The organism is Flavobacterium sp. AK-345, from assembly GCF_058310175.1.
This window is the reverse complement of sequence record NZ_JBZEER010000016.1, coordinates 57,672-107,758: the sequence shown is the minus strand read 5'-3', so window position 1 is coordinate 107,758 and position 50,087 is coordinate 57,672. Positions and strand designations below refer to the sequence as shown.

Annotated in this window: 35 protein-coding genes; 17 read left to right on the top strand and 18 right to left on the bottom strand. The window is 33.3% G+C overall.

Features of this window, described 5'->3' with window-relative positions:
* Positions 1-260: 260 nt before the first annotated feature.
* From AC4FQ3_RS21070 to AC4FQ3_RS21045, 6 genes are all read left to right on the top strand, one after another.
* Positions 261-1,049 carry an arylamine N-acetyltransferase family protein gene (locus AC4FQ3_RS21070; RefSeq protein WP_491183176.1) on the top strand — a complete coding sequence of 263 codons (789 nt, stop codon included), beginning with the start codon at positions 261-263 and terminating at the stop codon, positions 1,047-1,049.
* 273 nt (positions 1,050-1,322) lie between these two features.
* Positions 1,323-2,141, top strand: a complete 819-nt coding sequence (gene kdsA / locus AC4FQ3_RS21065) for a 3-deoxy-8-phosphooctulonate synthase (RefSeq protein ID WP_042564312.1) — start codon at positions 1,323-1,325, stop codon at positions 2,139-2,141.
* Between the two features lie 22 nt (positions 2,142-2,163).
* Entirely contained in the window at positions 2,164-3,066 is a 903-nt protein-coding gene (locus AC4FQ3_RS21060) for a hypothetical protein (RefSeq protein WP_491183175.1), read from the top strand.
* A gap of 175 nt (positions 3,067-3,241) precedes the next feature.
* On the top strand, positions 3,242-3,919 hold the full coding sequence (locus AC4FQ3_RS21055) for a YiiX family permuted papain-like enzyme (protein ID WP_491183174.1): 678 nt from the start codon (positions 3,242-3,244) through the stop codon (positions 3,917-3,919).
* A gap of 88 nt (positions 3,920-4,007) precedes the next feature.
* Positions 4,008-4,460, top strand: coding sequence for a hypothetical protein (locus tag AC4FQ3_RS21050; RefSeq protein WP_042564309.1), 453 nt, complete (start codon positions 4,008-4,010; stop codon positions 4,458-4,460).
* A gap of 4 nt (positions 4,461-4,464) precedes the next feature.
* Positions 4,465-4,767 carry a hypothetical protein gene (locus AC4FQ3_RS21045; RefSeq protein ID WP_491183173.1) on the top strand — a complete coding sequence of 101 codons (303 nt, stop codon included), beginning with the start codon at positions 4,465-4,467 and terminating at the stop codon, positions 4,765-4,767.
* 65 nt (positions 4,768-4,832) lie between these two features.
* Here AC4FQ3_RS21045 and AC4FQ3_RS21040 read toward each other — a convergent pair whose 3' ends face one another.
* From AC4FQ3_RS21040 to dnaK, 17 genes are all read right to left on the bottom strand, one after another.
* Positions 4,833-5,474: a porin family protein gene (locus tag AC4FQ3_RS21040; RefSeq protein WP_491183172.1), complete on the bottom strand. Its 642-nt coding sequence runs from the start codon at positions 5,472-5,474 to the stop codon at positions 4,833-4,835.
* A 66-nt stretch (positions 5,475-5,540) separates the two neighbouring features.
* On the bottom strand, positions 5,541-11,675 hold the full coding sequence (locus tag AC4FQ3_RS21035; protein WP_491183171.1) for a M4 family metallopeptidase: 6,135 nt from the start codon (positions 11,673-11,675) through the stop codon (positions 5,541-5,543).
* An 89-nt stretch (positions 11,676-11,764) separates the two neighbouring features.
* A complete protein-coding gene (locus tag AC4FQ3_RS21030) occupies positions 11,765-11,902 on the bottom strand; it encodes a hypothetical protein (RefSeq protein ID WP_491183170.1) in 138 nt (45 codons plus the stop codon).
* Between the two features lie 176 nt (positions 11,903-12,078).
* Positions 12,079-13,689, bottom strand: a complete 1,611-nt coding sequence (locus tag AC4FQ3_RS21025; protein ID WP_491183169.1) for a tetratricopeptide repeat protein — start codon at positions 13,687-13,689, stop codon at positions 12,079-12,081.
* 218 nt (positions 13,690-13,907) lie between these two features.
* Positions 13,908-15,296 carry a M20/M25/M40 family metallo-hydrolase gene (locus AC4FQ3_RS21020; RefSeq protein ID WP_491183168.1) on the bottom strand — a complete coding sequence of 463 codons (1,389 nt, stop codon included), beginning with the start codon at positions 15,294-15,296 and terminating at the stop codon, positions 13,908-13,910.
* A 119-nt stretch (positions 15,297-15,415) separates the two neighbouring features.
* Positions 15,416-17,329: a discoidin domain-containing protein gene (locus tag AC4FQ3_RS21015; RefSeq protein WP_491183167.1), complete on the bottom strand. Its 1,914-nt coding sequence runs from the start codon at positions 17,327-17,329 to the stop codon at positions 15,416-15,418.
* 72 nt (positions 17,330-17,401) lie between these two features.
* A complete protein-coding gene (locus tag AC4FQ3_RS21010; protein ID WP_491183166.1) occupies positions 17,402-18,181 on the bottom strand; it encodes a glycerophosphodiester phosphodiesterase family protein in 780 nt (259 codons plus the stop codon).
* Between the two features lie 146 nt (positions 18,182-18,327).
* Entirely contained in the window at positions 18,328-20,628 is a 2,301-nt protein-coding gene (gene bglX / locus AC4FQ3_RS21005; RefSeq protein WP_491183165.1) for a beta-glucosidase BglX, read from the bottom strand.
* A 10-nt stretch (positions 20,629-20,638) separates the two neighbouring features.
* On the bottom strand, positions 20,639-21,364 hold the full coding sequence (locus AC4FQ3_RS21000; RefSeq protein ID WP_491183164.1) for a carboxylesterase family protein: 726 nt from the start codon (positions 21,362-21,364) through the stop codon (positions 20,639-20,641).
* Positions 21,364-22,734 carry a glucoamylase family protein gene (locus tag AC4FQ3_RS20995; protein WP_491183163.1) on the bottom strand — a complete coding sequence of 457 codons (1,371 nt, stop codon included), beginning with the start codon at positions 22,732-22,734 and terminating at the stop codon, positions 21,364-21,366. Before AC4FQ3_RS20995 ends, AC4FQ3_RS21000 begins: the two co-directional genes overlap by 1 nt.
* Before the next feature lie 72 nt (positions 22,735-22,806).
* Positions 22,807-24,270 carry a RagB/SusD family nutrient uptake outer membrane protein gene (locus AC4FQ3_RS20990; protein ID WP_491183162.1) on the bottom strand — a complete coding sequence of 488 codons (1,464 nt, stop codon included), beginning with the start codon at positions 24,268-24,270 and terminating at the stop codon, positions 22,807-22,809.
* Positions 24,271-24,274: 4 nt separating this feature from the next.
* A complete protein-coding gene (locus AC4FQ3_RS20985) occupies positions 24,275-27,277 on the bottom strand; it encodes a SusC/RagA family TonB-linked outer membrane protein (RefSeq protein WP_491183161.1) in 3,003 nt (1,000 codons plus the stop codon).
* Between the two features lie 244 nt (positions 27,278-27,521).
* Positions 27,522-30,266 (bottom strand): helix-turn-helix and ligand-binding sensor domain-containing protein, encoded by a 2,745-nt coding sequence (locus tag AC4FQ3_RS20980; RefSeq protein ID WP_491183160.1) that lies wholly within the window; start codon positions 30,264-30,266, stop codon positions 27,522-27,524.
* Positions 30,267-30,370: 104 nt separating this feature from the next.
* Positions 30,371-31,555: an acetate/propionate family kinase gene (locus AC4FQ3_RS20975; protein ID WP_491183159.1), complete on the bottom strand. Its 1,185-nt coding sequence runs from the start codon at positions 31,553-31,555 to the stop codon at positions 30,371-30,373.
* Between the two features lie 216 nt (positions 31,556-31,771).
* Entirely contained in the window at positions 31,772-33,865 is a 2,094-nt protein-coding gene (gene pta, locus AC4FQ3_RS20970; protein ID WP_491183158.1) for a phosphate acetyltransferase, read from the bottom strand.
* Positions 33,866-33,928: 63 nt separating this feature from the next.
* The gene (gene corA / locus AC4FQ3_RS20965; protein ID WP_491183157.1) at positions 33,929-34,999 is read right to left on the bottom strand and encodes a magnesium/cobalt transporter CorA; all 1,071 of its coding nucleotides are present in this window, start codon (positions 34,997-34,999) and stop codon (positions 33,929-33,931) included.
* Positions 35,000-35,193: 194 nt separating this feature from the next.
* Positions 35,194-37,080, bottom strand: a complete 1,887-nt coding sequence (gene dnaK / locus AC4FQ3_RS20960) for a molecular chaperone DnaK (protein WP_073393672.1) — start codon at positions 37,078-37,080, stop codon at positions 35,194-35,196.
* 381 nt (positions 37,081-37,461) lie between these two features.
* On the opposite strand from dnaK, the gene AC4FQ3_RS20955 reads away from it, so the two are divergent.
* From AC4FQ3_RS20955 to AC4FQ3_RS20930, 6 genes are all read left to right on the top strand, one after another.
* On the top strand, positions 37,462-38,733 hold the full coding sequence (locus AC4FQ3_RS20955; RefSeq protein ID WP_491183156.1) for a Na+/H+ antiporter: 1,272 nt from the start codon (positions 37,462-37,464) through the stop codon (positions 38,731-38,733).
* 68 nt (positions 38,734-38,801) lie between these two features.
* Complete coding sequence (locus AC4FQ3_RS20950; protein ID WP_491183155.1) at positions 38,802-39,512, top strand: hypothetical protein; 711 nt, start codon at positions 38,802-38,804, stop codon at positions 39,510-39,512.
* A gap of 220 nt (positions 39,513-39,732) precedes the next feature.
* The gene (locus AC4FQ3_RS20945) at positions 39,733-40,119 is read left to right on the top strand and encodes an RDD family protein (protein WP_159438455.1); all 387 of its coding nucleotides are present in this window, start codon (positions 39,733-39,735) and stop codon (positions 40,117-40,119) included.
* Between the two features lie 48 nt (positions 40,120-40,167).
* Positions 40,168-41,193 (top strand): saccharopine dehydrogenase family protein, encoded by a 1,026-nt coding sequence (locus AC4FQ3_RS20940; protein ID WP_491183154.1) that lies wholly within the window; start codon positions 40,168-40,170, stop codon positions 41,191-41,193.
* 6 nt (positions 41,194-41,199) lie between these two features.
* Entirely contained in the window at positions 41,200-41,787 is a 588-nt protein-coding gene (locus AC4FQ3_RS20935; RefSeq protein WP_491183153.1) for a hypothetical protein, read from the top strand.
* 74 nt (positions 41,788-41,861) lie between these two features.
* The gene (locus tag AC4FQ3_RS20930; RefSeq protein WP_463461546.1) at positions 41,862-42,299 is read left to right on the top strand and encodes an acyl-CoA thioesterase; all 438 of its coding nucleotides are present in this window, start codon (positions 41,862-41,864) and stop codon (positions 42,297-42,299) included.
* A gap of 143 nt (positions 42,300-42,442) precedes the next feature.
* On the opposite strand, the gene AC4FQ3_RS20925 is transcribed toward AC4FQ3_RS20930, so the two are convergent.
* Complete coding sequence (locus AC4FQ3_RS20925) at positions 42,443-45,436, bottom strand: LamG-like jellyroll fold domain-containing protein (RefSeq protein ID WP_491183152.1); 2,994 nt, start codon at positions 45,434-45,436, stop codon at positions 42,443-42,445.
* Positions 45,437-45,672: 236 nt separating this feature from the next.
* Here AC4FQ3_RS20925 and AC4FQ3_RS20920 point away from each other — a divergent pair, with 236 nt between their 5' ends.
* The 5 genes from AC4FQ3_RS20920 (at position 45,673) to AC4FQ3_RS20900 (ending at position 50,083) form a co-directional block, all read left to right on the top strand.
* Positions 45,673-46,536 carry a mechanosensitive ion channel family protein gene (locus AC4FQ3_RS20920; protein ID WP_491183151.1) on the top strand — a complete coding sequence of 288 codons (864 nt, stop codon included), beginning with the start codon at positions 45,673-45,675 and terminating at the stop codon, positions 46,534-46,536.
* 3 nt (positions 46,537-46,539) lie between these two features.
* A complete protein-coding gene (locus AC4FQ3_RS20915) occupies positions 46,540-47,382 on the top strand; it encodes a maleylpyruvate isomerase N-terminal domain-containing protein (protein ID WP_491183150.1) in 843 nt (280 codons plus the stop codon).
* Between the two features lie 274 nt (positions 47,383-47,656).
* Positions 47,657-48,649, top strand: a complete 993-nt coding sequence (locus AC4FQ3_RS20910) for an alpha/beta fold hydrolase (RefSeq protein ID WP_491183149.1) — start codon at positions 47,657-47,659, stop codon at positions 48,647-48,649.
* A 138-nt stretch (positions 48,650-48,787) separates the two neighbouring features.
* Complete coding sequence (locus tag AC4FQ3_RS20905) at positions 48,788-49,177, top strand: DUF1398 domain-containing protein (protein WP_042564287.1); 390 nt, start codon at positions 48,788-48,790, stop codon at positions 49,175-49,177.
* 54 nt (positions 49,178-49,231) lie between these two features.
* Complete coding sequence (locus tag AC4FQ3_RS20900; RefSeq protein WP_491183148.1) at positions 49,232-50,083, top strand: sulfurtransferase; 852 nt, start codon at positions 49,232-49,234, stop codon at positions 50,081-50,083.
* Positions 50,084-50,087 lie beyond the last annotated feature (4 nt).

The following is a 50,087-nucleotide window of genomic DNA, read 5'->3' as shown; positions in this document are numbered from 1 at the left end:
GCCATTTTGAAGATGATGTTTTTGAATATCTTTCCATATTTTTACACTTTTGTGTAAACCTATTTTAGGACAAGACATGATTGCGGGCACGAGCGGGACGCTCGCGCTAGCCATGGGAAATTGAAAATGATTAAGTTTTTTTTTTATAAACTTATAGAAATCAATCACTTTGAAAATCCTTGAAAAATAAGTTAAATTATCTCTTTACTTACATAAATGCCTTAATTTTGATTGTATTCATAAAATGCAAAAAAAATAAAATGGAACAATCAAAAAATCATAAAATTGAAGCTTCAAGTTTCGATTTACAGCAATATTTAAAGAGAATTAATTTTGAGGGAGAAATTAAACTAAATTTAGAAGGCATAAAGAAATTGATGCAAAGCCAAATATTTAGTGTGCCTTTTGAAAATATTGATGTACAGGCCGGAAAAGTTATTTCCTTAATTGGTGATGATATTGTATACCAAATTGTGACTAAAAAACGTGGCGGATATTGTTATCAAATTAACGGTATCTTTTCGTTATTGCTTCAGGAAATTGGTCTTCCGCATTATTATATTGCAGTGCGTCCGCTTGTTAATCCAGATCCGAATGCTAAAACACATTTGGCCATAGTTGCTACCATCGAAAATGAAGATTATCTTATTGATCTGGGGTTTGGCGGCAACAGTATTAGAGAACCTTTAAAACTGAGTGAAATTGGAACTGAGATTCAGCATGATTTTGACACTTTTACTTTGATCAAAACAGAAGAAAATGAATTTTTACTGCAAATTCTAATCGGAAAAGAATGGTCTAATCTCTATTCGTTTGATCTTAATCCTCAACGATGGATCGATTTTAAACCTGCCAATCATTATAATTACTCACATCCTGATTCTGTTTTTACCCAAAAATTGATTGTGGTTTTACAAAATCCGTTGGGCAAAAAAATATTAACCAAAAATTCGTTAAAATCTGTGGCAAACGGTATTACCGAACTTATTTCTTTTGAAGATGATCAGTTGGATGCTATTTTGGAAACAGAATTTAATTTGAAGGTATAATTGAGAAACTGTTTTGAAGAGATATTCCTAATCAAGTCCCATAATTCCACTACACTTTTAGCCCTGATAGCAGCGGAAATCCTTTTTTGAGAAAGCCTATTTTTTCTGGTTTTTGCAGAGCGACCAGAGGAAGCTCCTGCAAAGACCTAGAAAAAAAAGGGTTTGGAGAAAAAGATTGCAGCGGATAGCAGGATTAGCTTCTTAAAATAATCTTAAATCTTCATCTTGTATTCATAAATCATAACTACCTTTGCACTGTCAAAAAATCATATTATGAACATACAACATATTCCACAAATTAAGCATACTGATAGTGGGAATTTCTTTTTATTGGCGGGACCTTGCGCTATTGAAGGAGAAGAAATGGCTCTCAGGATTGCTGAAAAATTAGTTGGTATTACCGACAAACTTCAGATTCCTTATGTATTTAAAGGATCATTTAAAAAAGCGAACCGTTCGAGAATTGATAGTTTTTCTGGAATTGGTGACGAAAAAGCATTAAAAATTTTAAGAAAAGTTTCTGAAACTTTTCATATTCCAACCGTAACGGATATTCATACTAATGAAGATGCTGATATGGCTGCGCAATATGTAGATGTTTTACAAATTCCGGCTTTTCTTGTACGCCAGACTGATCTTGTTGTTGCTGCAGCAAATACAGGAAAAGTGGTGAACTTGAAAAAAGGACAATTTATGAGTCCGGAAAGCATGAAACATGCTGTACAAAAAGTATTAGACTGTCAGAATGAGAATGTTATGGTTACAGACCGTGGTACAATGTTTGGTTACCAGGACATGATTGTTGATTTTAGAGGAATTCCTACTATGCAACAATATGCTTCTACTGTTTTGGATGTTACACATTCATTACAACAACCTAATCAAACTGCGGGTGTTACCGGAGGAAGACCTGATATGATTGAAACTGTTGCCAAAGCGGGTATTGCTGTGGGTGTTGACGGTATTTTTATCGAAACACACTTTGACCCTGCTAATGCAAAAAGTGATGGTGCTAACATGTTGCATTTAGACTATTTTGAAGATCTAATGACTAAGTTAGTTGCCATAAGAAAAACTGTAAACGCCTTTTAATTTTTATTATACAATCAATTCATTGAAAAATAAATTTTTATTCTTGCCTTTCTTTTTAATGTGTTTTGCTGTAAATACATTTGCTCAGGAAGAAATTGCAATACAAAATAAGTATACAGCACACAATAAAGGAAAGTTCTTTGTAATGTGGGGTGGAAACAGAGAAAGCTACTCAAAGTCTGACGTAACTTTTAGAGGAAAAGATTATAATTTTACTGTTGATAATATGCAGGCACATGACAAACCGAAAGGCTGGCATGTAGATTATATTAATCCTGCTAACATGACTATTCCGCAAACTAATTTGAGATTAGGTTATTTTTTTAGTGATCATTATAGTGTTACAATTGGTGTTGACCACATGAAATATGTAATGTCACAAAATCAAATTGCAAATGTTACCGGAGACATCAATTTGCCAGCAGATCAGGCTGGTTCAATTTACAATGGAAATTACAACAATACACCTGTAGACATGTCTCAAGGTGGTGCTATGGAAGGTGGCGGTACTCTTAACGGTGGTACTCCATTTTTAATTTATGAGCATACTGATGGTTTAAACTACATTAATACTGAGGTTTCAAGATTTGATGATATTTCGAAATTGTTTACTCTTCCGAATATTGATAAAGTTCAAATTAACTTAACTGAAGGTTTGGGTGCAGGAGTTTTATATCCTAAAACAAACACAACACTTTTAGGAAAAGAGCGTCATGATGATTTTCACGTTTCTGGTTACGGTGTTTCTGCAAAAGCTGGTATTAACATTACTTTTTTCAAACACTTCTACATTCAGGGAGAGTTAAAAGGTGGTTACATTAACATGCAGGATATTAGAACTACAACAAGTAGTGAAGATAAAGCTTCTCAAGATTTTTTCTTCTTTCAGCGTATTATTGCCGTTGGAGGTATATTTAGAATCTAATATTTCTTAAAATATATTTATAAAATAGCTGTCATTTTATTTGGCAGCTATTTTTTTTATTATTTACTTTGTAATTCAAAGCACTTTATGAAATATTTGTTTTTTCAGTTAATATTAAAAAACTGAATTAAGAAATGGTGGAATTTAAAGTATATTTAGAATTTAAAAATTCAACATGAAAAAAATGAAATACATCTTTTTAGGAACAACATTTTTAATTAGTTTTTGCTGTGCTTTGTATGTAGCAACGTTAGTATTTCCTAACAATCCGTTTTCTGGAACAAAACCGCAAACCACGCTATCTGAGAAAGTTCAGGATGGAGATATTATTTTTCAAACTTCAGAATCTAAACAATGTGAAGCGGTGAGAATTGCGACAAACTCGAAATTTTCGCATTGCGGAATTATCTTCTTTATTAATGACAGGAAATTTGTTTTTGAAGCTGTTCAGCCCGTAAAGATAACGTTGCTGGATGAATGGATCAAACACGGTAAAGAAAATAAATATGTCGTGAAAAGATTGAAAAATGCAGAAAAAATTTTGACTGCAAGTACTTTACAAAAGATGAAAGATTATGGACAGCAATTTAACGGCAAAGAATATGATGCTTATTTTGAATGGACGGATAATAGAATCTACTGCTCTGAATTGGTCTGGAAAATATATAAAACCGGAGCCGGTATAGAATTGTGTCCATTACAGGAATTAAAAGATTTTAATTTGAAAGATGAAAGAGTTCAAAAAATACTAAAGGAAAGATACGGAAATGATATTCCGCTTACTGAAAAAGTAGTCTCACCTTCTAACCTCGCCGATTCTAATTTATTAAAAACTGTAATCGATACTTATTAAAAAATAATACAAAGCTAATTTAAAACTCAAATTAGCTTTTTTATTTATTATTTTACTTTGAATCTCAAAGAACTTTTAAAATTATTATATGAAAGATTATATTATTGAAAAAATGTATGAATGGTCAAGAAAACCATATCAAAAGTATTTTAAAAAGAGTATTCCGTGGGAAATTGATAAAGATGAATTATTACAATATCCAGTAGATTCTCTTGGGTTTGGTTTAGGGAATTTCCTTGACAAAAATCATTTTGATATTCAGCCAAAACTGGAAGATCACGATATTATTCATGTTTTAACAAACACTGGAATTTCGGTTGCTGATGAAATAGGAATGCAATATTATCTTTTAGGAAATGGTAAAAGAAGCTTGTATCTATTTATGGTTATTCTTTCGGGCACCCCTTTTTATCTGCGCCATATCAATTATTTTTTTCAACAATATAAAAGAGGCAAACAAGCTCTTCCCTTCCATTATCTCGATTTTTCAAAAATGCTTTCCATATCTATTCAATCAATTCAAAAAACATTTAAAATTTAATTTTATGAAAACAACTGAAAAACCTTTTGAAGAAAAACAATCGACAGAATTGGCTATCGGCAGTTTTATTGTCAGCACCATTTTATTTGTACTTTATATTGTTACAAATGCCAATCCGAATATTTTAATTGTTGCTTTTCCATTTGTGGCATCAGCAATAGTACTTAACGCTATAATGTTATTCCATCTTATTGATAAGTTTATTGAACTCACAGAACAGAGAAAAGACATAGCGGTTAAAATTTTAATTCTTTTGTCTAATATTCCTGTTACAATATTGTATTATTTGATCGTAATGAAATTGTAATTATAAAAAAAAAGAAGCTATCTCAAAACGAGACGGCTTCCTTTTCAACAAAAATGAAAAATGAATTATTGTAAAAAATAACCAAGCGTTAATTGAAAAACTTTGTTTTTCATATTATTATCGATGAAATGATTTGCATCTCCATCTTTAAATACATTAGAATAAGAAATATTATATCTTACATCTGTATAAAATTTATTTTTTAATTGATACCCCAAACCGAAGTTTACAGAAGTATCTATACCGCTCGAATACTCTTTTAGATTAAAACTCTCTTGATTTTCGTAGCCTAAAAAATTATCCTGATATTTATTATTAGCTTTCAGTAATATTCCTATTTGAGGCCCGGCTTGTACACTTAATCCTTTTATTACGTAATATTTTAACATTACAGGAATGTTTAAATAGTTCAATTCAATAGTACTTTTATAGTGGGAATTTGCTACTTCTTCATCAGAAAAAGTAATTTTTGTTCCTTGTTGGCTGTATAACAATTCAGGTTGAAGAGAAAAATTTTTCGCCATAGGAATTTCGACCATAATTCCCGCCGTAAACCCTGTTTTACCTGATGAATTCAATTCGCTTTCATCAATAGTAAGATTTGAGATATTTAAACCTGCTTTTACGCCTAGTTTTACTTTTTCAGTTTGCCCCATAACAGTCACGCCAAAAAAAAGTGCGCCTAAAATTAGTATGTATTTTTTCATAGTATTTCTTTGTTTAAGAATGGTAACTCTCAAAAATGAGAGCTACCTTATCTATCTTTAATGCTGTTACTTCTTAATGATTTTGGCTGTATATTTCTTGCCATTTATAATACAGTCTAAAACATAAACTCCAGGATTTAATTCGCTTACATTTATATTTGCCGGAATACTTGCATAAGTTTTATTCCACAATACTTTACCATCCATTGCATAAATATTGATTTGTGTTTCTCCTTCATTTTTATCGGCCAAAAAGATATTTACCGTATCAACTGCCGGATTAGGAAATACCCTAAAGGGATTTGTTATTTTTCCAACAAGCATACCTTTTGAATCAAATGGAATTGATTTACTGTTACATCCATTATTATTGGTTATCTGAAGGCTGTAATTTCCTTCCCAAATTGTGATTATAGATTTTTCGGTTGCATTTGGTATAGGTCTTTCATTTAGAAACCATTGATACGAAACAGCCTCAACCGAAGCAGTTAATTTTTTATTTCCTACAACCTGAATCTCAGGTACGATATTGTTTTCAAGAATTGAAATGGTAGTACTAAAAGTTTTACCGATGCCATTTTCATTGTAAACCGTTACATAATAATCCCCACTTTCTGTTATGGTAATAGTTGGTTGCGTTGAGCCATCAAACCATTCGTAAGATTTGTATGTTCCGGGTGACAAAACAACCTCAGGACCACATAAGTCTCCGCTTTCTAATTCAGATTCGAAAGTGTCAAATGTTGCAGTTATGGTTTCTGTCAGCGTACATCCGTTTTTCATTACTAATGTTACGGTATAATCTCCTGCTTTATTGATTTCTATACCATTAGAAACATCACCGGTATTCCATTTATAGGAAACAACTTCTAATTTATTAGCCCTAAAATTCGTTGCTGCATCGATGTACAAACTTTTACCTTCATATCCATGAATTACTGCATTATCAAATATTTTGAAATCTCCGGATACCTCTTGATAGATATAGTTTTTTATTTCATTGTTTTGCGGGATAAGATCATTATCTAATTTTGCAATAACATTAAATACATGAGAATCACCACTTGTATCAAGTTTAGGCTGTTTTTTTAAAATATATTCTATGCTTTCACCTGCCGGAATTGCTGTTTCAATCACTTCTGAAATAGTTTCATTTGTATTGATATATTCCAGATTCAATTGAATTGCCTTTTCCTGAATTGCAATTTGCCCTTCATTGGTCAGCTTAACTTTTACTTCAGATCCGCCACATACATCTTTTGGCGACAATATCTGTACAGATAAATCTAAAATAGGATCGCTGATTATTTTTAAATCATCCAATACCATATAAGAATAACCACCTGCTTTGGCATGTCTAAATCGCAGCATTACAGATTTACCAGCATATTTACTTAAATTTACTATTCCTTTTTGCCATTCAGTGTCTCTATAATTTCCTTGTTTAGAGGCTCTCCATATCTCATTCCATTCGCCTCCTGCGGTTTTAACATCTATAATAAAGGCATTATTATAATTACTTTCAAGTCCGTAATAAAATTCTAAAGCAGTTGTGTTTTCAGATAAATTATACAACGGAGAGATTAATTCTCCATAAGCTGCATAACCTTCTAGTTGATTGTAAAGCATTTGCGCTGCAATATCGCCAGTATGATCTTTTTTAGGAAGACCCAGATTTGCATTATCCGGTTTAACAACTGCTCGCCATGGATAATTTTCATCACTTTGATTGGAAACAAATCCTTTTGATCCAAATATTGATCCCGCAGATATAGTAGAAAAAGTTTCAACATCTAAAGCTGGTGCTTTTTCCAAAACCTGAAAAGTCCTTGTAAGATTCTCTGCCAACGCTTTTGGTTCTCCTTCTGCAATTACTTTTACATTAATCTCATAATTTGCTGCTGATAACTGCGGTATACCATCTACTGTATAAACAATAGTTTGATATCTGAATATCTGATCATTTCTTTCTCGTACAATTGGCTCCCCTATAGGTTTACCATTTTGGGTAATTTGATATTCGATAGTTGCCTTATTAACTGTACTATAAGATAAATTTTTTGCACTTATAAAAAATTGGTGTGATGGCGCATCTTCATATACATTTTCTGGTACACTTAAATTTGAGAGCTGTAAATAATCTGCTGTGTCTTTGATTTTAATATTATCTACTGCAAAACCATTGGCAAACAATCCGTTATCATCATGTACAAATGCTACAAGAACACAAGATTTTCCGGCATATGGAGTTAAATCTACGTGATATTCTATCCAGTTTGTAATATAAGACATTTTAAAAACCTCTTCCCAGGTTTTACCTCCATCCGTACTCACTTTTACATATCCGTCTGAAAGTCTTTGTCCGTCTCCAAAACCATCAAATGACAAATGTGCTTCTTTATAATTGCTTAAATCTAATACTGGAGAAATCAACATATCATTTGATGCATCACAATTACATTTATCATCATTACTTGCCATAAAATGCTCATGGCCTTCTAAAAACCAACCCGGAGATCCTAACTCTTTACTTGTTCCATATTTCCATCCTCCGCTATTATTATTTTCAGAAGTTCTCCATCCTTTGTATTGAGTGCTATCTTCAAAATCCATTGTATAAGGCAATGAATCTATCTTCATATCTTTATTATCCCAGTTATCGAAACCAAATGTTACCGAATTATTTTCTGGTTTAACATCCTGAGCTACATCTTCAGGAAAAACTGAAACTGTGATTGTATTTTTACCAATGCTTTTTAAATTAATATTTGAAATAGAATATGTTAGCGTATCTCCATATTTTGTAAATGTTAAAGCTATTTTTTCGATATTTGAAAAAACTTCATTTTTTTCCTTATCAAGAATTTTAACTGTTACATTAACCTGCTCTTTAGTAGTTGCGAAATTATTAATGATCTTTGCACTAATTGTTATGTTCTCATTGTTAACAGCACAGATACCGGCGTCTAATTTTGCACCCGTAACTTCTAAATCATAAGGCGCATTACCTACACGAATGTTATCTATAAAAGCACCTAAAAAGTTACTGGCATAACTATCTGTAACAACTCGAAAACGAATAGCCGCCTTTTTACCTGCAAGTTCATTTAAACGTATTCCGATTGGTTTTTTATCCGTACGGTTATTAATTCCGCTAAACCATGGGCCAACTATTAAATCATTGTATTGCAAAGTTTCTGGATAATCTATGCCTGTAGTTTTTTTCCAGTTTTGACCTTTGTCTTCAGAATATTCAACAATTAATCCGTCATATCCTTTATAAAACAAATGAATCATATCAAACTCAACATAGGGAGAAGTAATATTGGTAAAGTCAAATATTGGAGATTCTAATGTAAAATCAGAATTGGGTGGTACTCTTTCAGAAGTGCCATAATTTACAGTACCCCATAAATATTTCGAATTAGTATCTCTAAATGAAATCGCGGAAGTTTGCTGCCATACAAATTTTTGATTTGTAAGTATTGATTTTGAATACCAGCCACCAGGTGTTTTTTCGAAATCCTGAAAATATGGAAATTGAGTTACAACCCCATTATAAACCGAATTTGTAATACTGTTATTCGTAGTTACAGGATCCTGGCTATAGGTTACAAAAGCTTCATAATTATACAAGCCAGCTGCTGACAAATCGATATTATCTAAAGGAATTATCATTTCTGAATTGCCTTTAAAAACAGCTTGCAGTGTAATATCTTTCCAGATAGTTTCGCCTCCCGAAAGTGTATTCAAATATCCAACTTTCAATTGAGATCCTGCTGGTATATCCTCACAGCCCAAATTATAGATTGTTACAGCTAATGGATGATTGGCAAATAAAGTTTCTCCTGAATAGACGGGAAGATTTAGTCCCATAAGTTTAAGGTCAAAATCTTTTTGTGCAGGAGGAACTATTAAATTTGAAACAAAAGAAACTCCATCTTTTGCGCCAAATTCTGTAATAGGATTAAAATCAAATTTAACTTCAACATAATTTACTGTAGTTAAACTTATTACATAAGGAATATTGTCCTGAATTTTTATAATCGTTTCTTCTCCTACGCCAAGATCTTTGGTAAAGCTGATAGTACTATCGTTGGTGTAAAGAACATTAAATCTGCCGCCAAAACCTTGTGTCATCAATCTTAATTTGTAATTTAAGGTCTCATTTGTTTTAATTACAGTAGATCCTGTATTTTTAATTTTAATATAAAAAGGCTCATCCCCTTTTAAAGAACCACAAACAGCCGAAGGTTTTTCAACAGAAACAAGAGATATTTGTTTGTCTGCATAAGCTGCCCCAATACCAATAGCGTACCAGGCATTGGTAACTTGTTTGTATTCTTCAGAACCTAATCCGTATAAATCTTCGGCAACCATTAAAGTTGCCCGACGCATATCACTAAAGTTTGAAGAAGGAGATAAATATTCTGTAAGCGTTATGTAGGCAATTTTCTCTGCTTTGGCAAGACCAATAGCTTTAACATTATAACTGTTATTAAGATCATTTACACCTTGACCGCCTTCACTTAAAAGGTAAAACCAGTAATTTGTGATTCCGCTGTTAATGTGCACACCACCATTATCGTAATTTATGTTTGATGTATTTGCCCAATTTATTCCTCCATAAGTGTCAGGCTGTCCTTGGGCTTTCGGATTAGACATACTCCTCATACTTCCGTGGGTATACAATTCATTTCCCAACATCCAAATGTCATCTTTTTTGTCTTTTCCAACATAAAACTCAACAGAAACACCAAAAATATCACTGAAGGATTCATTCATAGCACCTGATTCTCCCTGATAAATTAAACCCGCCGTAAAACGTGTTACACCATGCGTCAATTCATGAGCTGTAATTCCCAATCCAACATAAGGCGTGTCGTAACCATCTCCAAATTGTGCCCATCCTCCAGTCCATGAAGCATTTTCGACATTATTGCCTAAATGTGCAAGACCAATAATTGTCATTCCTTTATTGTCGATACTATTTCGATCAAATTTTTCACCATAATATTCTATGGTTTTCTGCATACCCCAATGAATATCAATGGCAACTTCATCGTTATTTTTATTGTGCAGTTCATTCCAAATATTATCTTCATCAATAAAATCAGTAATTACTTCATCTGAAGCCTGATCATTGTGATTCAGATTCATAGTATACATTGGCACATTATATTTTCCCTGCAGACCTTCTAATCTATAACCATCAGCATATTGTTTGGTATTAAAAGTTACATCTCCGGCGTATCGTGATTTACCTCTACCCAGCCTTTGGCCTTCGAAACTGGCATCTCGATTTAAGTCGATAATAAGAACTATTTTTCCAGAGTTTGCATCTACGTAAATAGTCTGACTAGATTGCGGATTGATTGCATAAATATCAAATTTCCATGTAAGGTAATATTCCTTTAATTCAGAAGAAAAATTAGGCCCCACATAAACCAATTCGCCTTGCGGTTTTGTACTTATATTTTTATCAAGTAAAGCACCTAATTTTTTACTTTCCCAAATATATTGTTTAGCATTTACTTTTTTAAGTGCATTTTCTAATGCAGCTGTAGCACTTACTTTATAACTACTGCTTACAGACAATTTTTTAGCAGTATAACCAAATGCGTCTATCTTGGTTTTATTTTCTCTAACCTTATAAATTGCTCCTTCTACCGGAACAGAATTATGTAATTGCTGATAAGTAGCCAAGGTTCTTCCATGATTATCAGAGATGGATTTTAATTGCATTTTATCTGATGCAGACAAATCAAAAGCTTCTTTTTTAACTTCGAATATATTTTTTGCATTTAAACCTGAAGATTTAGCAAAGGATTTAACCTTCGTGCTTACAGTATCCTGTGCGTTTGTTTTCTGTGTATCACTTAATTTTTGTCCAAATAATTGCTGGCTTTGCTGTAGCTGTTTTGTTACCGATTCACTTTCTGCTTTAGAAAGCTCTTTGCCGCTTATCTTTTCTTCTTCCTGGGTTAGAAGATTACCGGCATTATTACTCTGAATAGAATTTGGGTCATTACTTGTTTTACTAACTTGATCTTTTGTCACATTTGAAACCGGCTCGTCTACAGCCATTTTCACACCATCTTTTTTTACGCTTTGAAAAGGAGACTGAGCCATTCCTACGGAACAGGCAAAGAAACTTAACAAAACAAACAAATACTTGATTTTGAAGTAAATCTGGTTCATTTCTTTAAATTTAAAATTAATATTATGGTTAGTTTGGTTATAATCGCACTTTAAATGGTATAGCAGCCATTCAAATGCCTTTCTAAAAATCAATTTGGAGTTTGATCTTCAGGATTTTCTTTTGTTATTTTTTCAAGAATTTTTAAGAGGATTTCCTTTTGGGTTTTTGTTTCTTCCAAAAGCTGTTCTAAACTTTTAGCAGGTTCTTTTTTTTTCTTCTCGTTCATTCTAAATTTATTTGCATCGATTTGGTAAATGTAGAATGGACATTATATGTTTTTGAAAAAAGGACTATTACAAAAACACTCACAGGTAAAAAATTATCACTCAAAAAACACTCAAAAAAAAATAACCCAAACTAAATCAGACGATTAGTTTGGGTTATTTTTTACATTTATTAGGTTTAAAATGTATTGAGATAAGTGGAGAGATTTACCTTTTCGTTAGTCAAATCAAACTTTTTCCGAAGTCTTGTTCTGGAATTTTCGATTGCTTTGAAAGATTGCCCCGTAATCTGAGATATTTCTTTTGTTGTTAAATCCAGGTATAAAAGAGCACATAATCTTCGGTCTTTTGGACTAAGGGAAGGATAATCGTTCTTTAGTTTATCAAAAAAAGACTGGTGAACCTGTTCAAAACTTATTTCGAATTCTTTCCAGATATCGGTATTTAAATTCTTTTCCAAACGCTTTAAAACTATATCAATAGCCTGCTGCATTTCTTTATTAATAGCTTTGAGTTTAATTTGTTTAAGATCAGTAAGGATTTCATTAATGCTGTCTGTACGATGTATTTCTGACATAGCTTTTCCTACCAGAACCATATTTTTAGCTTTCAGGTTTTCCTTTAACCCTTGCATTTTGGTGTTTAATTTTTCTTTTTCCAGTTGATTTTTAATATTTCTGTTTCGATATTTTATTAGTAAAATAATTAAAATCAAAATGCCAACTACCAATATCAATCCCACCACAGAATACTTAAAGAGTTTCTTTTGTTCTATAAGTGTTTTTATTTGTGTGCGAACTTTGTAATCCTGTTCTAATTTTATTCTTTCCAGATTTACTGCTTTTTCTTCAACATTAATACTGTCGTTGATTGCATTGTATTTCTGAAAATAATGTACTGCATTTTTATAATCAGCCGTACTTATATAAACCTCATAAAGCATTTTATTCAGGTTTAAACCTGAAAAGCTATACACATTATCTTTACCTAATTCTAATGCCTTTTTTGCATTTACAATTACGGCATCATAGTTTTTCTCTTTTAATTTATATTGCGAAAAAGATTCATATACAAAGGCTTTTACAGCATTATCAACCGGTTTATCTACTAAAGAAAAAGCCTGGTCAAAATAATATTCGGTGTTTTTTTTATCTTTTTTTAATCCATACGCTCGTGCCAAATTAGTATAGACATAAATTTTTAAAGTGTCGTCTTTTATCGTTCCGTTTATAGCTTGAGCCTTTTGGTAATAATGCAAAGAAGAATCTACATTTTTATCTAAATATAAAGTACCGATATTGTTTAAAATTTTTACGAGCTTAACGGGATCATTCTTAGACTTTTGATAGTGATATACGTTTAAGAAATATTTTAATGCTTTTTCTTTATTTTTCCCGAGCGAATAAATAATGGCAAGATTGTTTTCTACTTTTGATAATTCTTCAATATTATTGCTTTGCTTGTAAATATCATGCGCTTTAAAATAATATTTCAAACTAACATCAAATACTTCTTTGGAGGCATACATTTTTCCTGCCGTAACATAAACATACGCCAGCATGAGTTCTGTATTTTCTGTTTTTTTGGCTTCAGATTCGGCTAATTCAATATATTTTATAGCTCTGTCCCAATCCAATTTTTGTAACCTTAAAGCAATTTTTCGACAGAGTTCTACTTTTTTCTGATGATCATTAATAGTATTTAGACCATCAATCAGTTCCTTTGTCGATTGTGAATGAATACTCAAAGAAAGAATAAGAAAAAAGTAAGAAAATAATCGTGTAGCCATATTAATAACTCTAAAGAAGGATTCAAATTTAAACAAAAAAAATAGGATTAATAAGACATAAATAATAAAAAGAAGAATTGTCGGTTTAGTCCTGAATTTGAAATTATAACTGCTTTAAGCGATTAATATTATACTCTAAGGAATCAATTATGAATTAAATTTAAAAGCCGTCTCAAACGTATTTGAGACGGCTTCATTTTGTAAATATCTATTTAAAATTAATTAGCCTTTGGCATTTCAATTCCGGTTTGGTCTAATAAATAAACTAAGCTTGCCATTGTTGCTGCTCCAAGTTCTAATTCTCTTTTATTAACAGCATCAAATTTGTCGTTTGCTGCGTGGTGATAATCAAAATAACGTTGAGAATCAGGTTTTAAACCAGCTTTAACAATCGCTTTAGATGTTAAATGGCTAATATCAGATCCTGCATGTCCAATTGTAAAACTATGAACTAAATAAGGCTCAAAAAGATCTCTGAATCCTTGTATTTTTTTTAGGTTTGCATCGTCTGCTTCAATTGAAAAACCTCTTGGTGAAAATCCGCCTGAATCACTTTCTAAAGCAAAAATATGGTTCTCATTTTTTTGTTTTGAAACTTCTTCATATTTCGCTCCACCTTTTCCACCATTCTCTTCATTCATAAATAAAACTACACGAATTGTATTTTTAGGTTTGTAGTTTAAATTTTTAAGAATACGAACTACTTCCATACTTTGTACTACTCCTGCTCCATCATCCTGAGAACCATCAGCCAGATCCCAAGAATCTAAGTGACCACCAACAACCATAATATTCTCCGGAGTTACTGTTCCTGTTAATTCTCCAATAACATTATATGATAATACATCAGGCAATGTTTCGCAAGATTGTTTGAAATAAAATTTTAAAGACGGATTGCTTTTTAAGGTTGCACTTAATAATTCAGCTCCGTTTGTACTAATCGCAGCTGTAGGGATATATTGTTCTTTCGGCAAATCACCATAACTTTGGGCGCCTGTATGAGGAAAATCGTCTAAACGTAAATTCATCGAACGTACAATTGTTCCCACTGCTCCAAGTTTAGCGGCTTCTTTTGCACCAGCAAATCTTTGATCAACACAAGCTCCGTATGAAATGAAAGTTTCAACATTTTCAGGATTCATTGGTCTGTTAAAAAACACAATTTTTCCTTTTACTTTATCTCCTAATTCGGCAAGTTCTTTAATTCCCTGAACTTCTATAACTTCTGCCGTAAGTCCTGTTTTTGCAGTTGCAACAGATCCTCCCAAAGCGCAAATTGGCACAGCAGTTTTTACTTTTCCGTTTAAAATAAAGGCACTTTCTTTTTCTCCACGAACCCAATGCGGAACCATAACTTCTTGTAAATACACTTTGTCAAGTCCTAAACTTTCAAGCTGAGATTTAGTATAATTAACAGCCAGCTGTGCGTTTTGAGATCCCGATAAACGAGCTCCAATATCGTTAGACAAATACTCTAACCAAGTGTATGCTTTAGACTCGGTTAAGGCCTTTTTATAAAATAATTTAATGTTTTTTTCATCATTTGACTGGGCAAAAGATGTCAATCCGCTTAAAACTAATGCAGTTAAAAGAATTGTTTTTTTCATAGGTTTAATGGCTTTTTTCGGGTTACTTAATCTGCTACATGATAGCTATGCAAAGGAACAAATTCTTTTATAAATCGTTGTCATTTTAGTCAACCTTTTATGAAAAAATAGTTACAAAATTATTTTACTTCAATAAGCTTCGTTTTTGAACTAATACCATTTTCGTTAAAAGCTTCAACCGTAAAATAATATTTTGTGTCTTTATCCAAACCTCTAAAATCATAAGCACTTTCATCATAAACCATAATGGTATTATATAATTTATCCGGAGCAATTCCGTAATAAATATTATATCCAATTGCGTCAGTTTGTTTCTTCCAGGAAATCATTGCATTACGAGAATCTTTGGTATTTCTATTTACTTTAAAACCAGAAACAGCTTTTGGTTTTGCCATCAATCCGTTTCCAAAAACCCTGAAATCTGAAACCGCAAATAATCCCGAAGCATTATGAATGTTTTCCATTTTGATGTAACGCGCTTCGATTGATTTTGTTAATTCAACATAATCATGCGGAGCATCTTTATCATTTTGAGATTTATCTACCACCAATGTCCAGTTTACAGCATCATCAGACATGAATATTTTATACTGATAATAAATATCCATTGCTTTATTGTATTGCGTTGCTTTATGATCGGCATAATTAATTTGCAACGCATTTACCTGCATTTTTCTCCCTAAATCAAGCTGTAACCATTCACCCGGATTATTTGTTTTTGCTGACCAATAGGTTTGAATATTTTCATCTGTTAAATTATTCGCGCCATAGCAAAATTTCTCATATACTTTTTTGCCTCCATTATCCATTCTGTGTGTTTCCACTTCCATACAATCTTCTGAAGAAGAAGCTGTAGCTGTTTTTTTATAAGATAATAACATCCATCCGGAAGAAGCTCCATTTTCATGATTGCGTTGTTCTGTAGGAAGTTTTATTGGAAAATCTCCGTACGATGTGTTCGAATACATGACATCATCTTTATCAAATCCGGCAGGAAACATATCAATACGACGCTCAAAACGGTCTTTTATTGAAATTTTACACGTTCCTGTGTTCCAATAATTTCCATAAATATCTGCAAAAGTGTTTCCGTGTCCGGCACCAATTACAAATCCTCCGGGCTTATACGACATCGGATTGTGCTTTTGATACACAAATGGCCCTAACGGATTATCACCAACGTGAACTCCGTTTGCATATCCTTTAAATTCAGTAGCAGGAGCGCCGTATTGCATATAATATTTACCGTTGTGTTTGGTCATCCATGCGCCCTCAATAAAATTACCCCAGGGCGCAGGTTCCATATCATTGTTAGGTCCAAAACGTTCCCAACCGTGTGAAGCAGGATCTAAACCAACAACCGCTTTTGCCTGACCGTAAGGTTTTTGAATATCCTCAACTTCTGTCGCTGCATACAATTGTGCATAATCTGCCTGATTTCCTTTTGGTAACCATGTTTTATAATCTACCTCTACACCTACAAGTGGTAATTTTCCGCTTGAACCGTAATACATATATACTTTTTTATCATCATCCTGAAAAATAGCTGGATCCCAGGTTGGTAACATTGCTTTATCAACATGTCGCAACCATTTTCCTGATTTTGGATCGGCTGTTTTCCAAATCGGATGATCTTTTTTCCATGTTGATCCAACATAAAACAAAGTATCGTTTACCACCCATGCAGCAGGTGCACACTGGTCATCATCTCCCGGTTGTCTTTGAAAACTTCCGTAAACAAATTTCCAGTCAGACATGTCTTTACTCCAAAAGAAACCTGCCTGATTGGTAGCAAATAAGTAATATTCGCCTTTATAGGTAATAATAACAGGATCTGCACTTGAACGACGCGATTCAGGAATTCCGTTGTGCTTAAAGGTCGTGTAATTGTAACCAATATTTATTGGATTACAATATGTTGAAGCTGGTTTATTAGGATCAAACCATTCTGTTTTTCCAGGAATGGAATTTTGCGCCGAGATATTAAATCCTATCAAAAGCAACAAAAGCGATATAGACGATAGTTTATACATTTTTTTATTTTTATATTTTAAAATCAAGCTATTAAAGTTTAAAAGCTATTATTCATTTTTAATTTTTAATTACTAATTTTTAATTCTATCACTGAGTAATTCCGGTTCATTGGTTGTAATATAATCGAATTTATTTTCGATAATCCAATCCATTACTTTGGCATCGTTAACCGTCCAGGCATTTAGTGTAATATGATTTTCTTTTGCTTCTTTGATCCATTCCGGATGTTTTTCAAAAACTGAATAATGGAAATCAACTCCCGTTATTTTGTCTAATTTGACTTCTTTTGGGGATTTATTTCCTTCCAGATATTGCAAAGAGGTTTTAGTGTCGACTTCTCTAATTTGTTTCAGAATATCATAATCAAAACTGATGTAGCCTGTGATTTTATCAGCTTTAAGTTTTTTAATTACTTCAACCGTTTTCAACGCCGTTTTCTTTCCCCTTTCTTTACTTATTTCCGAAGGCTTTATCTCACAGACTAAAAGTGTATGTTTATTATTTTTTTTGCCTTCTGTGATATATTCATGTAAAGTAGGCAGCTTCTCTCCGTTTGAAAGTTTAAATTTTATTAAGTCGGCATAATTAGTTTCCTCAATAAGAAGTTTGTTATAGTGCGCATCATGATTGATTACCAATGAATCATCGGCTGTTCTCCATACGTCAAACTCTGATCCTGCAAGTTTCATATCAATAGCATGTCTAAGTGAAGCTATTGAATTTTCCGGAAAATTATTTGTTTTCCAGGCTCCGCGATGTGCAACAATCGCATTTTTATTTGCCGTACAAGAAGACAAAACAACTATTGCAAACAGAAACGGGAATATTTTAGATGTTTTAATGGTTTTCATTGTATAGAAAATTAAATTATTTGAAAAATTTGAGTTTTTATTGATCTAAAAATCCGTACTAATTTTAATACATTTTAAGACTAAAAAACTATAAAAAAGCCCTCCGTATAACCAGTACGAAGGGCAATTTCTAATTAACAAACCAATTATTTAGTTAACTCAAAACTAACTTTCTTATCGGCATTTGAATTTCCACCAACGAAAACATCAAACTGTCCAGGTTCTGCTACGAATTGTAAATCAGAATTATAAAATTTTAAATCTTCAACAGTAATTTCAAAAGTCACTGTTTGTTTCTCCCCTTTTTTAAGGGTTATTTTTTGAAAGTTTTTCAATTCTCTAACGGGTCTTGTTACCGAACCAACTAAATCTCTGATATATAACTGAACGGTTTCTTTACCGTCATAATTTCCTGTATTTGCAACATCAACAGTAACTTTTAGTTTTCCGCTGAAATTCATTTTATCCGATGAAATTTTCAGATTTGAATATTCGAAAGAAGTATAACTTAAACCAAAACCAAATGGGAATAATGGCTCGTTTCTTTCATCGATATAATTTGATCTGAATTTTTCGAATTTTCCTTCTGTATTAGAAAGTGGTCTTCCTGTATTTTTGTGTGCATAATAAATTGGCACTTGTCCTACGCTTCTAGGGAAAGTTGTTGTCAATTTTCCAGAAGGATTTACATCTCCAAATAAAACATCAGCAATAGCGTAACCTGCTTCTGTACCAGCGAACCAAGCATTTAAAATTGCCGGAACTGTTTTTTCTTCATCTGTAATAACTAAAGGACGACCGTCAAATAATACTAAGACAACCGGTTTTCCTGTTTTTAATAGTGCATTTAATAAATCTTTTTGCGCTTGTGGAATTTCTAAATTTGTACGGCTGCTTGATTCTCCGCTCATTTCTGCAGATTCTCCCAAAGCCGCCACAATTACATCCGATTGATTGGCAACTTTTAAAGCTTCAGCTAATAAATCTTCTTTTGAACGAGAATCGCGATGCAATGTTTTACCAAACATTGTTGCATTTGTTTCAAAAGTCTCATCGTAATCTAAATTGCTTCCTTTTGCATATAAAACTTTAGTTGATGCTCCGGCAACTTCTTTAATTCCTGCTAATAATGAAATAGCATTCTCCATTTTTGTAGCTACACTCCAGGTTCCCGGCATATTTTCTTTTGCATCCGCCAATGGCCCGATAAGCGCAATAGTTCCAGATTTTTTAAGAGGTAAAACCTGATTTTGATTTTTTAATAAAACCAATGACTGAGCAGAAATTGATCTTGCTTCTTTTCTGCTACTTGCTGTAAAAATCTCCGTTTTAGCTCTTTTTTCGTCGCAGTATTTATAAGGATCTTCAAATAATCCTAAGTCATATTTAGCTTCTAAAATAAGTTTTACCGCATTGTCAATTTGTGAAATAGTAACTCTGTTTTCATCTAAAGATTTTTTCAAAGTCGTTAAAAAACCTTCTCCAACCATATCCATTTCAACACCAGCGTTTAATGATAAAGCCGAAACATCTTGCAGATTACCCATTCCGTGTTCGATCATTTCAGGAATTCCTGTAAAATCTGTTACTACGAAACCTTTAAAACCCCATTGTTTTCTCAAAACATCGGTCATTAACCATTTGTTTCCTGTAGCCGGAATTCCGTCAACTTCATTGAAAGAGGCCATAACCGATCCTACACCAGCATCAACAGCCGCTTTGTAAGGAGGAAAATAATCGTTAAACATTCTGATATGACTCATATCAACTGTATTATAATCACGTCCGCCTTCTGGAGCTCCGTATAAAGCAAAGTGTTTTACACAAGCTAAAATTGAATTGTTTTTAGATAAATCGTGTTGTTGATATCCGTTTACCATTGCTTTTGCAATCTGGCTTCCTAAATACGGATCTTCTCCTGAACCTTCAGAAACTCTTCCCCAACGCGGATCACGAGAGATATCAACCATTGGTGAAAATGTCCAGTTAATTCCGTCAGCACTTGCTTCCTGAGCAGCAATCTGAGCACTTCTTTCGATCAAATTCATATCCCATGTACAAGACAATCCTAACGGAATTGGGAATGTAGTTTCATAACCGTGAATAACATCCATACCAAAAAGCAATGGAATTTTTAAGCGGCTTTGTTCAACAGCAATTTTTTGAACTTCTTTAATTTTTTGTACCGATTTGATGTTGAACAAACCTCCAACTTTTCCCTCAGCAATATTTTTTGCAACATTAGAACTATTAGCTTGTCCTGTAGTAATATCTCCAGAAGTTGGTAAATTTAACTGTCCTAGTTTTTCGTCTAAAGTCATTTTTGAAATTAACTCGGCTACAAACTCAGATTTCGGTTTAATTTTTACTGCATTTTTAGTGTTCTTTTTTTGGGCGTAACCCAAAACAGCACATCCTAAAAATAGTAAGACTAATTTCTTTTTCATTCTATTGTTTTTATTTATTTGTATTTGTTTTAATCTGTTTAAGCATCCAGCCATAAATCTCGGGATTGTCATAAACTCTTGTCCAGCTATCGTGACCGGCATCATCAAAAATGGTCAGCTGAACATCTTTTGCATTACATTTTTTTAATTCTTTATAAATCGCAATTGCATAATCTACTTTTACCACATCATCCAATAATCCATGATAAATTCTGGTTGGAATATTGGCTATTTTACAGGCACTTTCTAATTCTATTAAATCAACAAAACCGGAAATTGGGACTATTGCTGCAAACATATCCGGATACGAAAGTGCTAAATTCCAGGCTGCCCAGCCTCCGGAACTTAAACCTGTAACATAAATTCTGTCAGGATCTATTTTGTTTTCTTTCTGAATTTTTAAAATCAATTCATAAATAGATTCAATACTCCATTTTTCGCCTTCTTTACATTGCGGCGCCAAAACATAAGTATCTAATTGATGTGTTTTTAAGTACTTTAAAGGCCCATTAATTTTCACTTTTTCAATGTCAGTTCCTTTTTCTCCATCACCGGAAATAAAAACTATTAAAGATTTTTTCTCCTTTGTATTGGCGGGTTTATGTAAAGCGTAACCTAATTCATAATTGGCCACCACAACTGTTTTCAATTTTCCGTTTGTCTCACTTTGCGCAAAACCCATCGCAGAAAAAAGAAACAATAATAACTTGATACTATTTTTAATTTTAAATGCCATTAAAAACCGTATTTACCTGATTTAAATCCAAGTTTTACTAAACCTTGTTTTACTTCGGGAGCATTCATGAATAATTTCCATAATAATCCAGTTCTGTAATTTTCGATCATCACAACTTCTGGTCCCTGATCGATTGCTAAATAGCGTTTTGCAACCCAGTTATTATGCTGTAAACTCAAAGCATCATAAAAACCGGCATTCCCCCAAGTTTCTTTTTTATGATTATCGTATAAATTACGAATTACAGCCATAGATTCTTTTGGCGTATATACAATCGAGCTTATAGCTGCAGTTGGCGACATCACGCCTTGATCGTTGCTCGGCATGTGTGCATTATAACCAATTGATCCGTCAGGATTCCTTGAATACGAAGCACTTAATCCCCAATAATCAGCACTGTAGCCTTTCTTAGGATTCTCTACACAATATTCATAATTGATTTTAGTCTGATTTACGTTCAAATCCCAATAGTTGGCATATTTATCACTCAATTGAGTTGGATCAAGTCCTACATAAGAATAATGCGCCCAGAATAACGGACCTCCAAATTCTTCTGCTCCATTGTGTTTTAAAATTAACGGAAGATTGTATTTTGTTTTTGATGAAACGATTCCTCCGCTTCTTGCCCAGCCTTCATGGTATGCTTTTGCATCAATTCCATGAGTTGGTGAAGAAGCTGCCATTACGTACGTAATTAAACATTCATTGTATCCTTCTAATGCAAAATTCATTTGCCACGCATAGTTTGGCGACCAATGCCAGTATAGAACATTTTTGTTGTTTGTGTACCAGTTCCACTCCACTCCTTTCCAAAGTGCGTCATATTTTTGAGCTACTGCTTTTTCTTTTTCAGAACCGTCTTTTAGATATTCGCGAACTGTAATCATTCCCGCAACCAAAAATGAAGTCTCGACTAAGTCTCCGCCATTATCCTTGGTTCCAAAAGGCTTTACTTTTCCTGTATTTCCGTCTATCCAGTGTGACCAGGCTCCGTGAAAACGATCGGCTTTGCCTAAAAAATCTGCAATTTTGTTTAATCTTTCAACACCTTGATCTTTGGTAACATAACCTTGAGACATTCCAGAAACAAGCGCCATCAATCCAAAACCAGAACCTCCTGTAGTTACAATATTCGAATCATTTTCAGGATAAATTCCATCTGGATGATAACGTTCTCTGGCTAATCCAGAGTTTGGTTCAGCATAATCCCAGAAATACTTAAAGGTTTCTTTTTGAACCACGTTTAAAAGTTGCTCATCAGATAATTTCTCCGTTGCAGTATTTTCTTCTGCATTTTCTTTTGGTTTGTCAGTATTTGAACCACAACCAAAAAAAGTAAAAACCATTAGTAAAACTGAAATTCTAATCATTATAAAAAAATTATGGGAATTTGAAAATAATCACTCCTTTCAATTAAGAAAGGAGTGATTTTGAGATTTTAATTAGTAACCACCAGGGTTTTGTTGAGAAAGTCCATTCGCTTCTCTTATAAATGAAGTTGGTAGAGGCCATAACTCATGTTTTCCAACAATAAAGTTTTTTCCGTCTGCTGCCATTGCTGCTGCTGCCTGACCTGTTCTTACAAGATCAAACCATCTGTCATGTTCGAAAGCAAATTCTAATCTTCTTTCTTTGTAGATTGCTTTTCTAATATCATCTTGAGAAGTAAAAGGAGTATCTCCTAAACCTGCTCTTTTACGAATTTGATTTACTAAAGGGATAGCCTCCGAAGTTTGTCCTAATTCATTTAAAGCCTCAGCTTTCATTAATATAACTTCAGCATATCTTAAATATCTAAGATTTGTATCTGTAAATTCCTGATTATAAAAAGATGATGAGTATGCTTTATAATTGTATCTTGGATTTGCTACAGTTGATGGTATTTCTCTACCATCATATAAAACTGAACCTCTAAAAATGATAGTTGCTTCTCTTCTAACGTCTCCTGGCTCATAAGCATCTGCTAAACCTTGAGTTGGTGTGTTGAATCCCCATCCCCAACCTCCGGCACCACGTGGTGCTTGAGAAACAGAGTAATTTCCAATTCCAAATCCAGGTGTAGAAGTAGAACCAACTCCATTAATTTCGAAAATAGATTCCGGGCCGAATTCTCCTTCTTTTTTAAATTGTAATGAATAATCAGAAACTAAAGAATAACCCGTTACTTTATCGCAATTGTCAATTACTTTTTGCCAATTTTTTTGATATAGATTTACTTTTGCTAATAAAGCGTATGCAGATCCTTTAGAAACTCTGACAACATCTGCCCCTGAGTAAGCTGATTTTAAAGGCAAAGCTTCGATAGCGTCATTTAAGTCTTGCTCTATAAAAGCATAAACTTCTGCTACTGTTTTACGAGTTAATTGCATTTTTCTATCATCCTCAGAAATTGGAACAAGAGCTAAATGATCTATAATTGGCACTCCGCCGTATCCTTTTACTAAAGTAAAATACATAAAAGCTCTCAGGAACTTCGTTTCACCTACTAATCTTGCTTTTAAAACAGGGTTTGCTTTATCTAATTTAGGAAACATTTCTAATGCCTGATTACATCTGTTAATTCCAGCATAATTAGCCTCCCAGGTAGATTGAAATGATGGCGTTGAAGCATTATAAGTTAATGCATCAATAATATCTTTATCTCCACCGGCATCTCCCGGGTCAGAGCCTTTATCTGCATCATCTGAGATAATACTTGAAACTGCATTCCATCCAAAAGAAGACATTTCCCATCCTAAAAATTGATTGTAAATTGCCGTTACAAAACCTGTTGCTCCTGCATCGCTATTCACCAAAGCAGGATCTGCGGGAATAGCTTCTGTCGGCTCTACATCTAAAAAATCATCTGAACATCCTGAAAAAAATAATCCAGAAAGTACAAACATTGATATATATAATCTTTTCATAATATTAAAATTTTAAATTAGCACCTATAACAAATGATCTCAATGATGGGTAAGCATCTAACTCAACCCCTTGAGTGCCTTCAACAAGTTTACCATCACTTGTAACATCTGGTGAAAATCCAGAGAATTTTTGTGAGATAAATGGATTAATTGCATTCACATATATTCGGCAAAAGCTAATAAACTGATCTTCTTTAAGTGGAAGTTTGTATCCTAAAGTAATGTTGTTGATTCTGAAAAAATCTGCAGATTCCAAATAATAAGTTGAAGCTATAGGATTCGCATTAGAAGGTGCTGGATTTGAAGATGTTGGATTTGTAGGTGACCAGAAATCGCGAGCTACTGAAGCTTCGATATTTTCTCCTCCAAATCTTTGTGCTTTTTTACCATTATATACCTTTGCTCCTCCTGTTCCATAACCATCAACAGAAAAATCAATGTTTTTGTAATTCAATCCTAAAGTAACACCATAATTAGATGTTGGTAAAAGTGAACCTACATATTTTTTATCTTTTAGTTCGTCTAACCCTGCTCTTGCAACTTTAGATCCATCTGCTTTATAATAAAGCATTTGTCCGTTTGCTTGGTCAACACCAGCATACTCATACATGAAAAAGCTGCCTAAAGGCTGTCCTACTGAAGTATTATCAAGAATTTTGGTATTTTCTCCGTTTCCTAAACTTCCTCCAATAATTGGATTTAACTGAACATTTTTAAGACTGGTAAGTTCATTTTTATTATGAGAAAAATTTCCTCCTACCCAATAGCTTAAATTATCATTTATTTTGTCATCCCAACGAAGTGCAATTTCATAACCTTTATTAGATACTTCTCCAATATGTGCAGGTGTAGCTACCGTAATTCCTGAAGTAGAATATGGTTTAACATTCAAAATTGTATTTGTTGTGTTTTTATCATACAAATCAAAAGATCCTTTTAATCTGCTGTTCAATACTTCAAAATCAAAACCTCCTGAAAGTTCTTCAACAATCTCCCAAGATAAATTAGGATCTACCTGAGAATTTATTGTAGTACCTGAACCTAAACCTGAATAATCTAATCCAGAAGTTAACAACTGTGTATTAAGTGGTACATTTTGATTTCCTAATCTACCCCAAGATCCTCTAATTTTTAATAAATTAATTGGTTCTACATTACTTAAGAAGCTTTCTTTAGATACAATCCAGCCTAAACCAACTGATGGAAATGTTCCCCAACGCTTGTCTTCAGCAAATTGTGATGATCCATCACGTCTTACAGTACCTGTAACCAAGTATTTGTCTAACAATTTATATTGAAAACGTGCAAAATAAGATGCCAGTCTTCTTTGGTTCAAAGCTTCATCTTTTAAACCTGTAACATTACCTGCAACATTAACATCTTTTAAAGACCAGTAATTTGAGTTTGCATTTACATTCTTTCTGTCAATAGTTAACTTTTCTCTGGTTCCTTGTACATTTGCTTCAATACCAGCTGTAACTTCAACATCATGGATTTCAGCAAAAACTTTGTTGTAAGTTAGATAGTTTGACAAATTCCAGTTAAAATATTGGTCTCTATTCCTTGTTAAAGTATTTATATTCAAATCTAATGGATACCCTGCTACTGCACGAGTTGGATCTGCCGATAACCAAAGTGCTTGATTATCAACATAATTATACTGTTTGTAGGTATAAAATTCTCCATTGAATTGTGAAGTAAATTTTAAAGATTTGATAATATCATAATCTAATTTTAATCCACCTTGCAGCATAACAGTTTGTTGCTGCTCATTTGTATAATCCAATTGAGCTACCGGATTTCCAACATTGTTAAAAGATGCTCCGGTTTCAGCTACAACTCCATTAGAAACAAATGGCACTCCATATTTTCCGTCAGCGTAACGCACAGGAACTAGTGGAGATTGTCTGTAAGCATTCGTAAATGCGCTCAAAGGCATTGGTGTATTCTTAATAGTACTTACACTTAAATTCTGGGTTATTTTAACTTTTTCAGAAAGTTTAAACTCATTATTGTTTCTGATAGTAGTACGTCCGTAATCAGATCCGTTTAAAATTCCTTTTTCTTCATAATTTCCAACACTAAAAAAGTATTTTACATTTTCTGAAGATCCTGAGATTGCAATATTGTTTTGAGTATAGGTTCCTGTTCTTGTAATCGCATCTAACCAATCTGTATTATAAGGCTGATTTGCAGAGAATCTGCCTTGCGGAAAATCGTTGCTGTAAGCAGCATTACTATAGCGAACATACTCGTCACTATTTGCCATTTTTACTTTTTTCAAAGGGCTTCTAATACCAGCAAAACTTTCAACATCTACAGTAAGTTTCCCTTTCCCGGCTTTTGTTGTAATCATTATTACTCCATTTGCCCCTCTGGTTCCATAAATAGCTAGTGAAGAAGCATCTTTCAAAATCTCGTAAGATGTAATATCATTACTATTAATGTTATTGATGTTATCAGTTGGCATACCGTCTACAACATATAAAGGATTTCTTCCTCCTAATGCAGTACCAGCTCCCCTGATTACAACTGAAGGTGTACTTCCAGGCGCATCTGAAGTAGATACCTGAACACCAGCCGCCTTACCTTGTATGGCTTGCGATGCATTTGCAACCTTCATTTTGGTAATTTCCTCCGATTTAATTGAGCTTACAGCCGAAGTATTATCAATTTTCTTTCTTGTACCATATCCAATTACTACAACTTCTTTCAAGGCAGTATCACCTGATTCTTTTAATGTAATTGACATTGGTTCTGCTGTTGCGGGTACAGATACAGCGTCGAAACCAAGCATTGAGATTTTTATAATCTCACCCACTTTAGCATTTATTGTAAAATTTCCGTCGAAATCAGCATCAGCAGAAGTTCGTGAATTGGGAGCGCTAATAACTGCTCCGGGAATTCCCATTCCACTACTGTCTACTACTTTTCCTTTAATTGCTTGTCCAGACATATAAGCCGGAAGAAGCAAGAGTGCTAAAAAGCTAAAAATAAAATTTTTCATACAGTTCGTAATCGTTTAAGTTAGTAGAGCCAAATTAAACAATTACAACGTTGTAGTACATCAAATACCACTACTACATAGCTACATCATTATGTTAAAACATTAATATATTGTGCTAAAAATCAAAGTTTTAAATGTTAATTTAATTTCCTTAACATAACCTTATGATGTAGTAATGATGTATTGTAATTCTATAAAAAATGATGTAGAAAAATATAAAATATGTAAAAAACAAATGCAAATCTTACAGACTTAATAAAAACTTTGACAGATTTTCTTCCTGTGAGAGATTTAATTTCTTTCTAAGGCGATATCTGTGTAATTCTACACCTCTAAAAGAGATATTCATCATAGGTGCAATTTCCTTTGATGAAAGATTCATTTTAAGATAAACACACAATTTTATATCTTTTGGAGTTAAATTTGGAAACTTCTTTGAAAGATTTATAATGAATTCATTATGGATTTGGTTCAGATTGGTTTCAAAAATTTCCCACTCGTGTTTATTGACTTCATTTATCTTAATTGCCTTTTTAATTTCACTTTTAAGTTTGTTGAAATCTTTTTCAGAATCCAAAATGCTTTGGATATTTTCAATCATCTCACTTTGTTTGGCTATAGACAATGACTTTCCGGCAACTTCGGATGATTTAGTTTGTAGTTCCAATTCTAAAATATGTTTTTCATACTCCTGAATATTTAATTCGTTTTCAGCCTTCAACTCCATTTCAAGAATTTCCCTTTGATGTTTTAATTCTTCGGCCTGCAATTTTAATTTTTGCATATAACGCAGTTTATTCCATTTGTAATAGAAAAATAAAACTGCTCCAATTATTAAAAGATATAATAAAATCATCCAAAAAGAAAAGTACCAGGGCTGAGCTACTTTAAATTCAAAACTTGATACTTTGTCATAATTAGCGCCATCGTGTTTATAGATTATCATTGAATGATAACCGCTGCTCAAATTATTCAGCAAAATCAATCCATCTGAAATTGAACTAAAATCTTTGCTATTATTTAATTTGTAAAACAAATTTGGTTTGCTGGCTCCATAAATTCCAGATATAACATTAATTTTCAGCTCGGTATTATATTTAATTTTAGAATCATCAGGAATTAAATTTCCATCATTAAAAGCTTCAACTTTTATCTGTGTATTTTGCTTATTTTCATACTTCAATTGAAGAGAAATAAAACCATCATCAAGATTTAATAAATAATGATTCTTGTTTTTAAAAATTCTCAGGTTGTCATTGATTAATTTTCCTTTATAATATTTCTCCTGAATAATATTCCAAACAAATTTATTTCCCTTAACATATATATGGTATAAAATTCCATCCTGAAGTACCATAAAATGATCTTCATCTATGCCAATTACATCAGAAACGTTCTTGAAATTTTCATTAAACAATTCGTTTTCTTCAAGTTTGTTGGTTATCGAATTATACGTATACCATGAATTGTTGATTAGGAAGAGTATTTCATTTCTAAATTCAAAAATCTTAACTCCAAAGTCATTTTTGATTTTACTTTGCTGGGTTACATTCTCAATTTTCTTAGTTTTATAGTTATCGTCGTATAAAACACGATACAAACCACGATAATTATCTGCGGCCCAAATTTCATTCTTTTTATTTTGGGCAACGTATTTAATTGGTTTAGTAAAATCGTTGATTACTTTATATTTAGTAAGGTCTAAAGGATTATCATAAACCAAAACGCCACTATAAGTAGATTGAAAATAAGTATCATTGATGCTGCTTTTCGATAAATTCCACCCTCCGCTTACTTTATTTATCTTGCTTAAAAATCCATTATCATATGAAAATGTTCCATCATTATGACCAATAATATATTTTTCATTTATTTTAGTAATATTCCAGCCCTGACCCTGTGTGTTAGGTATCATTTTAAATTTTCCGGAATCGAATTCAAAAACACCGTGATTTGAAGCAATTAAATATCCCTTATTAGTTGTAGCAACAGAATAAATAGAACCTAACGTTCCTGAATTATCGTAAAAAAAGGAGATTGGCGAATTTACTTCAACATGCGCAATTCCGTTATCTAATCCCAGCCACAAATCATTTTCTTTATCAAAGCCAATACTTAAAATAGAATTATTCATTAAAACATTACTTCTATCAATGTTTTTATAGTTGTCTGTATTAAAATCATAAATAAAAACACCCCTGTTTCCGGTTCCCACAACCAGTTTGTTTGTTTTTATAAATTTAGCAATATTAATTGTGGCTGCTTTTAATGTTTCATTCAATGGATTGTTCCAGGGTTTTAATCCATTATTTTCAATGATAAAAATTCCTTTTTTCTGAGTAAAAATATAGAACTTGCCATTATATTTCTCAATTGCATGTACAACTGTGTTTTTTAAAACATTCCAGCCTTTTGGATTCGAAATTTTGGAGCCATCCATTTTAAAAAGACCTTTTTCAACAGAAGCAACGTAAACATTCTTATTGATTACAAAACAATAAGAAATTAGAAATGGAAATTTAATTTTTTGAATATGTTTTCCGTTATAAATAAAAACATCATTAAACGACTGAAAATAAATAGAACCATTAAATCTGAAAATTTTCCAGATTTCTTCGTTATCTTTTTCATCAAACAAACGCAGGTTTTTGGTAATCGAAACATATCGCATTTTACCGTCTTTCCTGTACCAATAACCAAATTCTTTATAAGAACCGGAATAAATTTTATCGCCTTCGATCATAATTGAACGAATAATGGTTTTATTCGGCAATGTATATTTTTCCCACATTACACCATCATATCGCAATAAGTAGTGATTATTAGCAAAATACATCGCATTATCCTTTCCCTGAGCAACATTCCAAATTTGATTATCACCCTGATAATCTGATTTATTATAGTTTTCAACGAAAGGAAGTAATTCTTGTGCTTGAATTTGAGAAGCGATGAAAAAGAAGAAAAATAATTTTAGAAGTATCGATTTCAAAATATTCGGATTTATATTCAAAGATAATGACAAATATTCAATTTTTATAAGTAAAAAAGCTCCTCGGTTGAGAAGCTTTTTTACTTATAAAGTGGATTTTAAATTTAGTTTTGAAGCAATTGATAAACCTGATTGGCAATTTCATATTCTTCATCTGTTGGTATAACCAAAACTTTTGTTTTTGAATTTGGCTTACTAATTTCTCTGATTGATTTCGAACGAACCTGATTTTTTTCCTCATCTAATTCAATTCCGAAATAGTCCATATCAGTACAAACCAATTTTCGCATATAAGATGAATTTTCACCAATTCCGGCAGTAAAAATAATAGCGTCCAGACCATTTAATGCTGCAGTGTAAGAGCCTATATATTTTCTAATTCTGTAAGCATTCATTAATAGAGCCAATTGACAATCTTTATTTCCTTTCTCAGCTTCCCCTTCTATATCACGCAAATCGCTGTAACCGGTAAGTCCGAGCATTCCGCTTTGTTTTAGTAAAATTGCATTTACTTCATCTGCAGTGTAGCTTAAATTTTTAGTCAGATAAAAAATTACCGATTGATCGATATCTCCGGCGCGGGTTCCCATAATTAAGCCATTTGCAGGCGAAAATCCCATGGTATGATCGATGCTTTTTCCGTCTTTAATCGCTGTCATACTACACCCGTTCCCTAAGTGAATTGTGATTATTTTAGAATTATTTTCTAAATAACCTATCGCTTTTTCAGATACATATTTGTGACTTGTTCCGTGAAAACCGTAAACACGAACTTTATTTTCTGTTAAAAGGTAATTTGGAATCGCATATTTATAGGCTTCAACCGGAATTGTCTGATGGAAAGCGGTATCAAAAACGGCGACTTGTTTTGCATCCGAAAAAATTTCTTCGGCAACAGTAATTCCAACCAAATGTGCCGGATTATGCAAAGGTGCTAATTCTGAAAGTTCTTTTATTTTTTCTTTAACCTCTTCTGTTATAATTGTTGTATCAGAGAAATAACTTCCTCCATGTACCACACGATGCCCAACTGCGCCAATTTCTGAAGTCGATTTTATAACTCCTTTTTCAGTATCTAAAAGCATATCGGCAACTTTTTGCAAACCTACTTTATGGTTTGCAATCGGAAGCAATTCTTCTAATGAATCTGAAGCTGTTTTGAACGTAACATTTGAAGTTTCCAGACCAATTCTATCAATCATACCGCTACAAATTACTTCGTTTGTTGGCATAATCATTAATTGGTATTTTATTGACGAACTTCCTGAGTTTATAATTAATATTTTCATTTTTTATGTTTTTGCCACGAAGGCACTAAGTCACTAAGTTTTTTTACTAAAAGGCTTAAGCCTATATTTTTTTAAGAACGAATTTGAACGCTGATGACGCGGATTGCTAAAGCAAAACGCGGATAAAAAACGGATTTTTTAAGATAATAACACAATATAATTCATAATTCATAATTCATAATTCATAATTCATAATTCATAATTCATAATTAATAATTAAAGTCCCTGCGCCTGAATTGCTGTAATTACAACTGTATTTATAATATCATCTACAGTACAGCCACGGCTTAAATCGTTAACAGGCTTGTTTAAACCTTGCAACATTGGTCCGATGGCTAATGCTCCGGTTTCTCTTTGTACGGCTTTATAGGTATTATTTCCTGTATTTAAATCAGGGAAAATAAGTACGCTCGCCTGCCCTGCCACTTCAGAATCCGGCATTTTGCTTTTTCCTACGGCGCGATCTACTGCGGCATCATATTGAATTGGCCCTTCGATTTTTAAATCAGGTCGTTTTTGCTTTACAATCTCAGTTGCAGCTCTTACCTTCTCTACTTCATCCCCTTTTCCTGATGAACCGGAAGAATAAGAAAGCATGGCAATTTTAGGTTCAATTCCGAAAGCTGAACTTGATTCTGCCGAAGAAATTGCAATTTCTGCCAATTGTTCTGCGGTTGGATTTGGGTTAATAGCACAATCTCCAAAAACAGAAACACGATCTTCCAGACACATAAAAAATACGGATGAAACTACAGATGAATTTGGTTTTGTTTTAATGAATTGCAATGCCGGCAAAATAGTATGTTGTGTTGTATGCGCGGCTCCGGAAACCATTCCGTCAGCGTGACCTTTATAGACCATCATGGTTCCGAAATACGAAACGTCTTCCATTAAATCTCTTGCCATTGTAATACTTACATTTTTGGCTTTTCGAAGCTCATAATAAGTATTGGCGTAATCTTCATAATTTTTTGATTCGCTCGGATTTATAATATTTACTTTCGAAAAATCAAATGTTATTCCGAGTTCTGTAACCTTACTTTCAATTTGTTTTTTATCACCAATAATGGAAATATCAACCACATCCATATCTAATAATCTTGAAGCGGCAATGATAATTCGATCATCATTTCCTTCTGGCAAAACAATATGTTTACGATGCTGTTTGGCTCTTTTCACCATATTGTACTGAAACATTTTTGGTGTCATTCCTTCCGGCACAAAAGTGATTAATCTTTCAGATAAGGCTTCGTTATCTACATATTTTTCGAATGTTGTAATGGAAGTTTCTATTTTGTGGGTGTTGTTGGCATAAATTTCAGATTTTATCGCACCAATTCGGTTTGTAATATGATACGTTCCGCCATCAACAGCAATAATTGGTACAATTGCAGAAAGTCCTTCAATAAGTTTTAAAATGCTTTCTTCCGGAACAATATTTCCCGTTAAAATAATTCCTGAAATAGTGGGATAATTTGCTGATTCATTGGCTTGTAAAGCACCTAAAATAATATCAGAACGATCTCCCGGAGTAATTACAAGTGCATTATTATGCAAATGCACTAAATAATTATGCAATTGCATTGCTCCCACACTAAAGTGCCCAATTTCATTGTTCAGATAATTTTCTCCAAATAAAACTTTGGCATCCAGTTCATTTACAATTTCCTGCATTGTTGGATTATTCAAACTTGAAATAAGCGGAATTGTATTGATTAAAACATTCGCAGGTAAACTTTTCTGAAGGCTTTTTGTAACCAGCTCGATATTTTCCGGCTGAACTTTATTAGCAAAAACCGATAGAACCTCAACTTCTTTTATTTTGAAAGAATCATAAACCAAATAAAGGCTGTCTACCAATTCTTCTAATGTTTTACCAACTCCTGAACCAATAATTATGGTAGGAATTCCGAGATTTTTTGCAATTAAAACATTCAAATCCAATTCGATTGAAGTTCCTTCTCCCGTAAAGCTTGTTCCTTCCACAAGAACAAAATCAAAACGTTCTTCCAGCTTTTTATATTTCTCAATAATAAGATCCAGAACCTCACCTATTTTCCCTTTATTTTTCTTCTTGATAAGTTTGCTTTTTGTAATGGCATATGCATCTTCAAACTTAATATCAAGGTTAAAATAAGAGAGAACAGTTTCGATATGATTGTCTTGTTCTCCATCGACGAAATCTTCAACTATAGGCCTAAAATAACCTACTTTAGCCGTTTTACCAATCAAAATGCTCATCAAACCGAGTGTAATAATCGATTTACCGCTATTTTGATCGCTTGTGGCTATATATATTGCTTTACTCATAGTTATTTATATTGATTCTAAACAAAGATAATCTAAATGAAAAATTTTCAACTGAAACAAACGTTAAAACCAACGTCTTTTTTTGAAATAAATGATAAGGGCAATTACCAATAAAAACATGGCTCCCATGACCATAAAATAGCCATTTCTGGCACGTAATTCCGGCATATAATCAAAGTTCATTCCATATACTCCCACAATAAAAGTAAGTGGAATAAAGATTGCAGAAATGATTGTTAGCGTTTTCATGATCTCATTCATTTTTCGGCTTTGTTCTGAAAAATAAAAATTTGAAGCGCTTTCTAATGAACTCATATCCGATTCAATTTGTTCTAAAAGCTCTAAACTTTTTTGATGCAATCTGATAAAAAAATTAAACGTATCTTTTTGAATGAGTTTATTTGTATCATCATCTTTAATCGTTTTCAAATAATACAATGAATCCCGAAGCGGTACAATGGCTCGCTTTAAAAAATTAAAATTATCACGATGATTTTCAATCTTTTCCAGAATAATCGGATCTGCTCCTTTTTTGGTCAAATTGATTAATTCTTCGATTTTATCCTCTTCGTCTTCAATTGTAATGTAAAAATTTTCCATTACAGCATCCAAGAGTAAATACAATAGATAATCGACTTTTTTTGTGCGAACAATTCCCGCATGTGTGCGAAGACGCTCTCTAATATGGGTGAAGAAGTCACTACGCTTTTCCTGAAATGAAATTAAAACTCCATCTTTTAGAATAAAACTCAATTGCTCAACTTTAAGTCCATCTGAATATTCAGAAGGCAGAAGCGATTTTATATTAAAGAATAAAACATCTTTTTGTTCTTCTAATTTCGTCCTTTTTGTTGTGTTTAAAATATCAGCTAATAAAAAGTCATCTAATTTAAAATGTGTACCAATTGTTTTGATTAATTCAATATCGTTTAATCCATGAATATTTAACCAATTATTTTTATTGTAATCAATGCAGGTATTTAAGGCGAAAACGGTAAATTTTTCATATTCGATAACATCGGCATCGTTATATACAAAAAGCTGCATTTCTGATGCGTGATCTTTATGAGACCCAGTATACTCTAAACTAGTATGTTGCAGTTTACGTCCTTTTTTGTATTTTATCTTTCTCATTCAAAATGATTTATATAGTAATATTACAAAAAAGAATCCGAACGGGAAATGACAATTGTCATTTTGTGAATTACCTAACAATCTATACTCATAAGACGAACTTCTGTGCGTGTTTACAATACACTACGTTCATTTATAACCACAAAAAAACCGGACTATCACTAGTCCGGTTTTTCATTATTGTTAAAGAAGAATTATTTTACTTCTTCGAATTCAACGTCTTCAACATTGTCACCTTGCGATTGCTCTTGTTGAGGAGCTGCTTGTTGACCTTGATCACCACCTTGAGCATACATAGCTTCTGTAGCTGTTTTCCAAGCTGCATTGATGTTGTCAAGAGCAGTTTGAATAGCTGGAATGTCTTGAGATTGGTGAGCCATTCTCAATTCAGTTAAAGCGTACTCTACAGCAACTTTGTGGTCGTCAGCTAATTTGCTTCCTAACTCTTTCAATTGAGACTCAGTTTGGAAGATCATTCCATCAGCTTCGTTCAATTTTTCAGCTCTTTCTCTTGCGATTTTGTCAGATTCAGCATTAGCTTCAGCATCTTGCTTCATTTTTTCAATTTCTTCAGAAGTTAATCCAGAAGAAGCTTCGATACGAATATCGTGAGATTTACCTGTTCCTTTGTCAGTAGCAGTTACTTTGATGATACCATTAGCATCGATGTCAAAAGCAACTTCGATTTGAGGAACTCCTCTTGGTGCTGGTGGAATACCATCTAAGTGGAAACGACCGATAGTTTTATTATCAACAGCCATTGCTCTAGCTCCTTGTAAAACGTGAAGCTCAACAGATGGTTGAGAATCAGAAGCAGTAGAGAATACTTGAGATTTTTTAGTTGGGATAGTTGTGTTAGCCTCAATTAAGATAGTCATTACACCACCCATAGTTTCGATACCTAAAGATAAAGGAGTAACGTCAAGTAACAATACATCTTTTACATCTCCAGATAAAACTCCACCTTGAATAGCTGCTCCAATAGCAACAACCTCATCAGGATTAACTCCTTTAGATGCTTTTTTACCAAAGAATTTTTCAACTTCGTCAGCGATTCTTGGCATACGAGTAGAACCTCCAACAAGGATTACTTCGTCGATATCAGATGTAGATAAACCTGCATCTTTTAATGCTTTAGCAACTGGCTCCATAGAACGTTTTACTAAAGTATCAGATAATTGCTCAAATTTAGCTCTGGTTAATTTTTTCACTAAGTGTTTTGGTCCAGAAGCAGTAGCAGTTACGTAAGGTAAGTTGATTTCTGTTTCAGCAGAAGATGATAATTCAATCTTAGCTTTCTCAGCAGCTTCTTTCAAACGTTGCAATGACATTGGATCTAAACGTAAATCAATACCTTCTTCAGATTTGAATTCGTCAGCTAACCAGTCAATAATAACCTGGTCAAAATCATCTCCACCTAAGTGAGTATCACCATTTGTAGACAATACTTCGAATACACCGTCTCCTAATTCAAGAACAGAGATATCAAAAGTACCTCCACCTAAATCGTAAACAGCAATTTTTTGATCAGTTCCTTTTTTATCTAATCCGTAAGCTAAAGCTGCTGCTGTAGGCTCGTTGATGATACGCATAACTTTAAGACCTGCAATTTCACCAGCTTCTTTAGTAGCTTGACGTTGTGCATCGTTAAAGTAAGCAGGAACAGTAATAACCGCTTCAGTTACAGTTTGACCTAAATAGTCTTCAGCAGTTTTTTTCATTTTTTGAAGTGTCATTGCTGACAATTCCTGAGCAGTGTATAAACGACCATCAATATCCACACGTGGCGTATTGTTGTCACCTTTTACAACACTGTAAGGAACTCTTTTTGCCTCTTCTTGAGTTTCAGCAAAAGTGTGTCCCATAAAACGTTTAATAGAAGCAATCGTTTTTGTAGGATTCGTTACCGCTTGTCTTTTTGCAGGATCACCTACTTTAATTTCTCCACCTTCAACAAAAGCGATGATAGATGGCGTTGTTCTTTTTCCTTCTGCGTTAGGAATAACAACTGCTTCGTTACCTTCCATTACAGAAACACAAGAGTTCGTCGTACCTAAGTCAATTCCGATTATTTTACCCATTTTTTATATATTTAATTTTGATATACATTTTATAACTCAGGTGGCATAAGTCAATCTTTGTGCCAATATAAAAAACCAAAGTAAATTGTCAGTTTCATGTCGGCGCAATAAAAATCATCTGACAACATGACATTTTCAAAACCTGACAATCATGGCATATCAGTACTTTACGTGTCATTATAAGGAGCTGTTTCCTGCTGTCCGCTCTATCTTTTTCTGGCTAAAGAAGCCAGAAAAAGGATGCCTCCCGAAGCTTCGGGACCATCAGGGCTAGAGCAATCGTTTTCATCAGAACATATCTTATTTTGACAGTTTAATGTCTTTCAATATTTTCAATTAAATTCCGAAATACTTACATTAGCATTTTTCTAAAATATAAAAATGGAAAACTATAGCATTATTATTTTTATACTCGCCATCGTAATTGGTCTCTCTGCATTTGCAGATAAAGTAAAATTACCCTACCCAATTCTTTTAGTAATTGCCGGAATCGCAATTGGTTTTATCCCTTCAATGGGCGAAATCGAAATCAATCCCGAAATTATCTTTCTGATATTTCTACCGCCACTTTTGTATGATGCTTCTTTTAATATTTCTCCAAAACATTTTAAAACAAACCTGGGTACAATAAGTAATTTGGCAATACCATTGGTTTTTCTAACCACATTTTGGATCGCAGTCGTTTCACATTATATGATTCCCGGCATGAGCTGGCCACTATCTTTTGTACTTGGTGCCATACTTTCTGCTACAGATGCCGTTGCAGCAGTAAGCATAACAAAAGGTTTAGGAATACCCGAAAAAACCATTACAATACTAGAAGGAGAAAGCCTTATTAATGATGCCTCAGCCTTAGTTGCGTATCGTTTTGCCGTGGCAGCCGCAATGGGCTCTGCGTTTATAATCTGGAAAGCCACACTTAACTTTGTATTATTATTAGGCGGAGGTTTTTTAGTTGGTTTTGTTATGGCAAAAATTTTATCTGTCATTCTTACCAAAGTCCATAAAAACACCAACGCTACAATTGGGTTTATGCTTTTAATGCCATTTGTAACGTATTTAATTGCAGAACATCTTCACGTTTCGGGAGTAATTGCTGTTGTAGTATTAGGTTTGGCTATTTCCCGTTTCAGCAATAAAATTTTTCCTCAAAACTTAAAAGACAGTTCAAAAAGCCTTTGGGACATTATTATTTTTCTTCTAAACGGATTAATCTTTATCCTAATCGGACTAAATTTTAGATATATCCTAAAAGATATTGATAATGAGATGATTTTACCATACATTGGTTATGCACTTATTATTACTATTGTAGCATTATTAACAAGAATGGTAAGGATATTTTTTCAGAAATCAAGTCTTCAAAAAAGTTTCCTGAAGAATGACAAAAAAAGACGAAAAGTAAGCGAACACGCCTTACTTGATACCAAAAATAGTTTCATTATCAGCTGGTCCGGAATGCGCGGGATTGTTTCTCTTGCAATCGCTTTAGGTTTGCCAAAATTCCTCGAAGATGGCACTCCTTTTCCCCAACGAAATGCCATAATATTTATTTCCGTAGCCGTTGTTCTTTTAACGCTTATCGGGCAAGGACTGACACTTCCGTGGATTGTAAAAAAGCTAAACTTAAAAGAAGAAGAGCAAAAAGAATAACAATTTGCAAATAACATATAATACAATTTTAGCTACATTAGCGTTCCATTAACAAAACCAAAAACCTAATGAAAAAGTTACTTGTATTTGCATTTTCTTTTCTAATTTATTCAAATTCATATTGCCAAAAAACCGAATTGAGAGTATCTCTGGATTCAGGACTTTCTTCTTTTACCGGAGAAAGCACAGAATCTTCTTCGTCTATAAATCTTTATAACAACTCAGATTCAGGATATACAAACAATCCTTATGGCTCAAAAAATGTACTTTCTTACGGCGTTTCTGTAAATTTAAAAAGAGTAACAAAAGCTAATCTTATATATGGGATTGGTTTAGGGTACGAAAACATAGGAAGTAAAACTTCGATAAACTCTATATCTGTGTATGATGAAGTAAATAGTTATAGCGTTCCTGCTTCCGGAAAAACTATTATGAGTAGCAATACCATAAATGCAAATCCTTTTATAGGATATCGTTTTAATGCATTAAAATTACCAATTGATTTAGTCGCCGGTTTTGATTTCGCCAGTATTTTAAACACTAAAGAATGCGGAGACGCAACTGATGAAGACGGAAATAAATATACAACTTCTATAGACAGAAAAACAATAAGTACCGATTTTCGCCCGAGGATTCAGGTATCAACAGATTATAAAAAATTTGGGGTTTATCTGGGATATTCTTTCGGATTGCTAAATTATATGGAAGGATATGTTGGAGGCACAAATACCGTATATTCTAAAATTTTTAGATTTGGAATAACATATCAGGTTTTTTAAGAAAATAATTTTACAAACAAGAAAAATAAATATAATGGATCAGGAATTAGAAAGCCAATTTAACGAATTTGAAAAACCTCCTGTCATCAGAAGAAAACTTTTGCCCTTATCGGACAAGGGCTTACTTTGCCATGGATTGTAAAAAAATTAAATTCAAAACAAGGAACCTGAAAATTAATTACATTCGTTAAAAAAACATATGAAAGAAAAATACCCTTTTATGATAGAAAGAATACAATCAATACTAATTGATTCTGTTTTAATAATAGCATGTATGATTATTTTTTCTGATGTTTTATCTAACTTTAAAAATGTACCAGATACATTAAGAGCTTTTTTATTGATCTCTCTTTTCTTATACGAACCTATTGCAACAACTTTTGGCGGAACAATTGGTAATAATATTAAAGGAATCAGAGTTCGTAAAATTTCGAATGAAGATCAGGGAATTAATTTTTTCCAGGCATTAATTCGTTACTTTTTTAAGCTTTTATTAGGTTGGCTTTCGTTTGTTTCAATATTCTCAAGTAGTAAAAACAGAGCTCTTCATGATATCATAAGCGGAACCGTAATGATTAAAATTCAGCCAATATCAGTAAAAAATTAAATTTAAAGATAATCAGCATTATTTAAATATATTAAACTTATTTAATCGATGGAAAACAGCATTGCAATTTACGGCGCTTACGGACATACCGGAAAATTCATTACAGCCGAACTTCAAAGGCAAGGCTACAAATTAGTTCTTTCCGGAAGAGATTATGAAAAGTTATTATATCTACAGCAACAATATCCGGATTCAGCGATAAAAGCTGCAGATATTAGTGATTCAAAATCATTAGACGAAGCATTTTCCGGAACAAAAGTTATTATAAACTGCGCTGGTCCTTTTTTAGACACGGCAGAACCTATCATTCAATCGGCTTTGCGATTAGGAATTCATTATATAGATTTAAGTGCCGAACAAAAAGCAGTTTTAGATGTATTTGAAAAGTTTTCAGAAAAAGCAAAATCAAGCAAAATTTCAGTAATTCCTGCCGTTGCTTTTTACGGCGGATTGGCCGATTTATTAAGCACTGCCATAACTAAGGATTGGGACACAATTGACGAGATAAATGTTTACATTGGCCTGGATTCCTGGCATCCTACAAAAGGAACAAGATTAACCGGAGATAGAAATCATTACACAAGATTAACCTTAAAGGACAGCCGTTTACAGGAACTCCAGCCGAGTACTCCAATACAGTGGGATTTTAAAAATCCAATCGGAATTAAAGATGTGGTGGCTTTGCCTCTTTCAGAAATCATTACAATCTCGCGTCATTTGAAAGTGAATTCCATTAATACTTTCCTGAGCCAAAACTCATTAGATGATCTTCGAAATGCAGAAACTCCGGAACCAAAACCGACCGACGAAAAGAACAGATCATCTCAGCTTTTTTGTTTAGAAGTTGTTGCAACAAAAGACAATACAAAAAGAACTATTTTGGCACAAGGTCAAGATATATATGCCGTTACAGCACCATTGGTTGTTGAAACTGTAAACAGAATATTATTAGGGAAATTAAAGAAAACCGGCGTAACAACAGTTGGTGAAGTATTTGACGCCTCTGATTTTTTACAATCGTTAAATGAAGATGACATAACAATTTCAGTCATTGAAGAATCAAAATTAAAATAATTTATAATGCCTAAGTTTATATTTCCGTTTGTCTTTCTTTTTTCAGTAATGCTTTCTGCTCAAAATAATTTCACCAAAGAAATTACAAAAGTAAAAGGTGATTTAAATAAAGACGGTTTAATTGATTATGTTCAGGTTTTACAAGATACTGTAAGTGAAACCGCACCCTATAAACTCGAAATTTATTTCGCAGAAACCAATGGTACTTTCAAAAAAATAATTTCTACAATCAAAGCAATAGATCCGCAATTTCCAGAAGGGAAAAACGGTTATTACAACGGAAATTCTTTTTATGAAATAACAATTATAAAAGGAATTTTAAGCATTCATAATGAACTTATCCGCGGAAATTTTGAACACAAATTCAGATATCAAAACGGAAATTTTGAGTTAATCGGTTTCTCCCAGGTATATTCTGACGGCCAGGGAACAATGGGAATGATTGATTTTAATCTTTCAACGGGAATCAGAATAAAAACAACAGAACCTTACGGCGAAGATGATTTTCCGAAAACCAAAAACCAAACGAAAATGATGATTCGGCCGTTGCCAAAACTACAGGATTTTACGCCTTTTAAAACAGAGTATTTTTAAGATTTAACTTTTCAAAAAAGTTGCCTTTGCTTTTTTATTTGTAATTTCGATTTTCATAAAATTATAAATAAAAAATGGCTTCATTTATTAAACAAATATCTTTTCGCTGGTCAGATCTTGACCCTAATTTTCATGTTCGTCACAGTGCTTATTACGATTTTGGTGCACAGCATCGTATCGAAATCCTGGAAGAATTAGGCTTAACTTTAAGAGTAATGCAAACGCAGGGTTTTGGTCCTGTTTTATTTAGAGAAGAATGTGTTTTTAGAAAAGAATTAAAACTTTCTGACAAAATATTCATTCATACTAAAACATCAAAAATGAAAGCCGATGCTTCGCGCTGGTCTATCATTCACGAATTTAGAAAAGAAGACGATACACTTTGTGCCGTAATTACTGTTGATGGTGCGTGGATGGATACGAAATTGCGTAAATTAGCTTCTCCAACGCCGGAAATTGCTATCGAAGCTTTAAGTATTTTCCCGAAAAGTGATGATTTTGTTGGACTTTAAAAATAAATAAAATTTAAAATCCAAAAACATAACCTCAATTATGTTTTTGGATTTTTTTGATCTTAATTATTCCAGATTGTAGAAATATATTGCGCTCCAACGGTTGAAACCGTTGGCTATGTTAACAGATTTTTATTTCATTCTTATTCTGCCACAATTTTAAAAGTTCTGTTTAAATCTTCCGAAGAAACATTCAAAACATACATTCCTGCTATTTTTCTATTCGAAATATTCAAAGCAAAAAGTCCGTTTCCATCAGAAGTAATTTTTTCTTTCAGAATAATTTTCCCTGTCATATCGCTCAAAGTTGCCGTTGCATAAGACGATGCATGATCCGGAATATTAATGAAAATTTGGTCTTTCACGGGATTTGGATATACAATTCCTGCATTTTTATGCTGGCTAAATTTTTCGGTACTTAAAAATTCCTGATTAAACAATCCCAATACTTCAGTGGCATTTAAAGGATAATTAAATATCTGAAGTTCATCAAATTGCCCCTTGTAAGGCGCGGGCGCAGTTCCTGATGCAAGTTCCAATTCTCCGATATTTCCAATTATTAAATCCGTTTCTTCAGAAATTCCGGTTACGGCAGATTCATCCAATTCAGCAGAAAATACGCCATTGGTATAAATTCTCATTTTATGAGCAAGAACATCTCTCATAATAACAACATTTACCCAATCGTCTGTAAAATATTTGGCTGCGGCTGTTGTTACTTCTTTTTTCGTTTTATCATCATCAATCGCAAAACGCAAGAGTCCGCCCTTTATTTCTATATTATATCTTCTGCCGGTTGCTCCTGTTGTTGTGTTTTTGGTAAACGAACCTTTGCACAAAACATAAATACTCGTCGCCGAAGAACCTGGCAATAAAGCCGGAGCCGCTTTCATCCAAAATGAAATCGTAAACGAACTTTTATCAAACAATAAATGATCCTGATTTGGAATCCTCACCATAACTTTATCATTTGTCGATGTTGCAAAATCAATCGCATTATTTGCTTTTCCGCTCACTCTTACATTGGCATTATCAAAAGCAACATCCAAAGTGCCATGATTGGTATAAGATGTAATATCCGTAATTTGTTCTCCCTGAGAAACAGTTTCTTTAAACGGCCAATGACCAACAATACCCGGTGTAAGTGCGCGAAAACTCCACACATCGCCCGTTGCTGTTCCTTTATCATTTACGGCATCGATTCTCCAATAATAATTTACTGCCAAATTTAAACCCGTAACCTGATAAGATGGATTTGCAGTATAAGCAACATCTCCTAATTTGGTTAAGTTTAAAGAATCTGTGCCAAAATATACAGCATAGTTTACTGTATTTGAACTCCCACTCCATTTTAAAGTCAAGTTACCGCCCGACAATTCAGCATTAATAAATCCCGAATCCGGATTTGGAGCTGTTGCCTTAGTTGGTGCTAACGGAATTGGCGGTGTAGTTAATGATGTAGTTTCATAAACTGATGATTCAGTACTGTTTGTTGCTTTAACACGATAATAATAGGTAGTATTTGGCACTAAACCCGTATCGTTATAACTTGTAATATTAGCACCTAATGTAGCAATTACTATAAAATCTGTGCCATTTATTGAGCGCTCCACAACATAATGATCTTCATTTGTAGTTCCATCAATCCAGTTAACTGTTAAAGAACTGGCCACCGGAATTTCTGTCGATTCTACATTGGTAAAATTAATATTCGATGGCGGAATAATAAAAGAGGATGGTGTTTCATTCGTTAATCCGTTAATGTAAACTTCAATATTCAGATAAGGCGCCTGCGATGTACTAACCAATAAAGCATCGGCAAGGTTTTTATTCAATCCATTTGCATCTTCCCAGGCATCCGGCATTCCGTCATTGTCAGTATCCAAAGGAGCCGGAGCCCCGTAAACATGACCTGCACCGCCGTTAATAAATCCAAATTGGGTCGTCAAATCTGTTTGAACATAAACATAAGTTGCCGTTGTTCCTTTCGACATCAAATCAGAAATCATTAAATCATCAACCTGGTCACGTCTTGGATAAGAAGCCCCAACATCTGAAACTATTTTATTATAAGCATCCTGAGCGCTTAAAGTAGTGTTCTTCATTGGATAATCATAGGGAGTTGATAATATCGTAGAAATATCACCTGTAGGATATCCGGTTAAATCTGCGGGAACCAAAGTTCCGTTTAAAACCCCATCTTTATTGTTATCGAAGTAATTTCCGGATCCGTATAAGGAGAAATTATTGTTACCGCGGTTAAAAGGTGTTGAAAGTGAATTGCTTGTATTTGGTCCGCCAATAAAGTAATTGTTGATAATGTTTACATCAGAACTTCCTGCAGAATCTCCTCCCATAATATAAGCATCACCAGATTCAGTATGTCCGTATGTATTACCATAATTTCCCCAATTGTAAACCACATTATTTACAAACTCATTAATTCCCTTAATTTTATTATTTCGTGTTTTATTGCAGATATATAAATTTCCAATCAAACTTATTTTTCCGCCCGAAGGCTGTATTAATCCTCCCGCCGAATGATTATGACGATGCAATCCCTGACCAATAATAGAATTCTGAATCGTAATATTATCGGGACTCACCCCTTTACTATCCCAGTTTATCGAAAAAACTTCATCGGTTCCCCAGGTAAAAGTCATGTGATCAAAAATCATATTGGCGCCATTTGCAAGTCCCGATGCATCCTGATTTTGGGCAGTTCCGCCATACCGAATTCTAAGGTATCTGGCAATCGTATTATTGGCTCCTGTAAAAGTTACTCTTGGTCCTAAAAAAACAATTCCCTCGCCTGTTGCAGTTTGTCCCGCAATCGTCGTATTACTTGCCACAACAATCTGAGTTTGCAAGTTTACAATACCTCCAACCTTAAAAATCACAAATCGTCCTTCCTGACTAACGGCATCACGAAACGAACCCGGACCGCTGTCGTTTAAATTGGTTACCAAATAAATTTGAGGATTTGCAGCCCCTCTTGCTCCTGTTGTAAATCGCCCAAAACCAGTAGCTTCAGGAAAAGCTAATGTTTGAGCCTGCAGATTAACGAAACTGTTAATAAATCCGAAGATCATAAATAATTTAAGTAAAAACTTAAATGGTTGGTTACTTTTTTTCATAAATTTTGGTTATATGTTAGTATAACTAATTTACTTATAAGCTCAAAAGAGACCATCCTGTCCTATCCTGCTTTACCACGCTAATTATCAATTAATTATAATTCTAAAACCAGCAAAAAAAATATTTTTTAAAGCAAAAGTCTTGCAATACTTTACACAACAATTACGCTAATAGCTGGAAAACTTCGTAAATTAGCTTTTCTAACTTTTTAGAATTTTAACAAAACTTAAAGCGCATGATCGATTTTACAAAAGACTTTAGAATTGGCTTTTTCATTGCGATAATAGCTCTTACAACCATTGTTTTGGGCGCAGTAACAGATAAAGTACTTCGCTATTTTTTGTATCGAAAACAAAGCAATAAAGAATATGATGCCACTGGTTTTAAGTTTTTAAAACACTTAATTATTACCGTAATTTATATTCTGGGATTTGCTTTTGCTTTAATTCAAATTCCTGAATTTAAAATCATTGGGCATTCTTTTCTGGCCGGAGCGGGAATGATTTCCTTAGTCGCCGGTCTTGCTTCTCAACAAGCTTTAAGCAATATTGTAAGCGGCATTTTTCTGGTGATTTTTAAACCTTTCCGAATCAACGATAAAATCACCATCAACAATTTTGTGGGTACGGTTGAAGATATAAACCTGAGACAAGTTGTTTTAAAAGATGCCGAAAACAACCGGATCATTATTCCCAATTCCGTCATTAGCAATCAGATTATTGTAAACACGAATATGCACGATACTAAATGCTGTAAAATCATAGAAATTGGTATTGGTTACGAATCAGATATTGACAAAGCATTGGAAATCATGAAAGATGAAATTGCAAAACATCCTCTTTTTATCGATACCAGAACAGCCGAAAACAAGAAACAAAAAACACCTTTGGTTGTAGCGCGCGTTGTCGCTCTAGCAGATTCGAGCGTAACCTTAAAAGCATGGGCATGGGCCAAAAATTCTACAGATGGTTTTGTGATGTATTGCGATTTATTGCAAAGTATTAAAAAACGTTTTGATGAATCTGATATTAATATTCCGTATCCGCAACAAGTTGTAACACTTAAAAATAACGACATAAAAACATCAAAAGCGAATTAGTTTATGAAATCTTCTGAAATTGTTCCGATAAAAACCTTACCTCTTTTTTCTATTCTTGATGATTTGTTAATTCAACTTTTAAAATCATTAACCGAAGATGAATGGAATGCCAGAACTGTTGCAAAAAAATGGATAGTAAAAGATATTGCTTCACATTTACTTGACGGAAACCTGAGAGGTTTATCTTTTTCAAGAGATCATTATTTTGGAGAAAAGCCTGAAAATATTAATTCATACAGTGATCTGGTCGACTTTTTAAATCAGCTCAATATGACCTGGACAAACGCTACAAAACGACTTAGTCCGAATGTTATAATTGAATTATTAGAAAGTACCGGGAAACAATATTCGGCTCATTTAAAAACATTAGATCCTTTTGACGATGCCATCTTTTCAGTCGATTGGGCTGGCGAAGAAACTTCATTAAACTGGTTTCATATTGCCCGGGAATACACCGAAAAATTTCTGCATCAACAACAAATTCGAAATGCTGTTGGCAAACAGGCACTTTTTACCAAAGAATTATTCTATCCGTTTATCAGCACTTTCATGTATGCTTTGCCTCACACTTATCGAGATGTTTCGGCACAAAAAGACACAATTGTAACCTTGATTGTAAAGACTGAAATTGGAGGTGAATGGAGTATTATTAAAAAAGAAAAACAATGGGAATTTATTGAATCCTTTGAAGAAAAGCCAACTGCCATTATTAAAATAAATCCTGACGATGCCTGGCTTTTATTCTCAAAAGGAATAACGCCGGATGATGCAAAACAAAAAGTAGAAATTATTGGTGATCAAAAATTAGGCGAAGTTGCCTTAAACATTATTGCCGTTATGGCATAGCGTCTGGATATAAAGCATAAAAAGCAAACACAAATTGCACGAATTGTCACTAATTTTAGTTTGTGAAATTAATTTCACAAACTAAGCTAACTATTAGAATTTGTGCAAATTCGTGCAATTTGTGTTTAAAATTGATTTATAATATTTGTGTCCAGACGGTCGGTTATGGCATAATGCAAAATTGTTATTTTCTGATAACTTTAAGATTTTAAGTTTTGCTTTTAAAATGGTAAACTTTAATTTTATAGTTAATGCAAACCAACACTAAACTGAAATGAAAAATCTGAAATTTATAATTCTTCTCCTTCCCTTTCTTTGTTTTTCGCAGAAAGAAAATATAAAAGCACTTGACATTAATTTAACCAATTATGAATATCCTTTTCCTGTTCAGTTTTTAGAATTGAGCAATCAGCGCCAGCTTTTAAAAATGGCGTATATGGATATTAAACCCGATAATTACAACAACAAAAATATCGTTTTGCTACACGGAAAAAATTTCAATGGAGCTTATTGGGAAACAACGATAAAAGCCCTGACAAAAGAAGGTTTTCGTGTTATTGTTCCCGATCAGATTGGTTTTGGAAAATCGACAAAACCAGAAACTTATCAGTATAGTTTTCAGCAATTTGCCCAAAACACCAAGAAATTATTAGATCATTTGGGAATTGAAAAAATAACAATTCTAGGGCATTCGATGGGCGGAATGCTAGCCACAAGATTTACTTTGATGTATCCTGAAACAGCTGAAAAATTAGTATTGGAAAACCCAATTGGTTTAGAAGACTGGAAACTCGTTGTTCCTTATCAAACCATAGATTCTTGGTACGAAAGCGAATTAAAACAAAATTACGAAGCTATCAAAAAATACCAAATGGCGAATTATTATGACGGAAAATGGAATGCAGATTTCCAGAAATGGGCAGAACTTAGCGCGGGCTGGACATCGGCACCAAATTACGACCGGGTGGCGTGGAATTCGGCATTGATGTACGATATGATTTTTACACAGCCTGTTGTGTACGAATTCAAAAACATCAAAAGTCCTACTTTATTAATCATCGGAACAAGAGATAAAACCGCAATCGGAAAACAATTTGTATCTGAAGAAGTTAGAAAAACAATGGGGAATTATGCCGAATTAGGTAAAAAAACACAAAAGACAATCCCGAATTCAAAATTAATAGAAGTTCCAAATACAGGGCATTTACCACATATTGAATCTTTCGATCAATTTATAAAACCATTAATTGTATTTTTGAAACAATAATTTTATTTTTTTTCGCCACGAATTCACGAATTATTTTTAATTAATTTATGAATAAAATTCGTGAATTGCTTCGCCTGTTCGCTATCGCTCGGGTCGTGGCAGAAAAACTACACTTACTAATCTAAAAACTAAAATATCATGTTTACAATCGAACAAATAAAAGAAGCGCATGCCAAAGTAAAAAGCGGAGCCGATTTTCCAAACTATATACAAGACTTAATTATTTTAGGTGTTTTAGGCTACGATACATTCGTAAATGATGGTCATGTTGAATATTACGGCGTTAACAATTACAATGTTAGTGCAGACGAAAAATATCCTGAAATTAAAGTTGAAGCTGTTGCTAATAAAGAACGTTTTATCGAATTTTTGGTAATGCACCAGAACGGTCAAACAGATTATCTTACTTTTTGTAATCACGCAGCACAATGCGGAATCGCAAAATGGAGAGTGGATATTATCGCCATGACCTGTACTTATTTTGATAAGGCTGAATATGAAATATTGATCGAAAAAATCCCTGATTAATAAAAAACATCGGTAATTTTTATTTGAGCAATACCAAAAACAAACCCATACCAAATGAAACTTTCTCCTATCATAAATCCCGAAGAACTTTTAAATCTAAAAGATTCATCCGAAGTTGTTTTAATTGATGCACGAGCCGGCGCAAATGCCGAAGAAAATTATAGAACCGAACATTTAAAAAGTGCTCGCTATATCGATTTGAATAAAGATTTGGCTGCTGTAGAAAAAAATCCTGCAAATGGCGGAAGGCATCCTTTGCCATCATTAGAAAAATTTGCAGAAGTACTTTCACAACTCGGAATTTCACCTCAAAGCCACATTATTATTTATGATGACAAAAACGGATCGAATGCCGCAGCCAGATTTTGGTGGATGCTAAAATCAATTAAGCATGAAAAAGTTCAGGTTTTGAATGGAGGTTTCCAGTCTGCAATAAAAATTGGTTTTGAGACAAGTTCTGAAATTGAAAATTTTGAACCAACTGAAAAATATCCTGTGACAAAATGGAATTTGGCAGTTGCCGATATTGAAGACGTCGAAAAAGCCCGAAATAATAGTCAAAATATCGTAATTGACGTAAGAGATAAAAATCGTTTTGATGGCTTAACAGAACCATTAGATTTAATCGCCGGACATATTCCGGGCGCAATTAATGTTCCGTTTAGTGAAAATTTAAACGAAGATGGTTTTTACAAATCACCTGAAGTTTTAGCTGAAAAATATACTGAAATTTTAGGCGATATAAAACCAGAAAATGTAATCGTACATTGTGGTTCAGGTGTTACTGCCTGCCATACTTTATTAGCAATGGATTATGCGGGAATTGAAATTCCAAAACTTTATGTGGGATCATGGAGCGAATGGTCGAGAAACGATCGCGACATGTTTACACAAGAAACAAAATAAACTA

Coding starts and splice junctions, on each gene's coding strand:
- AC4FQ3_RS21070 (WP_491183176.1), top strand. CDS start 261: ATGGAACAATCAAAAAATCATAAAATTGAAGCTTCAAGTTTCGATTTA.
- kdsA (WP_042564312.1), top strand. CDS start 1,323: ATGAACATACAACATATTCCACAAATTAAGCATACTGATAGTGGGAAT.
- AC4FQ3_RS21055 (WP_491183174.1), top strand. CDS start 3,242: ATGAAAAAAATGAAATACATCTTTTTAGGAACAACATTTTTAATTAGT.
- AC4FQ3_RS21050 (WP_042564309.1), top strand. CDS start 4,008: ATGAAAGATTATATTATTGAAAAAATGTATGAATGGTCAAGAAAACCA.
- AC4FQ3_RS21045 (WP_491183173.1), top strand. CDS start 4,465: ATGAAAACAACTGAAAAACCTTTTGAAGAAAAACAATCGACAGAATTG.
- AC4FQ3_RS21040 (WP_491183172.1), bottom strand. CDS start 5,474: ATGAAAAAATACATACTAATTTTAGGCGCACTTTTTTTTGGCGTGACT.
- AC4FQ3_RS21035 (WP_491183171.1), bottom strand. CDS start 11,675: ATGAACCAGATTTACTTCAAAATCAAGTATTTGTTTGTTTTGTTAAGT.
- AC4FQ3_RS21030 (WP_491183170.1), bottom strand. CDS start 11,902: ATGAACGAGAAGAAAAAAAAAGAACCTGCTAAAAGTTTAGAACAGCTT.
- AC4FQ3_RS21025 (WP_491183169.1), bottom strand. CDS start 13,689: ATGGCTACACGATTATTTTCTTACTTTTTTCTTATTCTTTCTTTGAGT.
- AC4FQ3_RS21020 (WP_491183168.1), bottom strand. CDS start 15,296: ATGAAAAAAACAATTCTTTTAACTGCATTAGTTTTAAGCGGATTGACA.
- AC4FQ3_RS21015 (WP_491183167.1), bottom strand. CDS start 17,329: ATGTATAAACTATCGTCTATATCGCTTTTGTTGCTTTTGATAGGATTT.
- AC4FQ3_RS21010 (WP_491183166.1), bottom strand. CDS start 18,181: ATGAAAACCATTAAAACATCTAAAATATTCCCGTTTCTGTTTGCAATA.
- bglX (WP_491183165.1), bottom strand. CDS start 20,628: ATGAAAAAGAAATTAGTCTTACTATTTTTAGGATGTGCTGTTTTGGGT.
- AC4FQ3_RS21000 (WP_491183164.1), bottom strand. CDS start 21,364: ATGGCATTTAAAATTAAAAATAGTATCAAGTTATTATTGTTTCTTTTT.
- AC4FQ3_RS20995 (WP_491183163.1), bottom strand. CDS start 22,734: ATGATTAGAATTTCAGTTTTACTAATGGTTTTTACTTTTTTTGGTTGT.
- AC4FQ3_RS20990 (WP_491183162.1), bottom strand. CDS start 24,270: ATGAAAAGATTATATATATCAATGTTTGTACTTTCTGGATTATTTTTT.
- AC4FQ3_RS20985 (WP_491183161.1), bottom strand. CDS start 27,277: ATGAAAAATTTTATTTTTAGCTTTTTAGCACTCTTGCTTCTTCCGGCT.
- AC4FQ3_RS20975 (WP_491183159.1), bottom strand. CDS start 31,555: ATGAAAATATTAATTATAAACTCAGGAAGTTCGTCAATAAAATACCAA.
- pta (WP_491183158.1), bottom strand. CDS start 33,865: ATGAGTAAAGCAATATATATAGCCACAAGCGATCAAAATAGCGGTAAA.
- corA (WP_491183157.1), bottom strand. CDS start 34,999: ATGAGAAAGATAAAATACAAAAAAGGACGTAAACTGCAACATACTAGT.
- dnaK (WP_073393672.1), bottom strand. CDS start 37,080: ATGGGTAAAATAATCGGAATTGACTTAGGTACGACGAACTCTTGTGTT.
- AC4FQ3_RS20955 (WP_491183156.1), top strand. CDS start 37,462: ATGGAAAACTATAGCATTATTATTTTTATACTCGCCATCGTAATTGGT.
- AC4FQ3_RS20950 (WP_491183155.1), top strand. CDS start 38,802: ATGAAAAAGTTACTTGTATTTGCATTTTCTTTTCTAATTTATTCAAAT.
- AC4FQ3_RS20945 (WP_159438455.1), top strand. CDS start 39,733: ATGATAGAAAGAATACAATCAATACTAATTGATTCTGTTTTAATAATA.
- AC4FQ3_RS20940 (WP_491183154.1), top strand. CDS start 40,168: ATGGAAAACAGCATTGCAATTTACGGCGCTTACGGACATACCGGAAAA.
- AC4FQ3_RS20935 (WP_491183153.1), top strand. CDS start 41,200: ATGCCTAAGTTTATATTTCCGTTTGTCTTTCTTTTTTCAGTAATGCTT.
- AC4FQ3_RS20930 (WP_463461546.1), top strand. CDS start 41,862: ATGGCTTCATTTATTAAACAAATATCTTTTCGCTGGTCAGATCTTGAC.
- AC4FQ3_RS20925 (WP_491183152.1), bottom strand. CDS start 45,436: ATGAAAAAAAGTAACCAACCATTTAAGTTTTTACTTAAATTATTTATG.
- AC4FQ3_RS20920 (WP_491183151.1), top strand. CDS start 45,673: ATGATCGATTTTACAAAAGACTTTAGAATTGGCTTTTTCATTGCGATA.
- AC4FQ3_RS20915 (WP_491183150.1), top strand. CDS start 46,540: ATGAAATCTTCTGAAATTGTTCCGATAAAAACCTTACCTCTTTTTTCT.
- AC4FQ3_RS20910 (WP_491183149.1), top strand. CDS start 47,657: ATGAAAAATCTGAAATTTATAATTCTTCTCCTTCCCTTTCTTTGTTTT.
- AC4FQ3_RS20905 (WP_042564287.1), top strand. CDS start 48,788: ATGTTTACAATCGAACAAATAAAAGAAGCGCATGCCAAAGTAAAAAGC.
- AC4FQ3_RS20900 (WP_491183148.1), top strand. CDS start 49,232: ATGAAACTTTCTCCTATCATAAATCCCGAAGAACTTTTAAATCTAAAA.